The sequence below is a fragment of the Nocardia halotolerans genome (assembly GCF_042650145.1).
Lineage (GTDB): Bacteria > Actinomycetota > Actinomycetes > Mycobacteriales > Mycobacteriaceae > Nocardia > Nocardia halotolerans.
In genome coordinates this window covers 1-55,825 of the sequence record NZ_JBHSDL010000009.1, presented here as the reverse complement: position 1 = coordinate 55,825, position 55,825 = coordinate 1, and the positions used below count along the sequence as shown (strand labels likewise).

The following is a 55,825-nucleotide window of genomic DNA, read 5'->3' as shown; positions in this document are numbered from 1 at the left end:
ACCTCGGCGGCATGAAGGTGTTCGCCACGATGGCCGCTCGCGACCCGCACCTGTTCCTGCACTCCGGTGACTGCGTCTACGCCGACAACGCGCTGAAGGAATCGGTCACCCTGCCCGACGGCCGGGTCTGGCGCAATGTCACCGCCGACGCCAAGAACCAGCCCGCCGAAACCCTCGACCAGTTCCGCGGCAACTACGCCTACAACCTCACCGACGACAACTACCGCCGCTTCAATGCCGCCGTCGCCCAACTGGTCCAGTGGGACGACCACGAGACCACCAACAACTGGTACCCCGGTGGCACGGTCGCCGCCGACAAGGGCTACACCGAGCGCAGCATGGACACTCTCGCCACACGCTCCTGGCAGGCCTTCCACGAGTGGATGCCGCTGGACCCCGCCGAAGCCGTCGACGGCCGCCTGTACCGCAAGATCTCCTACGGCCCGCTGCTCGACGTCTTCGTGCTGGACATGCGCGCCTACAAGGACGCCAACAACACCAACACCGCACCGCGGGGCCAGGTGCTGGGGCCCGCCCAGACCAGGTGGCTCATCGACGGACTCGCGGCTTCGAAAGCCACCTGGAAGATCGTCGCCGCGGATTTGCCGCTGGGTGTGACCGTCCCCGACGGCAAGACCGCCTTCGAGGGCCCGGCCAACGCCGCCCCCGGCGCACCGTCGGGTCGTGAAACCGAGATCGCCCAGGTGCTTTCCGGAATCAAGACCAACAAAGTGCGCGATGTCGTGTGGCTCACCGCCGACGTGCACTACACCGCCGCCCACCACTACTCCCCCGCCCGCGCCGACTTCACCGATTTCGACGAGTTCTGGGAGTTCGTTTCCGGCCCGCTCAACGCGGGTGCCTTCGGCCCCAACGACCTCGACCCCACCTTCGGACCCGAGGCGGTGTTCGTGCACGCGCCACCGACGCCCAACACTTCCCCGCTGGACCCGGACTACCAGCACTTCGGTGAGGTCAAAATCGACGGGGGCACCGGAGAAATGACGGTCGACCTGTGCGATGCGACCGGAAAAGTCCTGTTCACCAAGCAGCTCGCGCCCGCGGAAAAATAGGTGCGAACTACCGTGCGCGGGAATCGCTCCGCTGTGGTTAGCTATGCGGTCATGGGCACGCCGCATACCGTCATCTCCGAAGAATATCTCCCCACCGACACCGCGGATGTTGTTCGCACTGTGCGTGATTCGCGTGACCGTTCCGAACAGCTCACCGTCGTCGGCGGGGAACAGACCGAAGAGTCCTTCGGGCTGACCGATCAGCGCACGGTGCTGTCGTTGCGCAAGATGAACTCGGTGCTCGACATCAACCTGGGCAGGCGCACGGTGCGCGTGCAGGCCGGCGCCAAACTGTCCGAGATCGACCGGCGCCTCGGCGCGCACGCGCTCGGCCTGCCCGTGGTCGGTGACCACCGCGACATCACCGCGGGCGGATTCGCCTCCGTCGGCGGCGTGAGCACCGCCTCACACCGCTACGGCATGTTCATCGACCGGATCGTGGATCTCGAATACGTCGACCCCGATGGCCGGATCGGTACCTGCGGGCGCGGTCACCACACCGAACGCTTCCACCGCATCCTGGGCGCGGGCGGGCGCGCGGGCATCATCACCGCGCTGACCCTCGATGTCGTCGAGGTCGACAAGGACCACACCTGGCTCACCACCGAAGCCGACCGCTTCCTCGACTTCGATTCCTTCGTCGAGCACGCCACCACCGAGATCACCAACCCCGGCAGCGCGGCGCTGCAGGTGGGGCGCTGGGTCGACACCGCCCCGCTGAAGGTCACCAGGCCGGTCGGCGCGGGTCAGGTGACCCTCGGCGCGGTCCGCTTCGGTCAGTGGTCGAGCCTGTACCCCACCGCTCCCACCCGCGGTCTGCGGGCCCGGCGTGAGGTCGGCACCCGCACCCGCAAGTCGCTGGGCGCGATCGCCTCGGCGGCGGGCGGACGCGCGGGCATGCCGGTGCGCAACGCGGCGGCGGGCGCGCTGATGTTCGCGCCGAAGGTACTCACCATGCGCGACGCCGAGTACCTGGCCGACACCGTCATCAACTCCTCCGAACGCGGCCCGGCCTACCGGGTCGGCGTGTTCGCGCCCCTGGCCAACTACGGGTCGGTCTTCTACGGCCTGCACGACCTGTTCTCCGAGCATCGCGAACGCTCCGGCTGCTTCACCGTCATCTCCGCGATGACCTACGGTGTGCGCTCGGAGTATCTGCGCGCCGAAGCCGCCGCCCGCGGCCTGGCTCCGGCCGACTACGGCCTGATCACCTTCACCTGCCGGCTGCGCCCCTCGGCGCTGCCCTCCGAGCAGCTGCGCGAGATCGTCGCGGGCATCGACGACATCTGCCGCTCCGAACAGGCGCTGCGCTACAGCGTCTGAGTCCACGCCACCAGGCGCCCGGCCGAATGTTCGGCCGGGCGTCTGGCGTATGTGCGTGCGCACCGGGAATGTGATACACGCCGAAACCGCTGTTCAGCATGGGTTTCCCGGGACGGCCCCGGTGGTCGCGCAGATTCGGGCTCCCAGTGGATGGGACATCACGCTCTACGGTTGACCGCGAGAACGTGTGATGTCGCTTACGCATTCGGATCGCTATTCGAATGCGAGCCGCATCCCCGAAAGGACCACTGATGGTCGCTTCCACTCCGTCAGCCGCTCAACCGCGCTGGACGCCACGCCTGATCTTCTCCCTTGCCTCGATCGTGCTGCTACTGGAAATGCTCGCGGTGAGCTACATGATGATCTCCACCGCACTACCTTCGATCGCCGCGCACTACCAGACCACCCAGGGCGCCTGGCTGCTGACATCGTTCCTGCTGGTCGGTGCCGTCACCGCACCGCTGATCGGCAAGCTGGCCGACATGTACGGCAAGCGCAAGGCCCTACTCGGCTGCGTGACCGTGGCAGCGGCGGGGTCGTTGTTGTCCGCGGTCGCGGGCAGCTACGCGGTGCTGATCGCCGGTCGCGCGCTCACGGGCCTGCTCATCCCCTGCCTGTTCCTGAGCTACTCGCTGATTCGCGACGTGTTCCCGGCGAAGACGATCGCGCTGGCGGTCAGCATCGCGACCAGCGGCATGGGGTTGATCGCGATTCCGGCACCGTTCCTCACCGGCTGGCTGATCGACAATCACGGGTTCCGCAGCATCTTCTGGTTCTTCGTCATCGGTCTGACGATCCTGGGCGCGCTGATCTTGTTCAGCACCGCCGAATCCGAGGTGCGACTGAGCTCGCGCATCGATCCGATCGGGGCGCTGCTGCTCGGCGGCGGTATCGCCGGGATCCTCATCGCCGTCAGCTTCGGACCGATCTGGGGCTGGCGTGACAGTTCCACCCTGGCCTACCTGGCCGGCGGTGTGGCTCTGCTGGTGGTGTGGCTGGTGACCGCCAGGATGATCCGCGAACCGCTGATCGACCTCGAGGTACTCGGTCGGCGTTCGGTGCTGCTCACGACGATCGCCGCCGGGCTCTGTTACGGCGCCAGCGGACTGTTCACCATCCTGCTGCCGATGATGGCGATGACACCGGAGGTGCTCGGCCTCGGTTACGGATTCGGTGTGACGGCAGAGGGTTTCGCGATCTTCCAGGCACCGGTGGGCCTGATGGTCGTGGTCGGCGGTGTGCTCGTCGGTGTCCTGGTCGGCCGGCGCGCTGCCCGGCCGCGCCCGCTGATGGTCGGGGGCATGCTCCTGATGGCGCTCGGCTTCGCGCTGACCGCCGCCGTACACGACAGCAAGCCCTTGCTGATCATCTTCGCGGGCCTCTTCGGTACCGGTATGGGCATGTCCTACGCCGCGATCCCGAACCTGCTGATCGAAGCCGTACCGCCCCAGCTGCAGGCCACCACCGCGAGCCTCGTCGGGGTCTCGCAGAGCGTGGTCCCCGCCATCCTGCCGGTCATCGCGTTCACCGTCATGAACAACTCCTACATCGCCGCGATCCCGCCGGAAATGACCCAGGGTGCGGTGTTCTATGTGGAACGTGGTTTCACGATCGCCTTCCTGATCGGCGCGGTGGCGGCCCTGATCGGTGCGGTGGTCGCGGTGGCACTGCCCCGCCGGATCGTGCAGCTGTCCGCACCGGCCGAGGCGGCGGGGCCCGACGAGGAAGGGCTGGTGTTCGCGCGCTGAGCCCTACCGACATGATCGCCGCAGCCCTGTCTCCCGACAGGGTTGCGGCGACCGTCGCCCGGGCCCGCCGGGGTTCGGACTCATTTCGCGGCTACGACACCGGTGCGCCGCGCGGCACGGTAGGCCGCCGGTGTCACCCCGTACTCGGCCCGGAATCCGCGTGCGAACTGATCGGTCGAACGGAACCCGCACGTCGCGGCGATATCGCGAATACTGCGCGCGCTTTCGCCCAGCGCGGTCGCCGCGGCGACCAGCCTGCGGGTGCGGATGAGCCCGGCCACGGACAGGCCCTGCAGTTCGAACGCCCGGAACAGCGTGCGCCTGCTGACGTGGAGCCGCAGCGCGATGGCGTCGGGATTCACGGCCGGGTCGGTGAAACTGCGGTCTATGACGTCGATCGCGCGGCGCCGCAACACTTGCTCCGCCGTCAGTTCGACCGCCGCCCCGGCGAGGTCGCGCTCCAGCAACGCCACCACAGCGGCCCGGAACACGATCTCGTCGATCCGCGCGACGACCCCCAGGTGCGCGGGACTCGTTGCCCCACAGGCCAGATCGCAGGCGAACAGCAACGCCGATACCGCGGCTCCCGACAACGGCCAGGAACGCCCGCCCGCCGCGGTGACGTCGAGACCCCATGCCGTCAGCGCGGCCACCGACACGTAGAGGTGCAGCACGTCCGCCGCGGACGCCTGGCCCCGCGAGAGCACCGACCGGAACGGGTTGTCCAAGCAGACCGCGAAGGCCTCGCCCGCCACCGCGGCCGACCGGATGCCCCGCTGTTCGACAGTGACGCGGCCACCGATCACCAAGCTCAGCTGCAGGTACCGGCCATAATGGTCGTGGATGGCGTACGCATCGCGCTCGGCGGCGATGTTCGAGGTTCGCAGCCGAGCGACCAGCACCGACCCGGTGCTCAGAGTCCACAGCGTCGCGGCGAAGTTCTCCTGCGCCCGTAGCCGGCAACCGAAGGCGACACGATTCAGGTCGCGCGGTCCGCACAGCTCCACGCCCCGGCTACCACCTCCGTCGGCGGTGTCGAAAAGGCAGGCGAATTCTCGGTGCGCGGGTTCACTCGCTGATTGCCGCGAACCGGGCAAGCCGGACACATCGGGATGTGCGTCGTCGGTGCCGACGCGGGTACGGGGCCCATATCTCCCGCTGCGAGCACTACGCCCTCCGTGCGGCCGATCGTCGATTCCGCGTGCACCCGCATCGATCTGCATACCGCACCTCCGCGCCCGTCCCCGATTGTTCGCCTGTGCCGACAACTCCAAACGCTGCGAAAAGTCAAGGATAACAGCATAACTCGCACTGGTCGGCCCACTTTCGGAGCATGCGCACATACTCCGGTCAGCCGATGACCGACCCCCACTTTCCGTGCCATGTTCACCATGAAGCCGTGCCATTCCCCGCGCCGGGCACGCGGTGAGCACACGCCGAAAACTCCGCTCGGGCCAGGAGGTTCAGCTCGCCGGACGGGGCGCTGAGCCCGGCCGCGGCGATTGCTCGGCCATTGCGCGACCACCCGGCGTGAGGTTAGCGTCGAGTTCTCCCGCCTCCCTTGTTGTTTCGCAGCTCGCGGCGAAATCCCACGGTTCGATTTCGGCTCCCGAGGTGTCCCGTGCCGCGAGAGGCGGCCCGCACCTCTTGCCCGGACGCATCGCCATCCGGCTCGCTGACTCGATGAAGGAGCTCTGGAACATGCTGTGGGAAGCCCTGCTGTGGGTCACGCTGGTCGCCGGAATCGCCGGTGCGTGCGCCTACGGTCTGCGCAGGCGCGGCAAGAGCCGCGACGGTGAGTCGGTCAACGAGTCGGTGGGCCAGGTGTTCACGCTCGTGGCCGGATTGCAGGTGGTGCTCGCGTCGTTCCTGCTCATCGGCGTGCTCGACACCAATGCCGCCGCCGAGAAGGCGGTCGCCGAGGAAGCCGACCGGCTGCTGGCCTTGCAATGGGCGGGCGATTCGCTGCCCGAACCGGCTCGCAGCACCATCTCCGCCTCGGTGCGGCGCTACACCGGTGAAGTCATCGAGGTCGAATGGCCGGCCATGACGGCGGCCCAACGTGTCGAGGACACTGCGTGGAACGAGCTCAGCACGGTGCGCACCGCCATCGCGGGCACACCGGCGGCCGACGAGTGGCAGCGTTCCCGCCAGATCGCGGCGGCGGACCGGCTGTGGGAGGTGTACGAGGCACGCCAGACCCGGGTGGAAGCGGCGGGCAGCTCGCTGTCCCCGATGATGTGGGTGGCATTGATGCTGGGTGCGATGCTGTCCATCGGCCTGTCGCTGATGTTCGAGGGCACCAGCGCACGCGTACACGTCGTGGTGGTGGCCAGCTTCGCGGCGGTGGTCACCTTCATGATCTGCACGATCTATCAGCTACAAAACCCCTACGGCCGGGCCGCATCGATCGGTCCGGACGCCTTCACCACGATTCTGGGCCAGCTCACGTGAAGACTCCGATACGCACGGGGGTCTGCACGGTGATGGTCGGTGCGACGCTGTGGCTGCCCGGTGCTGTCGACGCCACGCCCCCGCTTCCCTCCATACCCGGTGTGCCACCGGGCGGCGAAATCCGGCCGCGGCCACCGGACGGCCGAAGCGTCCCGCTACCTCGATCTCATCAGCACCGCGAATTCGGTGCCGAGCTGGATGAGCACACAACCGCACCGTCACCTCCCCGAATCTCGACGACGATCATGCCCACCGCACCGCCGCCTCCACCCTTCTCCGCGCCGCACCGCCCACGCGTGGCGCCCACCCCGGATCACCCCACGTCCACCGCTCCCGCACCGCTCGGCCCCAAGAGCACTTCCCCGGCGCCGGCCCCTCCCCACCCCGGACTCTCCCTCTACGTTCCTGCACCGGAACAACCCCGGCCGTCCACGGACTTCCCCGAGCCCGCAACACCTCACCCCGGACAACCTGTCCCGCTCCCGTCTCCGGCGCTCCCGTCTCCGGCGCTGCCAGCTCCCGCGCTCCCGTCTCCGGCGCTACCGTCTCCGGCGCTGCCAGCTCCCGCGCTCCCGTCTCCCGCGCTACCCTCTCCCACGCTGCCAGCTCCCACGCTGCCAGCTCCCACGCTGCCAGCTCCCGCGCTACCGTCTCCCACGCTGCCAGCTCCCGCGCCACCGGTCGTGCCGGAGCCGGGGCTGCCCATACCGACCACACCGCCTCTCGAGCCCCGCATTCCACCCGGTGCCGCCGCCACGCCACCACCACCGACCGAACGACCCCGACCATCGAGCGAGGCCCCCGCGCGGCCGGCCGATCCGCCTTCGGAGTCGCCACCACAAACCAACCCACCTGAGCCGCCACCACCGCCGATGAGCGCCCCACCCACACCCCTGAAAGAAGCCACGACAGTGGCCGCGCGACCTGTGATCGAACAGCGCCGGTGGGCCATGGCCGCTCTGCTACTGATCCTCGGCAGTGCGGGCGCTGCCAGAGCCGCCCGCCGCCGCTCCTGACAACTCGCGGGCGTGGTTCGGCCCGCTTCACCGCACCCCGGAAACGACCGATCGCCGCAACCTGTCGGATTCGACAGTGTTGCGGCGATCGTGTGGAGCGGTGTCTCAGTGCTTCTCGGCACCCAGGTAGTACTCGAAGACCAGTCCGGCCGACGCGGCGAGCACCAGGATCACGCCGAGGCCGATCAACCAGAACTGGAAGAAGGCCAGGCCCAGCGCGGTGACCGAACCAGCGGCCGCCAGGAGGATGGGCCAGAAGCTGCCGGGCGAGAAGAAGCCCAGGTCGCCCGCGCCGTCGACGATCTCGGCGTCCTCGTAGTCCTCGGGCCGCAGGTCGATGCGGCGCGCGACGAACCGGAAGTAGGTGCCGATGATCAGCGACAGGCCCGCGGTCAGCACGATGGCGGTGGTGCCCGCCCATTCGATACCGGTGCGCGACTGAGCGGTGAAGAAGCCGTAGACGATGCCCACCAGGATGAAGAACGCCGTGAGCAGTTCGAAGATCCGCGCTTCGATCCTCATATCAGAATCCTCACTTGCTCTCGTTCACCGAAGCGCTCTTGATGTCGCGCTTGGTGTTGAAGGGGTACGTGGAGGTGGCCACCGGGGACTCGCCGATCGCCTCGAGGGCCTGACCGTTGGTCTTGCCGTCGATCCGCGCCTGCAAGTACTGGGCGAACTTCTCCGGCGACACCGCACGGACCTCGAAGTTCATCATCGAGTGGTAGGTGCCGCACATCTCGGCGCAGCGGCCGACGAACGCGCCTTCGGTGTCGATCCCGGAGATCTGGAAGACGTTGTCGGACTGGTTTTCCTTCGGGTTCGGCATCACGTCGCGCTTGAACATGAACTCCGGCACCCAGAAGGAGTGGATCACGTCGACGGCGGCGAGCTGGAACTCGATGCGCTTACCGGTGGGCAGCACCAGGATCGGGACCTCGGTGCTGGATCCGACGGTCTCGACCTTGTCGTAGTGCAGGTAGGACAGGATGTCGTTGGCCGGCTTGCCGTGCAGCGGGCCCGGCTGCTTGTGGCCGTCCTCGTCGGTGCGCTCGGCGTACTCGCGCAGCTGCTCCTCGTTGACCATCTCACGCTCGGTGTCGATGCCGTTCCAGGTCAGCCCGCCCACGTTGGCCACGTCGCGGTAACCGAACTTCCAGTTCCACTGGAAGGCGGTCACGTCGACGGTGACGTCCGGGTTCTCGTGCTTCTCGTGCACATAGTTCTGCACGACCACGGTGAAGTAGAACAGCACCGCGATGATCACGAACGGGATCGCGGTGTAGGTCAGCTCCAGCGACACGTTGTACCCGGTCTGGCGCGGGAACTCCGGGGAGTCCTTGCGCTTGCGGTGGAAGATGATGGTCCAGAAGGTCAGACCCCAGACCAGCACGCCCATGGCGAGCGCGGCCAGGACCGACCAGGTCCACAACTCCCGCATCCGGGCGGCTTCGGCGGTGATGCCCGAGGGCCAGCCGAATCGCAACCAAACATTGTCGATCGAGCAGCCCGAAACCAGGAGGGCAGTCATCCCCAAGGACACCGCCAGCCCGGCCCGCCGAAGGATCCGGCCCTGCCGACCCCGAACGGGTCGTGCCCCGATCTCTTCGCTCGCCTTGTGCGCCACGCTCACGCCTTCCTGGTCGCTACACATTCCGACACATCGCGTCGTCCGGGCCGCGATCCGCCCGTTCCGACACGCCTTCAAAGCACTTTCAGGCCGTCCCCGAGTATTGCCGCTGTGACGCCTGCACACCTGAGAAGGACCTGAGTACTACGCAGCGTAGACCAAAGCGGGCGCTGTCTTGCCGCGGGGTCGGTTTCGACACTCCGTCGACACCGGAGCGAACGCCGCGACCTGCGGTTTGATCTCGCACGCCGGCCGAATCGAGTCGGCAGGCCAACGATGACAGCGCTTTCGTCCTTCGCGCGACCGCCTGTCCGGGCCCGGTACAGGCATACTCGGTAGAGTTCAGTCGATTCTGCTGAATCGAGTGCATTCACTGCCACGCGCGCAGCGTTCCGGTGGCCCACGGCCGTCTCCGCTCGCACGTCCCCTCAACGAGAGAAGGTTGCCGACACCGTGTGCGGACTGCTCGGATTCCTGACAGCTGATCCGGCGACGACCGAGGTGGTCGATCAGGTGTACGACGCCCTGCACTGCCAGCGGCACCGCGGCCCGGACGAAAGAGGAACCTGGCACGGTGTCGCCTCGGAGCGGGGGCCGCTCGACGACCACATGATCTTCGGCTTCAACCGCCTCTCCATCATCGACATCGAGCACTCGCACCAACCGCTGCGCTGGGGCCCCGCCGACAATCCGCAGCGCTACGCGATGACCTTCAACGGTGAGATCTACAACTACCTGGAACTGCGCGAGCAGCTCGCCGCCGAGCACGCCGACGAATTCCCCGATGCCCAGATCTTCGCCACCGACGGCGACGGCGAGGCGATCGTGGCCGCCTTCCACTTCTGGGGCCCCGAGGCCGTGCGCAAGCTGCGCGGCATGTTCGCCTTCGCGATCTGGGACACCGAATCCCAGGAACTGTTCCTGGCGCGCGACCCGTTCGGCATCAAACCGCTTTTCCTCGCGACCGGCCCCGGCGGCACCGCCTTCGCCAGCGAGAAGAAGAGCGTGCTCGAACTGCTGAGCCCGCTGGGCCTGTCCGACGAGCTGGACCCGCGCGCGCTCGAGCACTACACGGTGCTGCAATACGTGCCCGAGCCCGAGTCGCTGCACCGCAACATCCGCCGCCTCGAATCCGGCACCTACGCCACGGTGCGCGTCGGCGGCGAGCCCGTCACCACCCGCTACTTCCGTCCCGACTTCCGGGTCCGCCCGTTCGCCGCGGGGTCCGAGCAGGCCCGCTACGCCGAGATCGCCGCCGCCCTGGAGGACTCGGTCGCCAAGCACATGCGCGCCGATGTCACCGTCGGTTCGTTCCTGTCCGGCGGTATCGACTCCACCGCCATCGCGGCGCTGGCCATGCGCCACAACCCGAACCTGATCACCTTCACCACCGGTTTCGAGCGCGAGGGCTATTCCGAGGTGGATGTGGCCGCCGAGAGCGCCGAGCTGATCGGCGCGCGCCACATCGTGAAGGTGGTCTCGCCGGTCGAGTTCGCCGCCGCCATCCCCGAGATCGTCTGGTACCTCGACGATCCCGTCGCCGACCCCGCCCTGGTCCCGCTGTACTTCGTGGCCAAGGAGGCCCGCAAGCACGTGAAGGTGGTGCTCTCCGGTGAGGGCGCCGACGAACTGTTCGGCGGCTACACCATCTACCGGGAACCGTTGTCGCTCAAGCCGTTCGAGTACTTGCCGCGGGGCGCGCGCAAACTCCTGGGCCGGTTGGCCGATCGGATCCCCGACGGCAGGCGCGGCAAGTCGCTGCTGCAGCGCGGCTCGCTGTCACTCGAGGACCGCTACTACGGCAACGCCCGCAGCTTCAACGACGCCCAGCTGCGTTCGGTGCTGCGTGAGTTCCGCCCCGAATGGACCCACCAGGACGTCACCGCCCCCATCTACGCCCAGTCCGCGGGCTGGGATCCGGTGGCGCGCATGCAGCACCTGGACCTGTTCACCTGGTTGCGCGGCGACATCCTGGTCAAGGCCGACAAGATGACCATGGCCAACTCCCTCGAGTTGCGCGTGCCGTTCCTGGACAACGAGGTCATGCGGGTCGCCGAAGGCATTCCGTTCGACCAGAAGATCACCAGGGAAACCTCCAAGTACGCCCTGCGCCAGGCCCTGGACGGCATCGTCCCCGATCACGTCCTGCACCGCGCCAAGCTCGGCTTCCCGGTCCCCCTGCGCCACTGGCTGCGCGGCACCGAACTCTACGACTGGGCCGAAACCCAGATCACCGAATCCCAGACCGACCACCTGCTCGACAAGGCGGCCGTCCTCCAGATGCTGCGCGACCACAAGGCCGGCCTGTCCGACCACAGCCGCCGCCTCTGGACCGTCCTGGTCTTCATGGTCTGGCACGGCATCTTCGTGGAAGACCGCATCAAGCCCGAAATCCAGGAACCCACCTACCCCGTCTCGCTGTAACGCCTCAGACCTGCCGGGCCGGCATCACCACCAGTTCCGGCAGGCTGACGTGGGCGGGCCTGCTGATCGCGAAGGCCACCACCTCGGCCAGCTCAGCCGCCGACAGCGGGTCGATGCGGGTGCAGACGTCGGCCAGCCAGGCCTGCCCGGCCTCGGAGCCGGCCAGCAGTTCGGTGGTCACGACACCGGGTTCCACGTTGGTGACCCGGACACGGCTCGTTGCGAGCTCGGCACGCAGGTTGCGCGACAGGTGGCTCACCGCCGCCTTGCTCGCCGCGTACACCCCGACGCCCGGTTCGACCCGTCCGGCCGAGATCGAGGAGATGTTCACGAGGTCGGCGCAACCTCTGCGCTGCGCCGACTCGATCAGATCGGGCACGAAGGCCTGGGTGATCCGTACCAGCGCACCGAGATTCAGATCGAGTTGCTGACTCATGGCTTGTACGCCCACGAGATCCGGGATCAGCACACCCGCGGCGTTCACCAGTAGGTCGGTGGTCCCGAGTTCGTCGGTCACGCGCCGGCGCACCTGTTCGGCGGCACCGTCGGCGATGAGGTCGTGGGCCAGCACGAGCACCCGCCCGGCGCCCGGTCGATCGGTGAGCTCGGCTCGCAGTGCTTCGAGGCGGTCGGCGCGGCGCGCGACGAGGGCGAGGTCGGCGCCCTGGGCGGCGAGGGTACGGGCGATGCCGGCTCCGATTCCGGAGGAGGCGCCGGTGACGACTGCGATTCGGTTCGTGTTGTTCATGATTCCGATCTTCGAACCGCCGTTCCCGCGCAACCAGTACCCGGCCGAAGGTGGTACCGGCAGGATCAGGCTCGCCCGGTGAGCGTCGTTCATGATGGAGCCATGGCCGATACCGAACTTGGTGCTTTTCTCCGTTCCCGGCGCGCGCGGCTCCAGCCGGAGGCAGTCGGCTTGCGCAGCTATGGCGGTCGACGCCGGGTCGCCGGGCTGCGGCGCGAGGAACTGGCCGTGCTGGCGGGGGTCAGCGTGCCCTATTACGTGCGGCTGGAACAGGGACGAGCGGGCAATGTGTCGTCCGAGGTGCTGACGGCGCTGGCCAGGGCACTGCTACTCGACGCGGCCGAGACTGCCCATCTGCACGATCTCGCCCGCCCGGACGGCCGGCGGATCGGTGTCGCGGCCGAGTCGGCCCTCGACGTTCAGGTGGTGCGGCCGACACTGCGGCGGCTGCTGGACGCGATGCCCGAGGTCCCCGCGTTCGTGCTCGGGCGCCGGACCGAAATGCTCGCGGGCAATCGCATGGCCGCGTTGCTGTTCTGGAATCAGCCGAATTCGCCGCCGTCCCAGACCAATTGCGCCCGCTCGGTGTTTCTCGACCCGGCCGTGCGCACGTTGTACCGGGACTGGCCCCACAAGGCCCGCGAGACCGTCGGCTTCCTGCGCCGCGACGCCGCCCGCTACCCGGGCGACGTCGCGCTCACCGCACTCATCGGCGAATTGACTTTGCGCAGTACCGAATTCAGCGTCCTGTGGGCCGAACACGAGGTCCGTCAGCGCGCCACCGGCCGCAATGTGCTCGATCATCCGCTCGTCGGCGAACTCGTCCTCGACTACGACAGCGTGGTGCCCGCCGACGACGCCGACCAGGTGCTGATCACCTATCTACCCGCCGAGGGCACCCGCACCGCTCAGGCGCTGCGCCTGCTCGGCGATTGGCATGCCGACACCGGCCGGCTCGAGCAGGTGCGGGTCACCGGCGAATAGGTTTCGGGCCGTCTACAGCAGGACCGACAGTTCGTCGGCGGCGTCGCTGCCGTACGCCTTGGTGAGGCGTTCGAGGGCGTCGCCGGTGTTGAGGGTCCATTCCTGGGTGCCGGTGGTTTCCAGGATGAGCACGGCGATGAGGGAGCCGAGCTGGGCGGCGCGTTCCAGGCTCAGCCCGGCGCGGTGGGCGGTGAGGAAACCGGCGCGGAAGCCGTCGCCGACACCGGTGGGGTCGATCTTGGCCACCTCGGGCACCACGCCGACGCGCACTTCGGTGCCGTCGGCGTCGACCACGAGAACGCCTTCGGCGCCGAGCGTGGTGACCCGGATGCCGACCTTCGCGGTGATCTCGGCTTCGCTGAGCCCGGTCTTCTGCTGCAGCAGCGCCCACTCGTACTTGTTGGTGAACAGGTAGGCGGCGCCGTCGACCAGTTCGGTGGCCTGCTCGCCGTCGAGGCGGGCCAGCTGCTGGGACGGGTCGGCGGCGTAGGCGATGCCCTGGGCTTTGGCCTGACGGGTGTGGGCCACCATCGCCTCGGGGTCGTTGGCGCCGACCAGCACCAGGTCGACGTCATGGGCGGCGGCGATCGCGGCGATGTCGATATCGCGTGCCTCGCTCATCGCGCCCGGGTAGAACGACGCGATCTGGGCCATCGCCTCGTCGGTGGTGCAGACGAACCGGGCGGTGTGCGCCTTCTCCGAGGTGTGCACGGCCGAACAGTCGACACCGCTGTCCTCGAGCCACTGCCGGTACTCGGCGAAGTCGGCGCCCACCGCACCGACGAGCACCGGTCGCTGCTTCAGCAGCCCCATCGCGTAGGCGATGTTGCCCGCCACTCCGCCACGGCGGATCTGCAGATCGTCGACGAGGAAACTCAGGGACACATGATCGAGTTGATCGGCGAGCAGCACATCGGCGAACCGGCCGGGGAAACGCATGAGGTGGTCGGTGGCGATGGACGCGGACACGGCTACAGACACGAGGCGAGGCCCCTTCGACGCTAGACGGGAAACAAGAAAGCCCGGGATCAACCGATCCCGGACTTCAACCGTAGCAAGGGTCACACCCCCGTGGTTCACCTCAGCGCAACCAGGTCACTACCGAACACAGGTACAACACCAACCACCCGCAGATCACCGCAACCCGCCCCGGCGGCCACCCTCAAGGCCGACCAAACCAGTTGGGCCGGAGTCCAGTTCGGCCACAATCCCAGTTTGGGCTACCAGCACAGTGGGACCGGAAGTCGAGCAGGCCGGAAGCCGAGTGGACCGGAAGCCGAGGGGACGGAACTAACCACCCTCACGAGTGGCACGACCACACCCCACGCCCCCACCTACGGACTCCCAACCCAACCCCCACGTTTTCGGCCGCCCCGAATCCGAGGGGCGAGACGTAACGCCGAAGGCGCAGTATCGCCCCTCGGATTCGGGGTGACGAGGCCGAAAACCCGCGGCGCCAGCCGCTAATTAAACGAGTCGCCGCAGGCGCAGCTGCCCGTCGCGTTGGGGTTGTCGATGGTGAAGCCCTGCTTCTCGATGGTGTCGACGAAGTCGATCGAGGCGCCCTGGATGTAGGGCGCGCTCATGCGGTCGACGGCCAGCTTCACGCCGGAGAACTCGACGACGAGGTCGCCGTCGAGGACGCGGTCGTCGAAGAAGAGCTGGTAGCGCAGGCCGGCGCAGCCGCCTGGCTGGACGGCGATCCGCAGGGCGAGGTCGTCGCGACCTTCCTGGTCGAGCAGCGCCTTCGCCTTGAGGGCGGCAGCGTCGGTCAGCGTCGCACCGTGGGTTTCGGTGGCGGTCTCGTTCTGCACAGTCATGGACACTCCTAGTTCGACTCAGCCCGTCAACGGACCTCAGGTGCACGGCGCACGACCGATATCAACACCATGGCACCGTTCGCTATTCCTATTTTGCCACCCCTGCCTCCGCGCGGGAACTCGCCCTGGGTGCTTGATCCCACCCTACGCGCCGCAGGAGGGTGATCCAGCTCACGCCGGGTCGGCATTGAGAGGGGGCCCACCGTGGGGCGGGACCGCGTTTCCCGATGGTAGGCCCATCGAATAGCCTGGTGAACGTGAAATTGTTTCGTCGCGACGAGTCCAGCACCATCGACGAGTCCGTCGACGCCTCGGTGCCCGACGTCGAGCAGTCCGCCGCCGCGCCCACTTCCACCACGCCGGGTAAGGGTCGTCCCACCCCGAAAAGGCGTGAGGCAGAAGGTAGACGGCGTGGTCCGGTGGCGCCTGCCCCGATGACCTCGAAGGAGGCCAGGGCTCGTCGCAAGGCGGCCAAGGGTTCCAGGTCCGACCGTAAGGCGGCCGCTGCCGATCGGCGCGCCGCGGTGCAGGATCGGCGTGCCCGGATGCTGGCCGGGGAGGACAAGTTCCTGTTGGCTCGCGACCGGGGTCCGGTGCGCGCCTATGTGCGCGATCTGGTGGATGCCCGCCGCAATCTCGTCGGCTTGTTCATGCCGATGACACTGGTGCTGATTCTGTTGATGTTCATGGTTCCGCAGCTGCAGACGATCGTGTCGTTGGCGATGCTGGTGATGCTGGTGTTCATGCTCATCGAGGGCTTCGTGCTCGGCCGGATCGTGAACAATCGGGTGGTGGCGCGTTTCCCGGACACCACCGACACCGGTTTCAAGCTCGGTTGGTACGCGTTCGTGCGCGCCTCCCAGATTCGTAAGATGCGCGCGCCCAAGCCCCGGGTCGGCCCCGGCGACGCCGTCTAGAAGCTTTCCTCGATTGCCGTTCCATCCGCGGGTGGGGCGGCATTCGTGTGTTCAGGGCCGGTCGGTACGGATGCTGTGCGTGTAGTCGGCGATGGCGGACAGTTCGGCGCCTACGCGCTGGGCGTCGCGGTCGATCACTCCGGTCGACCCGGTGGTGGTGCGGCCGATGAGCATCGCGAGCCCGAGGACGAGGGTGAGTGTGATCAGAAGAGCGAGCATGGCAGGAATTTTGCGCCCGTTTGTTTTCAGCCGACAGTGGCTGATGTGTCATTGTGCGTAAATATTCGGACAGATAGCCTGGGCTGATGCTGTCCCGGGTCGCCGTCGTCCTCAACGACACCCTCGCCATGTTCGAATTCGGTGTCGTGTGTGAGGTTTTCGGCCTCGATCGCACCGCTGACGGCCTGCCCGGCTTCGACTTCCGGGTCTGTGGCGTGGAACCGGGCACACCGCTGCGTTCGACCACCCCGGGCATCACGGTGACCCCGGAGTTCGGGCTCGGCGAACTCGCGCACGCCGATCTGGTCGCGCTGCCCGCCGCCCCGATCGATCGCTACGACGACCGGATCATCGACGCCGTGCGCACCGCCGCCGACGCGGGCGCGATCGTGCTCACCGTCTGTTCGGGCGCCTTCCTGGCCGGTGCCGCGGGCCTGCTCGACGGACGCAAATGCACCACGCACTGGCGCTACGTGGACCAGCTCGCCGCCCGCTTCCCCGCCGCCACCGTCGACCCCGATGTGTTGTTCGTCGACGAGGGCGATCTGATCACCAGCGCGGGCACCGCCGCCGGCATCGACGCGTGCCTGCACCTGGTGCGCCGCGAGATCGGTACCGCCGCGGCCAACGGCATCGCGCGCCGCATGGTGGTCTCGCCGCAACGCGACGGCGGGCAGCGTCAGTTCATCGAGCAACCCGTGCCCGAATGCCACTCCGAGGGCCTGTCGAGCACCCTGGCCTGGCTCAGCGAGAACCTCACCCATCCGCACACCGTCGACGAGCTCGCCGCCCGCTCGAGCATGTCGACGCGCACCTTCGCCCGCCGTTTCGTCGCCGAAACCGGCACCACCCCGGGCAAATGGCTCACCAGCCAGCGGGTGCTGTTCGCCAAGCACCTGCTCGAAGCCACCGACCTGCCTCTCGAGCGCGTCGCCGACCGGGCCGGTTTCGGCTCCGGCGCCCTGCTGCGCCACCACTTCCAGCGCCACGTCGGCCTCGCACCCACCGAATACCGCCGCCGCTTCGGCGCGAGCGGTTGAGCCGCACATCGGCGAGTTCGTGCCCGCGGCGACCACACCGGCCCACGCTGGGAATCGGCGCCCGGTAACACACCACGGCACTGTGAGGTGTCATGGCCGGCTTGACCTGGGTGGCCGAAACTGTTGAGCTGGCATGGTGTTTCGCAGTGGGTGGGGAAGTTTTCGTCGGTTGAGCAAGGCCGTCACGCTCGTCACGGCAGTTGTGCTCGCCTCGTCGGTCGGCATGTCCGCCGCTGTGGCCGCACCGCTCGCCGCGCCGGTGTTGCGCGCGCCAGCGGGCGGTTTCGAGGAACTGTCCGTGCCGTCGAGCATGGGGCCGATCAAGGTCCAGGTGCAGTGGGCGGCGCGCGGTGGCAGCGCCGCCCTCTATCTCCTCGACGGGCTGCGGGCCCCGGCAGATCACAGCCAGTGGACCACCGACACCGACGCCCTGCGTCGATTCGCAGGTGACAACGTCACGCTGGTGCTGCCGGTGGGTGGCCACTCCAGTTTCTACACCGACTGGTACCGGCCGAGCAGCACCAATCAGCAAGCCACCACCTACAAGTGGGAAACCTTCCTCACCCGCGAACTGCCGGACTACCTGGCCGGGTACGGCGTGTCCCGCACCAACAACGCGATCGTCGGCGTCTCCATGGGTGGTAATGCGGCGCTCACGCTGGCCGCCCACCACCGCGACCAGTTCCGCTTCGCCGGCTCGTTCTCCGGCTTCCTCAACCCCACCTACCCGATGTGGAACCAGGCCATGCGCGCCGCCATGCTCGACGAGGGCGGTTTCAACGTCGACGACATGTGGGGCGCGCCCGGCAACCCGGCGTGGAGCCGCAACGACGCCACCGTCCAAGCCGAACGGCTGCGCGGGCTGCCGATGTACGTGACGAGCGGCAACGGCGTCCCCGGTCCTCTCGACCTGCCCAGCGGCGTCGGCAACACGATCAACGCGGCCGGGATCGAGGCACTGGCCGCGATCGCGGCGAGCATCTTCCGCGACCGCACCGCCGCCCTCGGCATCCCCGCCCGCGTGGACTTCACCAACGGCACCCACACCTGGCCGTACTGGCAACAGTCGCTCACCACAGCCCGCCCGATGATCCTGGACGCCCTCCGAGCCCACTGACCCCTCACCACCAAGAAGTCGCGAAGAGGCAGGTGAGCACATGGGTAACTCCTGGGGAACGGGCCAACCCACCACGCCCCCAAAGCTTGCCGCCTCCCCACTCCCCCCGCACCTGAATCCGGCCTGAATTCCCGGAGAGGCGGTCGAGCATTACGGTGCTGGGGTGGCCACTCGTGTTCTCGTCCTCGGCGGTGCCCGTTCCGGTAAGTCGGCTTTCGCGGAGGGCCTGGTGGCCGACGCGCCCACGGTCCGCTACCTGGCGACCGCGGTCCTCGATCCCGCCGATCACGACTTCGCCGACCGGATCGCCGTGCATCGCGGCCGGCGACCCGCGCACTGGTCCACCGTCGAGAACACCGAGCCCGCGACGGTTCTCGCCACCGAGACCCCGGCGACCCTGCTCGACGACATCGGCACCTGGCTCACCGCCCGCCTCGACGCCCGCCGAGCCTGGGACGCACCGCGCGGCACCGTCGCGCCCGACTGCGATGCGCTCGTCGACGCCGTGGCCGGGTACCAGCAGCAGCTGGTGGTCGTCTCGCCCGAGGTGGGGATGGGTGTCATCCCGGCGACCCGGTCGGGGCGGTTGTTCCGCGACGAGATCGGCACCCTGAACCAGCGTCTCGCGCGGGTGTGCGACGAGGCGTATCTCATCGTGGCCGGTCTGCCGGTTCGGCTGAAATGAGCCGGGCCGGTCTGCGCGGCGCACCGTGATCCGGGCAAGATGAGCCTCGAACACCCGGCACCACTTTCGAAAGGCTTGCCAGTGACTCACGGATTCGACCCGGTCGCGGCCCCGGACGCGCAGGTCCGCGCGGCGGCCGAGCGGCGCCAGACGCAGCTCACGAAACCGGCCGGGTCGCTGGGACGGCTCGAGGCGCTCGGGAACTGGGTCGCCGCCTGTCAGGGCGTGTGCCCGCCCACCCAGTTCGAACGCGCCCGGGTGGTGCTGTTCGCCGGTGACCACGGTGTGGCGCAGCACGGGGTTTCGGCGTATCCGAGCGAAGTCACCGCACAGATGGTGGCCAATTTCCTGGCCGGCGGTGCGGCCGTGAACGCGCTGGCCGCCGTGGCGGGCGCGACCGTGCGGGTGGTCGACATCGCCGTCGACGGTGATACCGACCCGACCGTCTCCCGGCACAAGGTGCGCCGCTCGAGCGGTGCCATCGACCGGGAAGATGCCCTCACCATCGATGAGGTCACCGCCGCGCTGGCGGCGGGTCGCGCCATCGCCGACGAGGAGATCGACGCCGGCGCCGACCTGCTCATCGCCGGGGACATGGGCATCGGCAACACCACTCCGGCCACCGTGCTCATCGCGATCCTCACCGGCACCGAACCGGTCGCCGCGGTCGGTCGCGGCACCGGGGTCGACGATGCGGGCTGGATCCGCAAGGTCGCCGCGATCCGCGACGGCATGCGCCGCGCCCGCCCGGTCGCCACCGATCCCGTCGACCTGCTGCGGGTGGCCGCGGGCGCCGATTTCGCCGCGATGACCGGTTTCCTCGCCCAGGCCGCCGCCCGGCGCACCCCGGTGCTGCTCGACGGCGTCGTCGTCACCGCGGCCGCCCTGGTCGCCGAAGACCTGGCCGCGGGTGCGAAAGCGTGGTGGCTGCCGGCCCACCGTTCCACCGAACCGGCCCACGAACTGGCGCTGAAGCACCTGCGACTGGAACCGCTGGTCGATCTGAACATGCGCCTCGGCGAAGGTTCCGGCGCGCTGACCGCCCTGCCGATCCTGCGCGCCGCCGTGGCCGTGCTCGCCGAGATGTCGACCTTCGCCGATGCGGGCGTGAGCACCTCGGCCGCCGAGCCGAACCCGGTCGACCTCGTCAAGTGATCATGATCCGCGAGCGCCCGGAGGGACCCGGCGGATCTGTATGCGACGACGGGCGCAGGACAGTACGTCGCGACTGCGGTGTGTCGTGAACGCCCTGCGGTTGGCGATCTCCTGGCTCACGGTTGCCCCGATCGCCGGGCCCGCCGATGTCGATCGGCACAGCGCCGGGCGCGCCATCACCCTCGCTCCCCTGGTCGGTCTGGCCCTCGGTCTGCTCGCGGCGGTCACGCTGTGGGTGTTCGAGCACGCGGGCCTGTCCTTCGCCCTGGCCGGGCTGCTCACCGTCGGTGCCGGGGCGCTGCTCACTCGTGGCATGCACCTCGACGGTCTGGCCGACACCGTCGACGGGCTCGGGAGTTACGGCCCGCCGGAACGCGCGCGCGAGATCATGAAGTCCGGCGGTGCGGGTCCTTTCGGGGTCGCCGCGCTGATCTTCGTGATCGCCGGCCAGTCGCTGGCGTTCGCGGCGCTGGCCGAGCAGCAACGCTGGTTCGCGGTCGTGCTGGCCGTGGCAGCGGGTCGGGTCGCGGTGGTGCCGGCGTGCCGCCGCGGCGTCGCGGCCGCGCCCGGCGCCGGGTTCGGTGCGCTGGTGGCGGGCACCCAGTCGCGGGCTGCCGCACGGGGCTGGCCCGTCCTGGCCGTGCTCGCCGCGACGGTGGCGATCCCGGGCAACCTCTGGCTGGGCCCGGTCGTGCTGACGGCCGCCTTCGTTTTGTCGGTTCTCCTCACCCGGCACTGTGTCCGCCGTTTCGGTGGGCTCTCCGGTGACGTCCTCGGCGCGGTCGTCGAGATCACCGTTTCGATTGCGGCAGTGGGATTCTCGCTCGCCGCGTGACCCACAGCCGGACCTGCCGAAACTCGGACTGGTCACAAGTTCAAGACGTCTCGGTTTGTGTGTGCGCACAGACAGCCCACTCATCGGTACTCGGGTGCGTCCCCAGCACACCGGTAGCAATACAGTGGATGTCATGTCTTCCGAGCGCCTCTACTTCCGTCAGCTGCTCTCCGGCCGGGACTACGCCGTGGGCGATCCGATCGCCACACAGATGCGTAATTTCGCCTATCTGATCGGTGATCGGGAGACCGGCGAGACCCTGCTGGTCGACCCCGCCTACCAGGCCGGTGACGTGGTCGATCTGGCCGAGGCCGACGGCATGCGGGTGAGCGGAGTGCTCGCCACCCACCACCACCCCGACCATGTCGGCGGCACCATGCTCGGTTTCACCCTCGGCGGTGTGCGCGAGCTGCTCGAGAAGACCAGCGTTCCCGTACACGTGAACAACCAGGAACTGGACTGGGTCGCCCAGACCACCGGCATCGCGCCGAGCGAACTCACCGGCCACGACCACGGCGACAAGGTGCGCGTCGGCGCGTTCGAGATCGAACTGCTCCACACACCCGGCCACACCCCGGGCAGCCAGTGCTTCCTGTTCGACGGCCGCCTCATCTCCGGCGACACCCTGTTCGTCGACGGGTGCGGGCGCACCGACTTCCCCGGCGGCGACTCCGATGAAATGTTCCGCAGCCTGCGCCGGCTCTCCGAACTCGACGGCAACCCGGTGGTCTACCCGGGTCACTGGTACTCCGAGGCACCCAGCGCCGCACTGGCGACACTGCGCGACAGCAACTACGTGTTACGCCCGCAGTCGCTGCAGCAGTGGCAGGCGCTGATGCCGGGCTGACACCGAAAAGAGCGGGCCCCACTCGGGGCCCGCTCTTTCTCAGCTGTTGCTGTCTACAGGCTGCGCATCCACCCGTGGGTGTCGGCGAAGGTGCCGCGCTGGATGCCGGTCAGCGTGTCGCGCAGCGCCATCGTCACCTCACCGGGCTCGCCACCGCCGATCGCGAACTCCCCATCGGTGGAGCGCACCCAGCCGACCGGAGTGATCACCGCGGCGGTGCCGCACGCGAAAACCTCACTGATCTCGCCGGATTCGGCACCCGCGCGCCACTCCTCGACCGAGACCTTGCGCTCCTCGACGGAGTACCCGGAGTCGGCGGCGAGGGTGAGCAGTGAGTCGCGGGTGATGCCCGGCAGCAGCGAACCCGACAGCGAGGGAGTCACCAGCCGGGCCTGGGAACCGGTGCCGTAGACGAAGAACAGGTTGTTGGTACCCATCTCCTCCACATAGCGGCGCTCGCAAGCGTCCAGCCACACCACCTGGTCACAGCCCTTGTCCGTGGCCTGCGCCTGGGCCAGCAGCGAAGCGGCGTAGTTGCCCGCCACCTTCGCCTCGCCCGTACCGCCCGGGGCCGCCCGCACGTATTCGGTGGACAACCACACCCGCACCGGCTTCACCCCGCGCGGGAAGTACGCACCCGCGGGCGAGGCCAGCAGCAGGTATTTGTAGGCCGAGGCCGGCTTCACGCCCAACCCGGCCTCGGTGGAGAACATGAACGGCCGCAGGTACAGCGAATCCTCGCCACCGGCTGCGGGCACCCAGTCGGCGTCGACGTCGAGCAGCTGACGCACCGACTCGATGAACAGTTCCTCGGGTAGCTCGGCCATCGCCATCCGCGCGGCCGAGCGCCGGAAGCGCGCCGCGTTGGCGTCGATGCGGAAGGTCGCGATGGAGCCGTCGGGCTGGCGGTAGGCCTTGAGCCCTTCGAAGATCGCCTGCCCGTAGTGGAACACCATGGTCGCCGGGTCCATCGACAGCGGGCCGTACGGTTCGACCCGCGCGTTGGCCCACTGTCCGTCGGCGTAATCGATCGACACCATGTGATCGGTGAAGAATCGCCCGAAACCGGGCGCCGCCAGAGCCTCTGCCCGCTGCTGCGCCGCCAGGGGCGCGGGGTGCGGAATACGAGTGAACTGTGCAGCAACTGTCATGACGCGATCCTAACTCCGGGCAATCCGGTCACTTCGTCTTGGTGTCGACGAACGGCGGCTTGACCACCTCGCAGCGCAACCGGCGCCCGCGCACGTCGACCTCCACCTCGTCGCCGGGGGCGAGCTTCGCCTCGGTGTCGAGCAAGGCGAGTGCGATGCCCACCTTCAGCGAGGGTGAGAAGGTGCCCGAGGTGGTTTCGCCCACCGGTTCGCCGTCGCGCAGCACGCTCTGCCCCTGACGCAGCACACCGCGGTCGAGCGCGCGCAGACCCATGAGGGTGCGGCGTGGACCGTCGGCCTTCTCCTGCGCCAGCGCGACCTTGCCCCAGAACTGCGGTTTCTGCCAGCCGACCGCCCAGCCGGCGCGGGCCTGAACCGGGCTGATGTCGAGCGAGAGTTCGTGTCCGTGCAGCGGGTAACCCATCTCGGTGCGCAGGGTGTCGCGGGCGCCGAGGCCGGCGGGCTGACCACCGGCGGCGCGCACCTGCTCGAGCAGGGCCCGGAACACCGCTTCGGCATCGTCCCACTCGGGCAGCAGTTCGTAGCCCTGCTCACCGGTGTAGCCGGTCCGGCACACGCGCACCGGCCGACCGTTCCATTCGGCGTCGACGTAGGCCATGTATTCCATGTCGGTCGGCAGTCCGAGCGCGGTGAGCACCTCGGTGGACTTCGGGCCCTGAACAGCGAACACCGCGTAGTCGCGATGCTCGTCGGTCACCGTGATCGCCGGGGGCGCCGCCTTGCGCAGCTCGGCCACGACCGCGGCCGTGTTCGCCGCGTTGGGCACGAGGAACACTTCGTCGTCGCTGACGTAGTAGGCGATCAGGTCGTCGATCACCCCGCCGTCGGCCGCACAGCACAGCGTGTACTGCGCCTTGCCGGGCCGGATCCGGCCCAGGTCGTTGGTCAGCGCCGAGTTCACGAACGCCGCCGCACCCGGCCCGGCCACCGTCGCCTTGCCGAGGTGGCTCACATCGAACAGGCCGACCGCGTCGCGAACCGCGTTGTGCTCGCCGACCGTGCCGCCGTACTGCACCGGCATCTCCCAGCCGCCGAACGGAGCGAAAGTGGCTCCGAGTTCGACATGGACGGCGTGAATGGGGCCTTCGAGCAGTACGTTGTCGGTCATGGCCCGAGCTTATCGCCGCAGGGCAGATGCGGCGGTGTGCCCCTGCTTTTGGGGGCGCGTACGCGGGTATCGCGCATCGTGCAACCATGCGAGAATCACGAACGTCAATGTCCGCAGACCGGTGGAGTCGAAGACCGTCGCGACCCGGCTTCGAGGGGTGCGCGGGTGGCGATGGTCGCTTCGAAAGTTGCAGCCGGGCAACGACTGTAGTCTTCGAACTGTGAGTGAGTTGCCCCGCGCCAGGTTCGGTCATGTCGCGCGAATGGACGAAGCCGTGAGCCTGGCCGTGTCCCGCATACCGGAATCGTCGGTCGATCGCGGCATGCTGCGACTGACCAGGTCGGCCAACACCGGCGGTCTGTGGTTGGCGGCCGCGGCGGTGCTGGCGGCCACACCCGGCCCGCCCCGCCGCGCCGCCCTGCGGGGAGTGATCGCCCTGGCCGGCACGAGCCTGACGGTGAATTTCGTGCTCAAGACCCTGATTCCGCGCCGTCGCCCGCCCGCGGAACTGATGCCGCGCGGGCGCAGGCTCATCGACGCGCCCGCCTCCTCGTCGTTCCCGTCGGGCCACAGCGCCAACGCGGCTGCCTTCGCCACGGCCGTCGCCCTGGAGAGCCCGCGCACCGCCCTCGCGATCGCGCCGGTCGCCGCGGCGGTGGCGTATTCGCGGGTCCACACCGGCGCGCACTGGCCTTCGGATGTGCTCGTCGGCGCCGGTGTCGGCACCGCGGTGGCGTTGACCACGCGACGCTGGTGGCCGATCCGCGAATCCGACGAGGCCGAGGCACACGCTGTGCAGAACGCCCCGATCCTGGCCGAGGGCAAGGGCCTGCTGCTGCTGATCAATCCGCGCTCCGGCGATGCCAACTACGATCCCACCGCCGATATCGCCGAGGCGCTGCCCGCGGCGACCCTGCTGCACACCGCCCTCGGCCGCGACGCGGCGAACCAATTGCAGGAAGCCATCGATCCGTCGGTGGTGGCGGTCGGCGCGGCCGGTGGTGACGGCACCATCGCCGCGGGCGCGGCCGTCGCGATCCGCAACGACCTCCCGCTGGTCGTCGTGCCCGCGGGCACCTTGAACCACTTCGCCCGCGACCTCGGCGTCTACGACCTGCGCGAGGTGGCCGACGCCACCGGTGCGGGCGAAGCGGTCGAAGTCGACATCGCCGCAGTCGAACTCGACACCCCCACCGGGGTGCGCACCCACCATCTGATCAACACCGCCAGCATCGGCGCCTATCCCGAGCTGGTCCGGCTGCGGGAGAAGTGGGAGGACCGCTGGGGCAAGTGGCCCGCCTTCGCCGCCGCGCTCGTGGTCACGCTGCGCCGGGCCGAACCGATCCGCATCCGGGTCGACGACCGCTGGCACGACATGTGGTTCCTGTTCATCGGCAACGGCCCCTACCACCCGCACGGCGCCGTTCCCGCCTTCCGTTCCCGGCTGGACGAGGGGCTGCTCGATGTGCGCTGGCTGCGCGCCGACGTGCGGTTCTCCCGGACCCGCGCGGTACTCGCACTGATGCTCGCCGCGATCGGGCACAGCCGGGTCTACGGCGAACGCCAGACCCACGAGCTCACCATCGCCTCGGAATCCCCGGTGTCGGTGGCCGCCGACGGCGAGGTGATCGGTTCGGCGAAGAACCTCCGTTTCGCCATCGCCGGTCGCGTGACGGTGTACCGCCGCGACGAGGACAACCCGCGCTGGGAGAATCGCGCCCGTCCGCACCATCGCCGGCCGCTGCAGTGGCTCGCCGATCGCCGGCGCTGAGACCCACTGCCCTGGTCGCTCACAAACCCGTCTCACCTCGATCACCATCGCCCACAACAACCTTGCGCACGCACCCCCGGCTGTGGTCATGATGGATCATGAACTCCCCGGACGGTGCCCACGCGTTCAGCGCGAACGAAGCCGACCACCGCTGGGATCCCTGGACACCGAGCGTGGTCGCCGCGCGGCTCGCGTCCAGCCCGGTCCCGTGGGCGGTGGCCGGCGGCTGGGCACTGGATCTGTTCGCCGGTGAGGTCTCGCGCGCTCACGACGACATCGAGATCTCCATTCCCCGAACAGCTTTCCGGCAGATCGCGGCCGTGTTCCCCGAATACGAGTGGGATGTCCCCGGCGACGGCACACTCTGGCCCTACGCCCAGGCCGCCGAGCGCGCCGACCTGCACCAGACCTGGTTGCGCGATCCGTCGACCGGCACCTTCCACCTCGACGTGTTCCGCGAACCCCACGACGGCAACACCTGGATCTGCCGACGTGACAACACCATCCGGCTGCCGTACACAGATCTCCTCCGCCGCTCGCGCACCACCGAAATCCCCTACCTCGTCCCCGAAGTCGTGTTGCTGTTCAAGGCTCGCGCCAACCGACCCAAGGACGACAACGACTTCCACCGCATCCTGCCCCTGCTGCTCGGCTATCAGCTCGCCCGGCTGAACAGCTGGTTGGGCCGGGTGCATCCGGGCCACTCGTGGCTGACCGAGATCGCCCGCGCGACCGGTTCCGCGCCGTCCGGGCAGTGACGCCGAAGCTACCGACTGGTACCGAACCGTAGATTTCCGGCAAATCGCCCAAACGTGAAACACTGTGCGCCGCTGTTCAATTGATCGGAGCACAATGAAATTCGCCGTTACTCTCGGGACCGCCGCCGTCGCCGCCTTCGCCTTCGCGATCGCGACTCCGTCGGTGGCCACCGCGCAGTCTTCGAACTGCCACGACTCCTACTCCCCCTGCCTACCCATCGTGAGCGATGTCGACTGCGAGGGCGGCAGCGGAAACGGCCCCGTGTACACCGGTCCCGTCCGGGTGATCGGCCCCGACGACTACGGCCTCGACCGCGACGGTGACGGGTACGGCTGCGAGTAGACAGCAGCAGGGGCGTGCGATGGCCTCATCGCACGCCCCTGCTCGCTCAACGGTCAGCGATTGCCGTCGGGCCTGCCCCAACCCTGGTCGTCCGGCTTGCCCAGATCCGGTCCTGAATCCGGCCCACCGGGTCCACCTCGGCCGGGCTCGCCGTACCCGGGCTCGCCGTACCCGGAACCGCCCTGGCCCGGACCGCCATAACCCGGCTCGCCGTAACCCGGACCGCCATAACCCGGCCCACCGGCACCCGGGCCACCGGCACCGGGGCCGCCCGAACCCGGACCGCCGTAACCGGGACCACCCGAGCCCGGGCCACCGTAACCGGGACCGGTGCCCGGACCGCCGTAACCTGGGCCACCGGCGGGGCCGCCGCCGTAACCCGGCTCGCCATAGCCGGGGCCACCCGGATGTCCACCGAATCCGCCCGCGGGACCACCCTGCGGCGGGTAACCCGGCTCGGCTGTCCCCGCGTCGTCGACCACCGTTCCGCCCACGACCAACCGGTAGGCGTAGGTGGAGGCGATGATGGTCAACGGAATGGTCACCAGCAGGCCGATGCCGCACAGCAGGGCGCCCACGACGTTGATGCCGAACAGCGCCAGCGCCAGCAACAGCAGCGGACCGGCATTGCTCGAGATCGCCGAGAAGCTGGACTTGATCGCGCTCACCGGGTCCTGATCGCGGTCGATCACGAATTGCATCGTCCACCAGGTGAAGAACGCGATCACGATGCCCGGCAGAATGCACAGCAGCAGACCGATACCGGTCGCCAAGCCGACCAGCAGACCGGCCAGGATCACCGCACCCACTTTGGTGAACTGGAAGAAGTCACCGAATGTCGGCTTGCGCCCGTCGATTTCGTGCAGAGCGCCGCGCACGAAGGCCGCCGAGATCAGGTATCCGACGATGGTGCTCACCACGGTGCCGATGAACTGCCAGATGCCGAATCCGAAACTGACACCGTCGTCGTAATCGGTGTCGGTCGTATTGCCCTGGCCGAAAATGAGGTTGAGCGCCACCTGGATCAGGAAGGCGATCAGCACGATCGCCACCCACACCACGGCATTGTTCTTGAATTTGTCCCACGCGTATCCGAGGGCGTTCCCGACGCTCAGATTCGGGCCCGCCGGTTGATATCCGGGTTGTTGCTGTCCATACGCCATCCGAACCGATCTCCTCATCGCCTGCGGCGACCTCGGCCGCCGTTATGAGTGTTCCGATCCGGCGCCACGTGCACACGCCGACATGGCGATCATGGCACAAAGACAACGGGCGCCCACCCGTCCTGGGTGAGCGCCCGTGTCCCGATGTGTCTAGGAGCCCGCGTTCTCCCGCTTGGGCAGCTTCCAGCCGGGACGCGGGTAGTGGCAGGTGTAGCCGGCGGGGTATCGCTGCAGGTAGTCCTGGTGCTCGGGTTCGGCCTCCCAGAACTCGCCCGCCGGGGTCACCTCGGTGACGACCTTGCCCGGCCAGAGCCCGGAGGCGTCCACGTCGGCGATGGTGTCCAGGGCGACGCGGCGCTGCTCGTCGTCGAGGTAGAAGATCGCCGAGCGGTAGCTCGCGCCCACGTCGTTGCCCTGCCGGTCCCTGGTGGTGGGGTCGTGGATCTGGAACAGGAATTCGAGCAGCGCGCGGTAATCGGTCTGTTCGGGGTCGTAGACGATTTCGACGGCCTCGGCGTGGCCGGGGTGGTTGCGGTAGGTGGGGTGGTCGTTGGTGCCGCCGGTGTAGCCGACGCGGGTGTCGAGCACCCCCGGCTGTCGGCGGATCAGGTCCTGCATCCCCCAGAAGCATCCACCGGCCAGAATCGCCTTGCGGGTCTCGGTCACGCGTCCTCCTTCATGAGAGCTACACGGTCACACAGATCGGACATAACCGCCATTGTGGAACGCCGGTTCCGGCCCGGAAATTCCCACCAGTACAGTTTCGGCCCGAACGTTGTCCAAACAAGTTCGCATACCCCAGTATCACCCGAGGAAACAGGAGGAATTCGGCGCAATGCCACGGTTCGGGGTTTCACAGTGTTCGGCACTCGGATTGTTCACGGCGGCACTGGTCGCCGGTGCGGTGGGCGCGGCGGGCGCGCATCCCGCCGGACCCGACGATTCGGTCGCGCAGTCCTCCACGTGCGGGCAGGACAGGCAGCTGCTACATCGCGATTCGCCCGCACGGTACGCGGTGGGCCAGATCGACGCGGTGCTGATCGAGTCGGCGTCGCGGGCACCGGTCCCCGGCGGAAAGGTCGTGCTCACGGGACACGACATGTGCGGTGACTCGATCCACCGCCACCTGGCCACCGGCGCCACCGGGCAGGTCAGCTTCCGTGGGCTGCAGCCCGGGCACTACCAGGTCACCGCCTATCGCTCAGCGACGACAGCGCAACCGGTCACCACGACCGACGTCGAACTGTCGACGCCCACTCTCAAGACCGTGCGGTTCACTGTCGGCGACGAGGCGACGTAAGGGCGGAGCGTCGCTTGGTGCGGCCTTGTCTGTGTTCCGGTATCCGGCGGACCAACAGCAGGCCGCACCGGGCAGGCCACCGAGTGAGCGGCGGCGCACACCTGGCCCCGCTCGGGCTGTAGCCGTTCGCGCAGACGCCCTGCCAATGGACACCGCCGGTGACGACGGCAGCGCTGATCAGTGCACCGCCGCCGCGACCCGGTGGTTCGACAAGTGGCTCAGCACAGCCTGATTCGCCTCCCACCCGTCGGGAAACTTCACCGGCACCCCGAGGTGCACCGGTTCGGCCGAGGGGTGCGCGTCGAGCAGCTCGGGAATACCCGCACGGCCGACGAGGATGCAGGCATGCCGATGCCGGGAGGCCAGCACACACAACCGGCCCGCTTCCAGATGGAAAGCGCTGGCGTCGCGACGCCCCGAGAGCGGGTGCAACACCAGGGTGACGTCGTATTCGCGCCCCTGCAGCCGGTTGGCGGTGTCGACGGTGACCGGTTCGGCCGCGCTACCGCGCAGGGCGGTGCGCACGGCGTCGGCCTGGTCGCGGTGGGCGGTGCCGATGGCCACCCGATCCACGGTCACCGGCCGGCTGCCGGATTCCGAATGCGCGGTGGCGCCGCGCTCGATCAGCCGCGCGGCGATCGCGGCGATCGCGGCGACAGCTTCGCGATCGGTGCGCAAAGCGTGCCTGGCGGGCAATTCGTACCAGCCCCAACCTGATTCGGCCGCCTCTTCCAGCACCGCGTCGACCGGCCCGCCCATGCCACGGGTGCCGAATTCCAGCCGGCGGTCACCGAACCCGGTGCCGGACTCGAATTCGGTGAACGGGTAGAACGCCTTGGACACCACCGGTGCGGCCGTGGCCGGCAGCCGCCACGAGACCGGCAACCGGTGGGTGGGGATGTCGGCGTTGTTGGCCTGCATCACGCTCACCGCGCTCATCGTCGGGTCCCAGGTGAGCCCGGCCCAGCGCGCGGTCTCCACGGTGGCGAACGGGTCGAGCTGGCCCGGGTCGCCGACGAACAGTCCGCGGTCGAAGCGATTCGCGATGCGCAACAGCATGTCCGAGCGCATCTGATAAGCCTCGTCGATGATGGCGTGCGACCAGCTGCCCTCGGTGATGGTGGCCCATTTGGCGGCGGTGCCGATCACGATCGTGCGGTCGGCGAGGTCACCGGGTTGTTTGGCGACCCGCACCTGTTCGTGACGGCCCACGCGCTCGCTGGCCACATAGGCGGTGCTGGACAGCCGCCCGATCCGCAGGGCGGGGTCGGCACCGGCGAGCCGGTCGATGAGGTCGTCGACCTGCTCGTTGGTCTGGGCCACGATCATCCGCTGCTCGCCGTCCTCGGCGAGCTGTCGCGCCGCGCGCACCACCAGCGTGGATTTGCCCGCACCGGGCGGCGAGTCGACGACGATGGCCCGCAGGCTGTCGTCACGCAGGTCGGTGAGAATGCCGGTGACTGCCTCGTCCGGAGTGGTCACGAGAGCTCCTCGTCCGCGTCGTCGGTGGGCGGTGTCCACTCCGGGGGCGGGCCGCCATGGGTCCACGGCGTCTCTTCGAGTTCGGGCAGATTCAGCTGACCGTTGAACGGTGACGGCTTGAACCGCGCGAAACCGAGTTCGTCACCGGACTCGGGGACGGTCCCGGCGTCGGGCACCAATTTGCGCCCCATCCCACCCGAGAGTTCGAGCACCATGGTGTCCCCTTCGACCTCGACGACTTCCCCGGTCTGCTTCGGGCGCTCCACACAGGTGAGCTCTTCGCCGACCACCGCGGTGAACGGGTCGCTGGTGCGCACTGTGATGTGCGGGCGCAGTTTCGGGCGTGCCCCCGAACGATCCAGGCGTTCGGGTTCGCTGTGCACCACGGCGCCGCGAAAAGCCGCACCGGTGACCCGGTGGCCGAGCATGAGCAGCGGATCGTCGAACGCGCACTGCGCCTGCAACGCCTCGAGCGCGCGCTCACGGGCGAGCAGCCGGCGCACGGCCGGGACGGCGGAGTCGCGGCGGGCCTGCGGAACTCCCTGCGCCACCTCGGCGGCGAAGCGCGAGAAAGCACCACGATCCTGGGTCCACCGGCTCTCGACGCTCGCCCCGGCCGGCAGCGCGCCCAGCAACTCGATCGAACGCCACATCAGCTGCCAGGTCGGTGCCAACTGCCCGCGCAACGACTGTTCGAGCCGTTCGGCGGCGACCGATCGCGCGGTCTCGTCGGCAGCCGCGTTGTAGGCGGCGATGAGCGGGGCCAGTTCCTCGTTGTCGAAACCGGGGTCGGTGGCCGGGCCCGCCGGCGGTGACAGCAACGGGTCCTCGGCCAAGGCGGCGGCCTGCGCACCGGTCAGCCCGGCGGGCGGGTCGATCCAGCCGAGCAACGCGGCGAGATTACCGTCCTCGAGGGCGGATTGTCCCGAGGCCCAGTGCGCCGAGAGCGCCGCGGTCATCGCGGGCAGCACCGCGGAACCGGGGTGCTCGGCACGGTCGCCGAACCAGGTGAGCCAGCGCCCGAGCAGTGGAATCGATGCGGGCACCGGGTTGTCACCGTCGACGCGATGAAACCGCACCGACCGGCCGAGCAGCTGCAGGAAGCTCACCCCACCGGGATTGGGTGTCCACAGCTGCGGCGCGTCCAGGCAGCGGGTGTAGGTCTCGCCCGCCTTGCTGGTGAGCTCCTCGGTGTCGAGCAGGAACGAGGACAGATACGGCAGCACCACCTCGGCCAGCTGCTCGATGAACCGCAACCGCAACACCCGGTCGCGTGGCTGCGCCACGATCAGCACGTTCTGATCATCGGGCGCCGCGCCGATCATGATCGCCAACGGCGCCGCGGCCTCACCGGCCAACCGCAGCGGCACGGTGACCAGCGGCCGGTCGGCCAGATGCAGGTGACGCACCGCCGCCGTCGGCTGCGCGCGTCCCGCCCGCACGGCCTCGGCCTTGGCCAGGGCCGACAGCACGCTCATCCGGCGATTTCCCGGCGCAGCCGGTGCGCGGTGCGCAGCATGGCGGTGATGTCGGCGTGCTCGGGCCCGGGTTCCAGCGTCCCGTCGGCCAGGCCCAGCACCGTGTCGATGCTGTCGATCCCGCCGACCTCGTCGCAGATTCCACGGCCCAGCACGTCGAGTGAACCGCAGCCGCGCGCCTCGTCGCGGCAGGCGAAGGCCAGCTCACAACTCGACATGCATTCGGGCGCGTACCGCGACGGGATCGCGGTGATCGTCTGTTCCAAACCCGCACCCGGCGCGAAACTCGCCGCCGGCGGCAGCAGCTCGAGCAGGTCCGGGACCGCGGTGAGCCGGGTGAGCTGCCGCGACACCACCGCCAGCTGCTTGCGCAGGTCGACCAGGGCGGCGGTGGGCCGGTTGGTGAAGTCCTTGGCGCACACCAGGATCGTGTTGTGCGACACCAGCTCCGGCGACTGCCCGAGCTCGCTCATCAGCTCACGCAGAGCGATCACGTACACCGCCGACTGGCGCGCGGCCGCGGCCACCTGCGCCGGGTCGGCCTGCCCGTCGATCACCGGGAACGCCTTGATCTCCACCACATGGAACTTGCCGTCGAGCTGCACGGCCACCACATCGGGTTCGAGATAGGCGGTGGCGCCGGCGATGTCCAGGCGCAGCATGGGGTGATCGAACAGGGTCCCGTCACCGGCGGCGATCGCGCTCTGCAACAGCTGTTTGGTGCGCTGGTAACGCACCGCGTTGCCGGTGTTCTCACCCACCGAGTTCAGGTCGTGGTAGGCCACTTCGGGGATCGTGAGGCCCAGCGTGTCGCGCAGCAGGGCGAGCAGCTCGGCACACCCGTTCGCCTTCACCATCGCCTCGAAGGCGTTGCCGCGGGTGATGGCGAACTGCGACTGCCCGAACTGTGGTGGGAACCCCAGGGATTGGGCGATCACGGTCTTGTCCACCGCGGCCGCGTCGAGCAGGGCCCGCCGGGCGCATCCGGGATTGGCCGTGAGCGCGGCGATGGTGCGCGCGTTGTGCCTGGTCGCGGGCGCCGCGCCGCGCAGATTGTCCAACTGTGCTGCGAGAGTGCTCATTTCACCTCGATTCGTCGCCGATCGGCCATCCCGAGCCGAACACCGAATAGTTGTGCGGCCGGATCGGTGAGCTGATCCGCCGCTCGTCGCGCCGCCGAAAGCCGTTGCCGCGCGTCCTCGTCCTCGTGCACCGCCAGCTCGCGCCGCGCGGCCTCGATCACCAGCACCGGATCGAGTGCGTCCGGTGTGCAGGACACCCCGGGTATCGACACGGCGAGCCGCCACAGTACGCGCAGCCCCGCCGGTTGCGCGCCAGGCTGCGCCGCGAGGTGTTCGGCCAACCGGATCGCCGAGGTCAGCAGGTCCACCCGCGGACTCAGCGGCCCCACCATGCGCCGGGACAACGGCCACGAACTCACCGCCATCAACCCGCGAGCGGGCGCGAGCAGATCCGCGGTGAGCGCCGCGCACAGGTAGTAGGGCCGGGCGAACGGCGACGACCGGAACGAGCGTTCCTCGTCGCGGCGCAGGCTCGTGAGCCGCGCGGCCAGCAACTCACCGGAGAAGAACGCATCGTGGGTGGCCAGCACCAATTTCGGCGACGACGGCACCGACAGCAACGTCAGTGCCCGGTGCACGTGTTCACGCACCGGCACCGCGGGCGCCTCGGGCGGCTCCTCGTCGGCCGGGATCGACCCGAGTACCACCGCATCCCACGCGGCCTCGGCCTGGCGCAGTTCGGCACGCGCCTGCCGTGCCAGTGCCCGGTCTCCACCGGCGGCGGCGCGACGCACCTCGGCCCGGAGACCGGCGATGCGCGCCTCCAGCGCCTCGGCCGAGTCCGTCACGGCTCGGAGCGTATCCACAGCTACCAGCATTGTCCAGTGAATGCCAGTATTCGCGGTCCTCGACGGCACTCGATCCGCGCTCGACGACGTCGCGGTGCGACCCGAACCGGGCACCGAATAATCTGGGCAGATGACCGCTGTCGCAGATCGTTCACTCGGACCGGAACTGGCACGCATCGAAACCCTCACCGCCGACACCGATGTGCTGGTGATCGGGTTGACCTCCTCGGAGAACGGGCCGCAGCTCGCGCCCGCGGACCTGTTCGGTGACGTACTCACCGAACAGGTCCGCGCGGAGCTGCTCGACGCACTCGGCGCGGTGGGTGCCAAGGGCAAACCGGAAGAGCTCCACCGCGTGCCCGCGCCCGCGGCCCTGGCGAACGTGACCAGCGTGCTCGCCGTCGGACTCGGCGCGACCGACAAGCTCGACGCCGAACAGGTGCGCCGTAGTGCCGGAACCGCCGCTCGCGCGCTCACCGGCACCGAACTCGTGGCCACCACCCTGTCCGGCATCGACCTGGGTGCCGCGGCCGAAGGCTTCTACCTCGGCGCGTACACCTTCCCCACCTTCAAGGCCAAGAGCGCGCCCAAGCCCGAAGAGCAGCCGGTGCTGCGCGTCGAACTGCTCGTTCCCGAGCCTGAATACGGGGTGCTGGAACTGTTGCGCGCCCAGCTCGTCGCCGAAGCCGTGGCCACCGCACGCGATTTCGTCAACACCCCGCCGAGCGCGCTCTACCCCGCCGAGTTCGCCGAGCGGGCCCGCGTGCTCGCCGAAGCCGCCGGACTCGAGGTCGAGGTGCTCGACGAGACAGCGCTGGCCGCCGGCGGTTACGGCGGCATCGTGGGTGTCGGCCAGGGCTCTTCGCGGCCGCCGCGCCTGGTGCGCATCACCTACGCGGGCGGGCCGAAGAAGGTGGCGCTGATCGGTAAGGGCATCACCTTCGACACCGGCGGCATCTCGATCAAGCCGGCCGCCAACATGGAGAACATGACCTCCGACATGGCCGGTGCCGCGGCGGTCATCGCCACCGTGCTGCTCGCCGCGCGCCTGGGCCTGCCGGTCACCGTCACCGCGACCGTGCCGATGGCCGAGAACATGCCATCGGCCACCGCCCAGCGTCCCGGCGATGTACTCACCCAGTACGGCGGCACCACCGTGGAGGTCATCAACACCGACGCCGAGGGCCGGCTCATCCTGGCCGACGCCATCGTCCGCGCCGCCGAGGACGAGCCCGACTACCTCATCGACGTGGCCACGCTGACCGGCGCCCAGATGGTCGCGCTCGGCACCCGCACGCCCGGCGTGATGGGCACCGACGAGTTCCGCGACCGCGTGGCCACCGTCTCGCGCGCGGTCGGCGAGAACGGCTGGGCGATGCCGCTGCCCGCCGAGCTGCGCACCGATCTCAACTCCAAGGTCGCCGACCTGGCGAACGTGGCCCCGCACCGCTGGGGCGGCATGCTCTCGGCGGCACTGTTCCTGAAGGAGTTCGTGCCCGAGGGCCTGCCGTGGGCCCATCTCGACGTCGCCGGTCCGGCCTACAACACCGGCGGCCCGTTCGGCTACATCGGCAAGGGCGGCACCGGCGTGCCGGTGCGCACCCTGATCACGGTGATCGAGGAGATCGGCGCCGAGTAGTCAGTCCTCGAGGTCGGCTTCGCGGGCCCGGCGCCGCTCGATGCGGCGGCGGGCGTCGAAGTCGCGCATCCGCTGCGGGTACCCGGTCTTGGTCACGTCGTAGACCGGTATCCGCAGCGCGTCGGCGAGCCGGCGCGCACCCCGTTCACCGACGAGACGACGCGTCCATTCGCCGTCCGCCGCGACCAGCACCGCTGTGACATCGGTCACAGTTGTCTTCGGTTCGATGAACGCTTCGACGCCACGCCGAGCCCGCGCCCACTCCGCGAGCGCACGTACCTCCGACGCGTTGTCACGAGCGACTGACCTGCTCCTGCCACGCCCACCGCGGAATCGATCCAGCAAACCCACCGGCTCAGCCCTTCTGCTTTCCGGCGGAATTCTGCTCACCGCCGTACATTCCATGGTGCCAGCTCTGCCCGGATCGCCGCCCTGCGCTACACACGCGGCGAGCGAGTGCAAGGATGGTTGCCGGAACAAGAACCAACGATTCCCGGGCGCCCCGCCGATGGTCGGGGTGGATATACGCCGCGACCCGCGACGGGCGTCCGCCGGGAATGACGCACTGTTGTATTACCCGTCGAACAGTCAGAGGAGTCAGAGGACATGGCCTTCTCCGTCCAGATGCCGGCTCTTGGTGAGAGCGTCACCGAGGGAACGGTGACCAGGTGGCTGAAGCAGGAAGGAGACACGGTCGAGGTCGACGAACCGCTGCTCGAAGTCTCCACCGACAAAGTCGATACCGAGATCCCGTCGCCCACCGCCGGTGTGCTGTCGAAGATCGTCGCTCAGGAAGACGACGTCGTCGAGGTCGGCGGTGAGCTCGGCGTGATCAGCGACGCCGGCGAAGCCCCCGCTGCCGATTCCGCACCTGCCGAAGCGCCCGCCGCCGAAGAACCGGCACCCGAACCCGAGCCCGCCGAACAGGCACCGGCCCCCGAACCCGCCGCCGCGCCCGCATCGGGCGAAGCCGCCTCGGGCACCCCCGTGAAGATGCCCGAGCTGGGCGAGTCCGTCACCGAAGGCACCGTCACCCGCTGGCTCAAGGCCGTCGGTGACGAGATCACGGTCGACGAGCCGCTGCTCGAGGTCTCCACCGACAAGGTCGACACCGAGATCCCCTCGCCGGTCGCGGGCACTTTGCTCGAGATCTCCGCGCAGGAGGACGACGTCGTCTCCGTCGGCGGTCAGCTCGGTGTGATCGGTAGCGGCAAGCCCGCCGCCGCGCCCGCACCGGAGCCGAAGCCCGAGCCTGAGCCCAAGCCGGAACCGAAGCCCGAGCCCGAGCCTGCGCCCAAGCAGGAGACGAAGCCCGAACCCGCTCCGGAGCCGAAGCCCCAGCCGAAGCCGGCGCCCCAGAAGGCCCCTGCCGCCACCGGCGGCAACGGCAGCACCCCGTACGTCACTCCGCTGGTCCGCAAGCTGGCCGAGGAGAACGGCGTCGACCTGTCGGCCCTCACCGGTTCCGGCGTCGGCGGCCGTATCCGCAAGCAGGACGTACTCGCCGCCGCCGAAGCCAAGAAGGCGCCCGAACCGGCACCGGCCGCCGCCGCGCCCGCCCCGGCGCAGCAGGCTCCGGCCAAGGAGTCCGTCTCGCCGAAGCTGGCCGCCCTGGTCGGTTCCACGCAGAAGGCCAGCCGGATCCGGCAGATCACCGCCACCAAGACGCGCGAATCGCTGCAGACCACCGCGCAGCTGACCCAGGTCCACGAGGCCGATGTCAGCAAGATCGCGCATCTGCGGCAGCTCGCGAAGGCTTCGTTCAAGAACCGGGAGGGCGTGAACCTGACGTACCTGCCGTTCTTCGCCAAGGCCGTCGTCGAGGCCCTCGGTGTACACCCGAACGTGAACGCCTCCTACAACGAGGACACCAAGGAGATCACCTACCACGCGTCGGTGCACCTGGGTATCGCGGTCGACACCGAGCAGGGGCTGCTCTCGCCGGTCATCCACAACGCCAGCGACCTGTCGCTGGCCGGGCTGGCCCGCGCGATCGCCGACATCGCCAACCGCGCGCGCACCGGTGGCCTGAAGCCGGACGAGCTGTCCGGTGGCACCTTCACCATCACCAACATCGGCTCCGAGGGCGCGCTGTTCGACACCCCGATCCTGGTTCCGCCGCAGGCAGCCATGCTCGGAACGGGTGCGATCAACAAGCGCCCGGTGGTGGTGACCGACGAGACCGGTGGCGAGTCCATCGGTGTGCGGTCGATGGTGTTCCTGCCGCTCACCTACGATCACCGTCTCATCGACGGTGCCGACGCGGGCCGGTTCCTCACCACCATCAAGAACCGACTGGAAGAGGCCGCGTTCGAGGCCGATCTCGGTCTGTAGCAAGGCAAATCGATGAAGGTGGTCATCGCCGGTTCGTCCGGTCTGATCGGGACGGCGCTGGTCGCGGCCGCGCGTCGCACCGGGCACGAAGTATCGCGCCTGGTGCGTCGTGCACCGGCGGCGCCGGACGAATTCGCGTGGGATCCCGCGCGCGCCCAGCTCGACGAGCGGGCGTTGCGCGGGGCCGACGCGGTGGTGAACCTGTGCGGCGCCGGCATCGCCGCGCGTCGCTGGACCGGTGACTACAAACAGTTGCTGCGCGACAGCCGCATCACCCCCACCGACGTGCTGTCCACCGCGGTCGCCGCCGCGGGGGTGCCCACCCTGATCAATGCCAGCGGCGCCCACTACTACGGCCTCGACACCGGCGACGCCGTCGTCGACGAAACCACCCCCGCCGGCACCGGTTTCCTCGCGACCCTGTGCCGGGACTGGGAAGCCGCCACCGCACCGGCCACCGCCGCGGGCACCCGCACCGTGCTGGTGCGCAGTGCGGTGGTGCTGGCCCGTAACGGTGGGATGCTCAGCATGTTGCGCCCCCTGTACTGGCTCGGCCTGGGCGGTCGACTGGGCAGTGGCCGCCAGTACACCCCCTGGATCTCCCTCGACGACGAAGTCGCCGCGATCATGTTCGCCCTGACCCACCCCGAGGTGTCGGGCCCGGTCAACGCCGTGGGCCCCGCCCCGGTCACCAATGCGGAGTTCAATCGCGCGCTCGGCCGGGCCGTGCACCGCCCGGCCCCGCTGGTCGTCCCCGGTTTCGCCCTGCGCGCTCTGGTCGGTGAACTGGCCGACGAGGGCATCCTGCACGGCCCACGTGCCATTCCCGCCGCGCTGGAAAAGGCCGGCTTCACCTTCGCCCACCCCACGATCGGCGCCGCCCTGGCCGCCGCCGTCGGCTCCCGGGCCTCGTGATGCTGATCCGCGACGCCGCCGAACCCGATCTGGGTGCGCTGCTGGCGATCCACAACACCAATATCGCCGAGTCCACCGCGATCTGGGACACCGGCGAAGTCGACCTCGACGACCGGCGTGCCTGGTTCAGCACCCGCACCACCGCGGGCATGCCGATCCTGGTCGCCGAGATCGACGGCGAGCTCGCCGGTTACGCCTCCTACGGCCCCTGGCGTCCCAAATCCGGCTACCGATTCACCGTCGAGAACTCCGTCTACGTCGACAAACGTTTTCAGCGTCGTGGCGTCGCCACCGCCCTGCTCACCGAATTGGTCTCGCGCGCAGCCGGTTCGCACCGCGTGCACGCGATGATCGCCGCGATCGAATCGGGCAACTCGGCCTCGATCACACTGCACGAGCGCTTCGGTTTCCGCACCGTCGGCGAACTCCCGGAGGTGGGCCACAAATTCGGCCACTGGATGGACCTCACCCTGATGCAGCGAAATTTTCCGTTCGAGCCCTGACACGGCCGCCGACCGTCCTTTGTCGCCGTGGGTTCCCCGGCGTAACGTCGGGGCGGTGAACGACACGCGCCCCACCGCGTCCGCACGATTCGATGCGACCCCGATCGTGGTCGAGGATCTCGGACTCATCGACTACCACGCCGCCTGGGAGCTGCAACGGCAGATCGCCGACGAGCGCGCCGCAGGCCGCGGCAGCGACCACCTGCTGCTACTCGAGCATCCCTCGGTCTACACCGCCGGCCGGCGCACCGAGGCCGACGATCTGCCGATCGACGGCAGCCCGGTGGTGCAGGTCGACCGCGGCGGCAAGATCACCTGGCACGGGCCGGGCCAGCTGGTCGGTTACCCGATCGTGCGCCTGGCCGAGCCGGTCGACGTCGTGCACTACGTGCGCCGCCTGGAGGAGGCCCTGATCGAGGTGATCACCAGCCTCGGCATCGCCTGCGGGCGGGTGGACGGCCGGTCCGGGGTGTGGCTGCCCGCCACCGACTACGCCGCCGAACGCAAGATCGCCGCGATCGGGGTGCGGGTGCAGCGCGGCGTCGCCCTGCACGGCATCTCGCTGAACTGCAATTCCGCCCTCGACGGCTTCCAGGCGATAGTGCCGTGCGGCATCAAGGACGCCGGCGTCACCACCCTGACCCGGGAGCTCGGCCGCGAGGTCACCGTCGCCGAACTCAAGCCGCTGATCGCGGCCGCGATTGTTGCCGCCCTCGACGGGGAAATTCCCGTCAGCGCCCATGACATTGATCGCACCACCGGCCCGGCCCCCGCCGCGGCCCCGAGCGTAGAGTCGGTCCAGTGAGCTCCGTAGACGCCTCTGCCCCCGCCGGACGCAAGCTGCTGCGCATCGAAGCGCGCAATGCGGAGACCCCGATCGAGCGCAAACCCAAGTGGATTCGCACCCGCGCCACCATGGGCCCGGAGTACAAGGAACTCAAGAGCCTGGTGAAGCGCGAAGGGCTGCACACCGTCTGCGAGGAAGCCGGCTGCCCCAACATCTTCGAATGCTGGGAAGACCGCGAGGCCACCTTCCTCATCGGTGGTGAACAGTGCACGCGGCGCTGCGATTTCTGCCAGATCGACACCGGCAAGCCCGCCCCCCTCGACCGCGACGAACCGCGCCGCGTCGCCGAGAGCGTGCAGGCGATGGGCCTGCGCTACTCCACCATCACCGGCGTGGCCCGCGACGACCTCGATGACGGCGGCGCCTGGCTCTACGCCGAGACCGTGCGTGCCATCAAGGCGCTCAATCCCGCCACCGGCGTCGAACTGCTGATCCCCGACTTCAACGCCGACCCCGACCAGCTCGCCGAGGTCTTCTCCACCCGCCCCGAGGTGCTGGCCCACAACCTGGAAACGGTGCCGCGCATCTTCAAGCGCATCCGCCCCGCCTTCCGCTACGAGCGTTCCCTCGCGGTGCTCACCGCCGCCCGCGCGGCCGGCCTGGTCACCAAGTCCAACCTCATCCTCGGCATGGGCGAAACCCCCGAAGAGGTCACCGAGGCCATGCGCGACCTGCACGAAGCCGGTTGCGACATCCTCACCATCACCCAGTACCTGCGCCCGTCCCCGCGCCACCACCCCGTGGACCGCTGGGTGAAGCCGGAAGAATTCGTCGAGCACTCCAAGACCGCCGAACAGCTCGGCTTCGCCGGCGTCATGGCCGGCCCCCTGGTCCGCTCCTCCTACCGCGCCGGCCGCCTCTACGCCCAGGCGATGGCCCACCACGGCCGCGAGATCCCCGAAGCCATGTCGCACCTCACCCAGGAAGGCACCGCCTCCCAGGAAGCCAGCTCGGTCCTGGCCCGCTACGGCAGCTGACACTGTCGGTGGGTCCCGTTAAGCTGAAGTCAGCAGCTTGACCAGGCTCCACGAGGAGGCGAGATGGCGATCGATTTCGATGCGCTGATGCCGCAATTGCGCGCGCTTTGCGAGAAGTACGACGTTATCGAGCTGTCGGTCTTCGGTTCTGTGGCTCGTGGATCGGATGGTCCGGACAGCGATGTCGACCTGCTCTACCTGTTGAAGCCGGATACCCTCATCGGGCTGGAGTTTTTCGGCTTCCAAGAAGAGCTGGAAGAACTCTTCGGCCGAAAGGTCGATGTCGTTCCGAAGAAGTACCTGCACTGGTTCATTCGCGATGAAGTCTTGGCGGAGGCGAAGGACCTGCATGTCGCGGCGTGAAGACCTGTACCTCGCCGATATCGTCACCGCCTACTACAGAATCGCCTCCTACCTCGAGAATATCGACTTCGTGGACTTCCAGAAGGACGATCTCCGGCAGGATGGGGTAATCCGCCAGCTTTCGATCATCGGCGAAGCGGCATCTTCGCTGACAGCAGCAACCCGGGACTCAACTCCGGAGATCCCGTGGAAGCTGGTCCGAGGCATGCGGAACATGTTGATCCATCAGTACTTCGATGCCGACCTGATGATCGTCTTCAATGCCGCCACGAAGAGTGTGCCGAAGCTGGCCGACCACATTCTGGCGATGCTGACAGCACGTGAGCCCGCCGAGGCCGAGCGCGTCCTCGCCCACAAGCCGCCTTGGCTAGACTGAGCCTCCCTGATTTTGTGGAAGGACCCATGTCGAAGTTCGAGAACGTCTCCGTCAGCACGCAGGCCAATGTCTACTTCGACGGCAAATGTGTCAGCTACGACCTCGAGTTGCCCGGTGGCGTCTCGAAGTCGGTGGGCGTGATCCAGCCGTCGCAGCTGACCTTCACCACCAGCGCCCCGGAGGTCATGGAGCTGGTGGCGGGCGAGGCGAAGGTGACCCTCGCCGGTGGCACCGAGGCCCGCACCTACCGTGGTGGTGAGTCCTTCGAGGTGCCCGGCGACAGCTCCTTCGACATCGAGATCGTCGAAACCATGCACTACATCTGCCATTACGGCTGAGAGCGAACCGCGGGGCGGCCGGATCGGCCGCCCCGGTTCGGCTCACTTCACCTGGAACTCGTCCTTGTACAACCGGTTCGGTCGTGGTGCGGTCGCTTCGCTGAGCTGGGCTTCGAAATCGCCCGGGCGCACGGTCTTGGGCCGGTAGCTGCCACCGAAGGTCACCATCACCGAGCCGCCGACGCCGTTCACGCCACGCTCGGAGTTCGCTTCCCGACCGGCGTTGAACACCGTCGCCAGGTCGCGTCCGTCGTTGCCGACCGCGATGGTGCCGTCGTGGAAGAACTGCACGAAGGTGCCGTTGTCGGCCGATACGGTGCCCGCGATCGTGTGTCCCTGTTCCGCGTCGAGCGCGAATTCGGCATCGCTGTTGTGACGACGATCCACCGGTCCCGGAACATCCAGGGTGCGCCCGATGCCGAGCAGCACCGTCTCACCCAGAGCGTTGTGCCGTTCCCGGCTCAGTTCGGTCCACAGATGGGTGGTCGACCAGACCTTCACGCGCCCGTCGTCGAAAAGCGACACCCTGTCGTCGGTGCCGTTGCTGATCAAATATTTCGCACTGTTGGGGGCCATCCCTCGATCATCCTTGATAAGGCCGCCGAAGTCGCCCGTTCTGTGCAGTCGAGGGCGGTGATCAGAAACTCTTGTGTGGCACATCCGCCGTCAGACCGCCGACTACTACGCACTCCGCCCCGGGGCGACCAGCGCATACACCGCATCCGGCTCGGCGGCCCGGGTCGGCGGAATCCGCAGGAAGTCCGCGAGGATGCCTTCGGTCATCGGGGTGCTGGTCAGTCCTCGTCGAGCCGATGCTCGGCACCGTAGGAGGATCGCGCGCGCTGCGATACGACCACCGCGGATCAGCAGGCGATGTTCGCCGCACCCGAGGACTGGAAGGAGATGTGCACGTGGTCGTAGTGATTCTGGGTCGGGCTGCCGCGGTCCTCCATGTAGGACCAGCCGCTGCCGTCGTTGTACCGCTGCTGCCAGATCACGTAGGTGACTCCGAAGCGCGCCTTGTTGGCCAGCACGAACTCCGCGATGGTGTTGCCGAGCACGGTGTTCGAGGTCATCACATCGAGTGCTCGCCCGGCCCCGTGGTCTCCGTCGTAACGACCGTGCGCACCACCGATGTCGCCGACGCCGAACATCGTCTGCAGCAGGTGGCCCACCTGCGCCACATGCGGCAGCGTGCCCTTGAATTCCGTCCCGCACAGCACCTTGGCCTTCATGGCCGACAAGGCCGCCAACTCGTCATCGGCCGGCAGACCGGGCTCCGGCTGCGGCTCGTCGTGCCTGGGCTCGTGCAACGCCGCCCCGGCGATCGGGTCGGCCTCGACAGCCGAGGTCGAGTGCGTGTCCACCGATGCCACCGCCTCGACGTCGGCACTGGGCCGCAGGGTCATCCACAGCATCCCGGGAACGGTCGCCGCGAGGCTGCACACGGCCAGCGGCATGCGGCTCCGGGGAGTCGACGGTTTGCGATGTGAAGCAGGCACGATGTAGTTCACCAGTCGTCGTCGAGATCAGGTCACTGTAAGATTACGAAACAGTCGCGGAAAAGTCACGCCCGCCCGCACACCAGCAGTCGGACCAGCATCTATCACCCGAGGCGATCCCGCAATCCCCGGCTCCGAAGAATCTGTGATCACCGACAGAATTCTCGGCGCAGCGGTCTCGTTCCCGCTTCGAACGCGCCGATGTCGGTGCCCCTTGCTACTTTTCGCGAGTTCGATCTCCACGAGCTCAGCGAGGAACAGATGACCGCCGAAACCACCTATCTCGAACTGTCCGACGACGCGGGCTCCTCGCACAAGTTCTATGAGGTGATCGTAACCGGAATCCACGTGAACATCCGGTACGGCCGCATCGGCGAGCAGGGCCAATCCAAGGCCAGCTCGTTCACCACCGAAGAAAAGGCGCGCTCGGCGGCGCGGAAGAAGATCGGCGAGAAGATGCGCAAAGGCTACGCACCGGCCGTGATGGGTGCGCGCGAACGGCGCAGCGTCACCCGCCGCAGCATCACCAGCCAGCGTTCCACCGCCAAGTCCGCGCCCGTGCTGTGGCGTTTCGACTCCGGCGCCGCCGCCTTCGGAGTCTTCGTCGACGACCAGCGCTGCTGGGTCGGAAACGAACACGGCGAGGTCTGCACCCTCACCCACGCGGGTGTCGTCACCAACCGCTTCCGGTTGCCAGACGCCGTCAAATGCATCGTCGCCGACGATTTCTGGATCTACGCGGGCTGCGACGACGGCCGCGTCTACGACCTGTCCGGAAAGGTCCCCCGCGCCGCTTACGACGTCTCGGCCTCCGACGTCTACTGGCTCGACATCCACGACGGCATCCTGGCCGCCTCCGACGCCGAAGGCGGCCTGACCGTCATCGACCACGAAGAGGAGTCCCTCTGGTCCGCGCGCAGCAAGGGCAACTCGGGCTGGATGGTCCGCGTCGACCCGACCGGCGTCTACCACGGCCACAGCGCAGGCGTCACCAAGTATCACCTGGAAACCGGCCGCGCCCAATGGCATTCGGCGACTCGCGGCGCCGTCCTGTTCGGCTGGCAGGAGTCCGGCACCGTCTACGCAGGCACCTCGGCCAACCAGGTCGAGGAGATCACCAAACAAGGCACCACCACCCGCGCCTACCAGTGCGACGCCGCCGTCTTCTCCTGCGCGGCCTCCCCCGACGGCCGCTACATCTTCGCCGGCGACTCCCACTCCTCTGTTTACTGTTTCGACGCCACCGGCGCCCGGCTGTGGAAACTCGCCACCGGCTGCGGTTCCGCCTATTCCATGCAGTACCACGACGAGAAGCTCTACCTGGTCACCACCTCCGGAGCCCTCGCCTGCCTCGACGTCAGCGAGTCCGCCATCCGCAGCGCCGATCAGGGCGTCGTGCCCACCACTCGCTCGGTGAAAGCGCCCGAATTCTCCGCCGTATCCCCCAGCAGCACCGTGGAAGTCACCACCGAGGTGGGCTCCGGCGTGATCGTCGAATGCCTCCGGCACGGCGATACCCTGCGCGTCCACGTCGCCTCCCCCGGCTACGACCCCCACTGGAACGTCCAGTTCCCCCGCGACCTGCGCCACGCGGGCGCGCGCTACGTCGTCGACGCCGTGTCCGAATCCGCCCGAGGCGGCTTCTACCGCGTCCGCGGCGATATCCGCCGGCTCGGATGAGCCGGCCTTCGTCCTGACATCGCAACACTCTCGCCACCCTCGGCCTTCGGGACGGCACCGTCCTTCGCACCTCGCACCTCGCACCTCGCACGTCGCACCTCGCGCCTCCCGCCGGCGACCGGGGCGCCGGCGTCCGGGGCACCGGCGCGCAGCCGGTTACCCGGACGCCGCTATCGTGTAATCGTCACTGCCACAACAGTATCGAAGGAGCACGTCGGTGCCGGATCGCCTGGACCAGCTGACCGTGACACTCGGAAGCCCACCTCCGCCCGAGTTCGCGACCCTCGAAACCGACGATCTGGCCCACCTCAACGGCCTGACCGAAACGGCCCTCGCGGCCCGCAAAGCCGCCATGGACGACGCGCTGGGAGCGGGCATGCACCTGATCCCCCGCATGGCCCGCCCCGCCGTGCGAAAGGTCCTGGGACTATGAGCAACCTGCGGCACACCGTGGCCGAAATCGCGAAACTGGCACGGGTCATCGACGCGGATCCCGCCGATATGGATTACCTGATGTCCCAACCACCTTCGGCGATCAAAGCGTTCCGCGACCAGCTGAGCGATGAGATGTCGGGCCGCGATGTCGCGCGCATGCAACGAGTCGCCGCCGCGGTCAAACTCGTCCCGAAGCCGATCGCCGCACTGGTCGCCGAAAAGGCCCTCGGCCCCGCCCTGGCCGCCGCGGTCGCCGGCGCGGTCGAGCCCCAACGCGCGGTAGCCATCGCCGAATCCCTGTCCCCGAAGTTCCTGGCCGACGCGACAGTCCTGCTCGACCCGGTCCGCGCCGCCGAAGTGATCGCCCGAGTACCCGCCGACATGGCCGGCGCAGTCGCCCGCGAACTGATCGAACGCGGTGACTACCTCACCATGGGCCGCCTCGCCGGCGCGATGCCCGACTCGGTCCTGTGGGCGGCCCTACCCCAAGCCACCGACAGCGACATCCTCCAGGTCGGCCTGCACCTCGAGGACAGCTCCCAAGCCGAACGCCTGCTCAACATGGTCACCGACCGCGTCCCCGGCATGGTCGCCGCCATGTACGCCGAAGAAAAATGGGCCGACGCGATCTCCCTGCTCGACCTCATCGGCCCCGAACAACGCGCCCGCATGGCCGACATCGTCGCCCAACAGGAAGACGAAGTCCTCGACGGCCTCCTCACCGCCGTCACCCACCTCGACGCCTGGGACGCCCTACTCCCCGTAGCCGCCGGCATGACCATCACCGGCCTCCAACGCCTGGCCCAACGCCCGATCATGCACGACCCCACCACCCTCACCCGAGTCTCCGACATCTCCCTCACCCAGGGCCTCTGGCTCGACCTACTCCCCCTCGTCCCCCACCTCGACCGACCCCAACAACAATGCCTCGCCGAACGTGTACTCGCCGAAAACGACAACGCCCTACGCGAATTGATCATCCTGGCCAGCCCCGAAGCCCCCACCATGCTCCCGCTCGCCCTCACCATCCCCGGCGAACCGCGAACCCGAGTCCTGACCCTCCTCGACGGAATGCCCGAACTCGACTCTCTGGTCGACCTGCTCGACGCTACCGATCACACCGCCTGGGAAACCCTCGTGGCCCTCAACAACGAACTCCCGGGCCGCGTCCGCAAACTCCTCGTCGTTCGGGCTCGCACCTGTGGGCTCGACGAGGTCGCCGTTGCGTTGTCGAACGAGTCCTGACGACGCTACCGAGATAGGAAGCGGCTCACTCCTGCGCGATCGCGCGCCGCGCGTAGGCCGAACTGCGCGCACAGAAGTGGGTCGGCTGCGATCCTGGCACGGGTACGCGTATCAGGCGGATACGGACGCGCACTGACCAACCACTCGCTCCGTATCTCCGCGATTACAACCTGGATCTCGTCGTGCTCATCAATGAGCCGACCAGACCAATCCATCTCCTCGGGCCCATCCTGAAAGCCGGACGAATACCCGAGATACTCGTTCCACACCGCATACGAGGTTGCCAACGCCAGCTCATCAGGCACGCGGAGCTTCAGCAACCACCGCCCGTGCGCCCACTCGTGGTCACCGAGCAGCATGTTCGCCGACATCCGCACCGCGCCTGGTCGCCACGCACGCCCCGGCCAGCACCACACCGGCGGCGCGCCACGACAATCGATCCCACGCCGCCCCATTTCCTCCGCCATATCGGCGTAAGCCCCACGCCAAGACCCACACACCAGGCCCCACTCCGCCCGATAGATCCCGTCCGTCCGAAGGGTCGACAACACCTCCGGCGCCTGCAACGTCCACAACCTCATCGGGCGGTCACGGTGCCTTCAGCGAGCCCCGTATCCGCGGGATTTTCGGTGGTGGCTGTGGTGTTGTCCTCGTGGGTCGGCCGATCGATGTTCGCTGACTCGACCCACCGATCAGCTGACACGCCGTAAGCGCCCACCACCAGGCAGTGATGCCTCAGTTCTTCAACACACAAAGCTTCCCCCACAATCCGTACTGGCACATCGCCTGCCCGGACAATAAGGCCATCGTCGGCCTCGACCCGGACTCGAGGACAATCTTGACCAACAACGTCCTCGACCACTCCTTTCGCTAGCCTGGCACGAGCGCCGTGGAACGCCAAGAAATAGGGCACTGAACGGGCGCGATACCTCACTTCGGTCCGCCGCCGCGATCAATGCTGTGGCCGAACGGCCAAACCAGTCTGTCGCGGCGATGCCGTCAATCCGGAAGATAGCGGATGGGGATCGGGATGGGTATACCGGCGGCCTTCAGTTCTTCGAGAGCGAAGGTCCGGTCGAGGTTGTCGCGGTAGAGGCCGCGCAGGAGGACAGCGATGAGGTTGTGGTGTTCGCGTTCGGAGGCCTGACTGAGCCGACTGATCTCGCGGCTGCTCTGCATGGCGGCTTCGGTGATACCCGCGCTGTCGAACTGCCGGATTATGAGGCCGCCCTCGAGAATCCCACTCCATGGTGTCGTGATCGCGTGGTACGACCTGACCGTATTGAAGAGCATGGAGCGCAACATATTTCGGCTACCCATACCGGGCCGCTCGAGGGGAAGGGCGACCTCGAACAGACGCTGCAGCCCCTCGAAGTGGGCTCGGCGGTCCGCCTTGCCAGGAAGACCCTCGTGGCGGAGATCGAGGATGACGTCCAAGTAGGACTCGATGAGCTGGCGCTGCCCGAAGATGGCGGGCGGAGGCGGGGCGAAATCGTAGTCGTCGAACGACATTCGGCAGTTCCCTTCGGGGCGGTCGCGGTGGCCGTCGCTGCGGGACAGGCCGCGCATACTCGTTGCACCCAGAAGGTGCCCACGGCAACAGTGTTGCTGACCGCTGTCCTGGACCGTCTCGAACGGGGCGAGACGACGCGCGGCATCTGTCGCGCTCGTTCGCCGCTCGGCGCAACCGTCGCCGAGACAGTACACGAACTGGGCAAAGGATCCCGGGTGCAGGCACGGGACACGGTTCCGTTCGCTTCGTGGGCCGCCGCAACGCATTTGGCCGACTATCCGGCTGTCACCGCGTGTATCGAAGCGGACGGCGATATCGACACCACCTGCGCCATCGCCGGCGGAATCGTCGCCGCCCACACCGGCACCGCCACGTTGACCGGGGTGACCCGAGCATGGCTCGACGCCCGCGAACCGCTACCGTCCTGGCTCACCTCAATCAGCCCATCGCGCCGCCGACTCCGCGGCATGTGAGCTGTTCGATTCTCACGACGACAGCCGCTGTCACGCCATCGACCACCGCAGCCCCGAATCGACGGAGGCTTTTGCTGATGCGATGGCCCGTACATCTGTGACGCACGCTGGGTCCGCTCGACGGCGCGCTACACGATCAGCACAAGACGCCGCACACCCGAATCAGCCGTGCTGAGCGCCTGCCAACTCACGTTCGGCCGCGGAGCGGGCACTGAACGGGCACTGCCAGTCCGCAGGCTTGGGCCGACCGGAGTACCGGCGCGTTTCGGGCAGCGTCTCGTACTCCAGCAGGTTCGGGTTGATATCCCCCTGCAGCATGATGTCCTGCTTGCGGATCTTGTCTGCCAGCCGGTCCCACATTCCGTCGGCTTTGATCCGCGCGAACTGCTCGTGGGAGTTGAACGCCAGCATCGGGAACGGTGGGCGACGGCCGAATCGCCGATGCGTCTCGTGCAGGCCGATCACGAAGAACGGGTGTCCCGCCACGCTGTACCGGAACTCGCCGGATTGGGGATCGGACGAGCATCCGTCCGCCCAGGCGAACCGGTCCGCGTCCGCCTCGTGCAGTAGCTGCAGGTGCTCCCACAGCAACTCTTCGAAGCGAAGCTCGTCCACGCCGCGCGGCTGCTCGAAGGTCGCGATGAAGCTCGTGAACTTCCGCGAGCTCCAGTCCGCGCCGTCAACGAACTCTGCCAGGTCAGCAGCCATTGTTCGAGCCGACTCTTCGCCACCCATCACGTCGTAATGACAGTGGGTGATCCCGCCCTGACGCCAGGCGGAGCGACCCGCCAGACAGGCGAACCGATCTCCGAGAAGGAAGTTTCCCAGCTCAGCTCGCGCATCCGTCGTCAATCCCGGAGTTCCTTTCCAAACACATCTGTACCCGAGCGGGTGCGCTCCGAGCCACTCGGCGAATGCAGCCACCTCGCCCACACTGCGAGCTGATCCTGTCAGCGACCAGCCCGATACGCGAATCGATCGAATCGGCACCGAGTATTATTTAGGCCGCTCGAGGGCAGAAACGGACACACGAACGTGTTGCGGATCACGTTCGGACGATCCGGCTCGCCGAGCCGAGCACTCGCCGAGAACGTCCGGTGGACCTGACGGTGTACCGACCTTCCCCTCCGTTGTCGGACCACGCGACGCAACACCCGCGGCATCCTGAGTGACCGCGACCACGGGCGACGATCACCGGGGAACGGTTGTGGCGACCCACGCAAGCGAAACACCGGCTTCCATTGAGGTGCAACGTAATGTATGGCTACCGGCCGCCCGACCGATAGCAGCACCAGGAACTCACTCGCGTGGGTGGTTGCCACGCTGAACGAAGGGTTCGAGGGCCGCCAACTCGACCGAGATCCATCGACGTAGATGTCCAGCGCCCGATACTGCATATAGGCACCCGCGATCCCATCGACTTGTCGGTGGTGCGGCGTAATGTCACGCCTGTCGGCGTTGCGGTGACCAATCGGAGGTTCGCGATGGACGTGCTGCTCGGGATCGGAACACGTAAAGGTTTGTTTCTTGCTCGTAGCCGGGATGGGCGGGCGAGTTGGGAGGTGTCGCCGCCGCAGTTTCCGGTGGCGGATGTGAAGGCGTTGGCGATCGATACTCGGCGGGATTCGCCGCGGGTGCTAGCCGGAGTGTTGAACAGTCACTTCGGGCCCACATTGGTGGTCAGTGATGATCTCGGGGATACATGGAGCGAGCCGGATGATGCACCGCTGGCGTTTCCCGAGGACACAGGGGCGGCGCTGGGAGGGGTTTGGCAGATCGCGCCGGCTACCGAGGCCGAACCGGACGTGGTGTACGCGGGGGTCGAACCGTCCGCGTTGTTCCGGTCAACTGACCGTGGCCGGTCGTTCGAGCTGGTCCGGGGATTGTGGGAGCATCCGCACCGGCCACAGTGGGAACCCGGCGGGGGTGGGTTGTCCTTACATACTGTGCTGCCGCATCCGGTCGACACGCAACGGATAGCGGTGGCAATGTCCACCGGTGGCGTCTATCAGACTGCTGATGGCGGTGCATCGTGGACGCCGACGAACAAGGGAGTCACCGCGGATTTCCTGCCCGGTGAATTACCGGAATGGGGACAGTGCGTGCACAAAGTTGCCCTCGATGCCGGATCGCCGAGCACGATGTATTTGCAGAACCACGGTGGCGTATTTCGAAGTACCGACGCGGGTGTGAGCTGGCAGTCGATAGACGGTGGATTACCGCCGTCGAATTTCGGCTTTCCGATCGTCGCGCATCCGCGCCGGCCGGGCGTGATCTATACCTTCCCACTGGTGGCCGACATGGATCGCTTCCGATTTCCGCCCGACGCCACCTGCGCGGTGTATCGCAGCGAGGACGGTGGTGAGACCTGGTCGAAACAAAACGACGGGCTACCGGAAGTGCCGTTCTGGGCTGCGGTGATGCGGGACGCCATGTGCGCCGACGATGCCGACCCGACCGGCATCTATTTCGGCACCCGCAACGGCGAAGTGTATTGCAGCGCAGACGAAGGCGATCATTGGCAGCTCGTGGCCGACAGGTTGCCGGACGTACTGTGCGTACGCGCCGCGGTCATCGGATAGTGCGATGGCACGCGTCCGCTTGCCCTCCATGCTGCGCACCTACGTCGACGGCGCCAAGGAACTCGATGTCGACGGGACGACCCTGAGGGAGGTTCTGGATGCGCTGCGCGAACGATCGCCCGGTTTGGAACGTCGGCTCCGCGACGAACGTGGGTCACTACGTCGATACGTGAACTTTTATATCGACGGTGATGAATGCCGTCTGGTCGACGGACAGGACACCGCTGTCGGCGCGCGTACGGAAGTGATGATCATTCCCTCGGTCGCCGGTGGCTGATCGCATTCCGCTCCGAACGACTCAGTGGTCAGGTTCGTCCGGCGACGACTCGGACTCGCCACCGTCGCCACGTGCGCTTTCAACATGGCCGACCCTGCGCGGCCGGACCATTCGTCGAGTTCGTCCGGGCCGCGCATCCTCGCCGACCCGTTTGCGGCGCGATGCGTCCAGGTCGATGAGATCCGCGTCTTGCTCGTTGTCACCCGATCCGGGCGGTGCGACCTGCTCGAACGGCAACGTCGCCGATTCACGCTGCAGTTCCGCCCGCGTCACCGGGCGGGTAGGCGCTGGGTCATAGGCCCCATCCCGCGGCCAGCGCCGAGCCGGCCCGACCTCTGATTGGCTTCGCCGCGGCCGCTTCGGCAGCCGCACGACATTCGTCGCGCCGTCGGCCGCCCGGGTCTCCGCCTCGGCAGCTCTCTGCTCGGCCGATTTCCGCCGCATCCGCTCCACCGCATCGAATCGTTTCTCACCTGGCCCGGGCGTGAACCCCGACCCTGTTTCGTGGTCCGTCATCGAACTAGCCGCAGGCAGGCGCCGCGTCACTCGTCGGCAGCACCGCGCCCAGTGCTCCGAATACTGTCCTGCGTCCATCGCTCACATACTCATTCTGCCTCACGCCTCAACACGCGCCCTCAACCCTGCCCCGAGTTGGCGAGGAGCCAGCGGCGAGGGTAGCCATCTCCGTCGTTATCAGGGCGTCTGCGGTCGACGGCACGATCGGCATCGCCGCGCGGGCAAGGAACCCGGAGACCGGTCCAGATCTGCTCGTTGAGGCGGAAACTGTGTTCGCGAGGGCTCACGCTCAGCATGGACCAACAACAACGAACTCCCGAACAATTCCACGGCGACATCGTCGGCGCTGATTACGAAAGCTGGAAACAACAGGAGCGCGGTGAACGGCAAAGCACCACAAGTACTCCATGCGGTCCCTCACTGACCGATGCCGCCTACCATCGCGAGATCATGGTCGGGGCCTCCGCTCATTGGTAACGAATGAATTGCCGACATCGACACAACGTTGGTCGTGGTCAACAGTCCAGGCGCCGTTTGCGCTTGTCGGCGGGTAGAGGAGACGAGCTGTGCGAGTGAGCGGGTGGGCGGTGGCGACCTCCGCTACCGGCTCTCTGAGCGGCATGATCTTGGGCTACAGCGTTCATCGCAGCGTGGGTGCCGGCTGGAATGCACCGTCGGCTGGGCAGCTCTTCGGGACTTCAGCGCTCACGGCCGCGGTGATCGCCGGTGTTGTCGGCGTCGGCGCAACATCGTTGCTGGCATGGGGCCAGGTCCGCTACGCCGCGGTGTTCGGGACAGCGCTCGCCGGACTAGCTGTCCTTGGTGCTGTCAACGCACTACCGGCTCCTGACGAGTGGGACGAGCTCCCGATCGCGCTCGGGATCGCACTGGGTCTGCTGATCGTGCCCGCCCTACTGATCCGAGCTGCGCAGCGGTGGTTCTTCGGCGGCCTGATCGCTGCCGTTGTACTGGGGTATCAGGTCGACAACCTGTTCGGGTCCGATCCCTCCGACTACCGCGCCTTCCCTTCGTCGACGGTTCCGGCGCAGCAACCGTGGCAGTTGGCGGTCGCGCTTCTGTTGATCACCGCGCTACTGGCCGCCATGTGGTGTCGGCGTGGCGAACGAGTCGAGAGCGAACTGTCCAGTACGTCGGTGATGTTCGGGGCCGCCATCGCGATCAGCGCGGGACTTGTCGCGCGGGTGTGGTCGGAATCAGGCTGGCTGGCCGCCGCTGCATTAGTCCTGGTGGCGGCGACGTTCGCGGCAGGTCGGCGGTGGCTGCTGCCGGAGCAGGCGATGGCATTGGCCGCGGCTATGGCTGGCGCCGCCATCCTGGTGGTTGAGCCCGGGCTCGACGTCGAGCCGTCGATGGTCACGCTGGTGGTGGGCAGTGCCGCAGCAGTCGGTGGCGCAGTGTACGGACTGCGATTCCGGCGGCCGGCGTTGGCAGTGGCCGTCTGCGCGGTGGCGGCGCTGCTTGCCACGTTGTCGCACGTTTCGGAGACCGGGTGGGTTCGCGTGGTCGCCGGCGCGGTGCTGTTGTTCGCGATCGCGATGACGGGGTTCTCATGCTTGCCGATCGAGCCGGCGCTCCTGGCCGGGTGGTCGGTGCTTCCGGCGCTGGCCTCGCTCACCAGCCGGGAACTGACGGTGCGCACAGACACGGAATCGGCCGCCGCCGTCAATCGTTGGACCAGCGACTACTACCCGACATGGGCGGCATACGTGCCCGGACGTCTCACCGGAGAGCTAGTGGTGATCGATGCCCCGCAACAAACCTTCGTCTCCCGCCCGGCCATGATCATACCGGGCTTGATCTTGACGGGACTGTGCGCTGCTTGTGCAGTCGGGCTCGCTCGGCACGGTGCGGATGCCAGCCGCGACCGAAACGCTTCGCAACCTGCCGAAGAATCCGGCAGCGACTAGCGGCGGCAGAACTACTGGCAAGTCACACCGACGGACCCGGGCTGCCTCCGGCAGTTCCCGGCCTCCCCAGCGGGCTACCAGCTACCCCCACTGGACTACAGGGGCGGCAGGGGCTACACAGCATCAACACAGCGCCGAGGACTGGTTTACCACCGGCAGCTCGCGGACTTCCCGCAGTCGGCGAGCTCATCGTCGCGCACGGGCGGGCCAGCGGATCTCAGTATCTGAAGGTCCACCCGGGACTGGCTACGCGCCTCCCAGGCAGTTCTCGGGAGCAACCGCGCGCAGTTCACCATGGGCAGCGCGTGAAGTATTCCTTGAGGTCCGGAATGCTCTACCAGCAGATCGTCGGTAGGACAGGATTGCGCTACCGCCACTGTCGGCGTATGCGGCAAGATCAGCGTCATCGTTGTTGGGCACGACCATGGACATGCGCCCAGCGCAGTACCGCCTCTCCGGGACTTGGCCGAAGGGCTTGGGCGGTGACGTTTCTGATCGGGCATACCGGTCGAGTCGCGTTGTGGGCGTTCCCGATGAGTTACCCATGTGCCCACGAAATCAGTTGCCCTGAAACGTAACCCGCAACGCAAAGAGGCCCTCCAGCATCAGCTGGAGGGCCTCTTCACAATAATTGTCCGGCGGTGACCTACTCTCCCACACCCTGTCGAGTGCAGTACCATCGGCGCAGGTGGCCTTAGCTTCCGGGTTCGGAATGGGACCGGGCGTTTCCCCACCGCTATAACCGCCGTAACACTACGAAACCAGACAGCGCTCCCCAACCAACCAAACCCCCAAAACAAACGGGGACCCGATCAATCAGGTTTGCTGCAGTGTCTGTTGTTTCAGATACCGCACAGTGGACGCGTAACACCTTCGATAGTAAGCCCTCGGCCTATTAGTAC

The 55,825-nt window shown here is 68.0% G+C and carries 54 protein-coding genes and 1 rRNA gene (1 of these 55 cut by a window edge); 33 read left to right on the top strand and 22 right to left on the bottom strand.

From position 1 onward, the window contains the following. The 3 genes from ACFO5K_RS09510 to ACFO5K_RS09500 all read left to right on the top strand — a co-directional run. Positions 1 to 1,073 carry the 3' portion of an alkaline phosphatase D family protein gene (locus ACFO5K_RS09510; protein WP_378559174.1) on the top strand. The gene continues 478 nt to the left of window position 1, outside the view, so the window shows 1,073 of its 1,551 coding nt (coding positions 479-1,551); its start codon lies off the left edge, out of view; it ends in the stop codon at positions 1,071 to 1,073. Between the two features lie 51 nt (positions 1,074 to 1,124). Further along, complete coding sequence (locus ACFO5K_RS09505) at positions 1,125 to 2,396, top strand: FAD-dependent oxidoreductase (protein ID WP_378559171.1); 1,272 nt, start codon at positions 1,125 to 1,127, stop codon at positions 2,394 to 2,396. A gap of 251 nt (positions 2,397 to 2,647) precedes the next feature. After that, positions 2,648 to 4,144 (top strand): MFS transporter, encoded by a 1,497-nt coding sequence (locus tag ACFO5K_RS09500; RefSeq protein ID WP_378559168.1) that lies wholly within the window; start codon positions 2,648 to 2,650, stop codon positions 4,142 to 4,144. Positions 4,145 to 4,224: 80 nt separating this feature from the next. Here ACFO5K_RS09500 and ACFO5K_RS09495 read toward each other — a convergent pair whose 3' ends face one another. Next, positions 4,225 to 5,151 (bottom strand): helix-turn-helix transcriptional regulator, encoded by a 927-nt coding sequence (locus tag ACFO5K_RS09495; protein WP_378559165.1) that lies wholly within the window; start codon positions 5,149 to 5,151, stop codon positions 4,225 to 4,227. A 676-nt stretch (positions 5,152 to 5,827) separates the two neighbouring features. Here ACFO5K_RS09495 and ACFO5K_RS09490 point away from each other — a divergent pair. Beyond that, positions 5,828 to 6,598 carry a bestrophin-like domain gene (locus tag ACFO5K_RS09490; RefSeq protein WP_378559162.1) on the top strand — a complete coding sequence of 257 codons (771 nt, stop codon included), beginning with the start codon at positions 5,828 to 5,830 and terminating at the stop codon, positions 6,596 to 6,598. Positions 6,599 to 7,719: 1,121 nt separating this feature from the next. Here ACFO5K_RS09490 and ACFO5K_RS09485 read toward each other — a convergent pair. Then, positions 7,720 to 8,136, bottom strand: a complete 417-nt coding sequence (locus ACFO5K_RS09485) for a cytochrome c oxidase subunit 4 (protein ID WP_378559159.1) — start codon at positions 8,134 to 8,136, stop codon at positions 7,720 to 7,722. Between the two features lie 10 nt (positions 8,137 to 8,146). Continuing rightward, positions 8,147 to 9,145, bottom strand: a complete 999-nt coding sequence (ctaC, locus tag ACFO5K_RS09480; RefSeq protein WP_378559156.1) for an aa3-type cytochrome oxidase subunit II — start codon at positions 9,143 to 9,145, stop codon at positions 8,147 to 8,149. A gap of 552 nt (positions 9,146 to 9,697) precedes the next feature. Between ctaC and asnB the strand changes: the two genes are divergently transcribed. Then, positions 9,698 to 11,668: an asparagine synthase (glutamine-hydrolyzing) gene (gene asnB / locus ACFO5K_RS09475; RefSeq protein ID WP_378559153.1), complete on the top strand. Its 1,971-nt coding sequence runs from the start codon at positions 9,698 to 9,700 to the stop codon at positions 11,666 to 11,668. A 4-nt stretch (positions 11,669 to 11,672) separates the two neighbouring features. On the opposite strand, the gene ACFO5K_RS09470 is transcribed toward asnB, so the two are convergent. Further along, positions 11,673 to 12,416, bottom strand: a complete 744-nt coding sequence (locus ACFO5K_RS09470; protein WP_378559150.1) for an SDR family oxidoreductase — start codon at positions 12,414 to 12,416, stop codon at positions 11,673 to 11,675. Positions 12,417 to 12,518: 102 nt separating this feature from the next. Here ACFO5K_RS09470 and ACFO5K_RS09465 point away from each other — a divergent pair, with 102 nt between their 5' ends. Further along, complete coding sequence (locus ACFO5K_RS09465) at positions 12,519 to 13,400, top strand: helix-turn-helix domain-containing protein (RefSeq protein ID WP_378559147.1); 882 nt, start codon at positions 12,519 to 12,521, stop codon at positions 13,398 to 13,400. A 12-nt stretch (positions 13,401 to 13,412) separates the two neighbouring features. On the opposite strand, the gene ACFO5K_RS09460 is transcribed toward ACFO5K_RS09465, so the two are convergent. Together ACFO5K_RS09460 and ACFO5K_RS09455 are read right to left on the bottom strand one after the other, a co-directional pair. Continuing rightward, entirely contained in the window at positions 13,413 to 14,339 is a 927-nt protein-coding gene (locus ACFO5K_RS09460) for a carbohydrate kinase family protein (RefSeq protein WP_378559340.1), read from the bottom strand. A gap of 524 nt (positions 14,340 to 14,863) precedes the next feature. Continuing rightward, complete coding sequence (locus ACFO5K_RS09455; protein ID WP_378559144.1) at positions 14,864 to 15,220, bottom strand: HesB/IscA family protein; 357 nt, start codon at positions 15,218 to 15,220, stop codon at positions 14,864 to 14,866. A gap of 257 nt (positions 15,221 to 15,477) precedes the next feature. On the opposite strand from ACFO5K_RS09455, the gene ACFO5K_RS09450 reads away from it, so the two are divergent. Further along, the gene (locus ACFO5K_RS09450) at positions 15,478 to 16,137 is read left to right on the top strand and encodes a DUF3043 domain-containing protein (protein ID WP_378559141.1); all 660 of its coding nucleotides are present in this window, start codon (positions 15,478 to 15,480) and stop codon (positions 16,135 to 16,137) included. A gap of 51 nt (positions 16,138 to 16,188) precedes the next feature. On the opposite strand, the gene ACFO5K_RS09445 is transcribed toward ACFO5K_RS09450, so the two are convergent. Beyond that, positions 16,189 to 16,356: a hypothetical protein gene (locus ACFO5K_RS09445; RefSeq protein ID WP_378559138.1), complete on the bottom strand. Its 168-nt coding sequence runs from the start codon at positions 16,354 to 16,356 to the stop codon at positions 16,189 to 16,191. A gap of 86 nt (positions 16,357 to 16,442) precedes the next feature. On the opposite strand from ACFO5K_RS09445, the gene ACFO5K_RS09440 reads away from it, so the two are divergent. From ACFO5K_RS09440 to ACFO5K_RS09415, 6 genes are all read left to right on the top strand, one after another. Next, complete coding sequence (locus ACFO5K_RS09440; RefSeq protein WP_378559135.1) at positions 16,443 to 17,396, top strand: helix-turn-helix domain-containing protein; 954 nt, start codon at positions 16,443 to 16,445, stop codon at positions 17,394 to 17,396. A 133-nt stretch (positions 17,397 to 17,529) separates the two neighbouring features. After that, positions 17,530 to 18,513: an alpha/beta hydrolase gene (locus tag ACFO5K_RS09435; RefSeq protein WP_378559132.1), complete on the top strand. Its 984-nt coding sequence runs from the start codon at positions 17,530 to 17,532 to the stop codon at positions 18,511 to 18,513. 163 nt (positions 18,514 to 18,676) lie between these two features. Beyond that, on the top strand, positions 18,677 to 19,198 hold the full coding sequence (locus tag ACFO5K_RS09430) for a bifunctional adenosylcobinamide kinase/adenosylcobinamide-phosphate guanylyltransferase (protein WP_378559129.1): 522 nt from the start codon (positions 18,677 to 18,679) through the stop codon (positions 19,196 to 19,198). 39 nt (positions 19,199 to 19,237) lie between these two features. After that, positions 19,238 to 20,353 carry a nicotinate-nucleotide--dimethylbenzimidazole phosphoribosyltransferase gene (cobT, locus tag ACFO5K_RS09425; RefSeq protein ID WP_378559126.1) on the top strand — a complete coding sequence of 372 codons (1,116 nt, stop codon included), beginning with the start codon at positions 19,238 to 19,240 and terminating at the stop codon, positions 20,351 to 20,353. An 85-nt stretch (positions 20,354 to 20,438) separates the two neighbouring features. Next, positions 20,439 to 21,188: an adenosylcobinamide-GDP ribazoletransferase gene (locus ACFO5K_RS09420; protein WP_378559123.1), complete on the top strand. Its 750-nt coding sequence runs from the start codon at positions 20,439 to 20,441 to the stop codon at positions 21,186 to 21,188. Positions 21,189 to 21,321: 133 nt separating this feature from the next. Beyond that, complete coding sequence (locus ACFO5K_RS09415; protein ID WP_378559120.1) at positions 21,322 to 22,035, top strand: MBL fold metallo-hydrolase; 714 nt, start codon at positions 21,322 to 21,324, stop codon at positions 22,033 to 22,035. Positions 22,036 to 22,088: 53 nt separating this feature from the next. Here ACFO5K_RS09415 and ACFO5K_RS09410 read toward each other — a convergent pair whose 3' ends face one another. Both ACFO5K_RS09410 and gcvT read right to left on the bottom strand, forming a co-directional pair. After that, positions 22,089 to 23,186: a branched-chain amino acid aminotransferase gene (locus ACFO5K_RS09410; protein ID WP_378559117.1), complete on the bottom strand. Its 1,098-nt coding sequence runs from the start codon at positions 23,184 to 23,186 to the stop codon at positions 22,089 to 22,091. Positions 23,187 to 23,214: 28 nt separating this feature from the next. After that, entirely contained in the window at positions 23,215 to 24,315 is a 1,101-nt protein-coding gene (gcvT, locus tag ACFO5K_RS09405) for a glycine cleavage system aminomethyltransferase GcvT (RefSeq protein WP_378559114.1), read from the bottom strand. Between the two features lie 220 nt (positions 24,316 to 24,535). Here gcvT and ACFO5K_RS09400 point away from each other — a divergent pair, with 220 nt between their 5' ends. The 3 genes from ACFO5K_RS09400 (at position 24,536) to ACFO5K_RS09390 (ending at position 27,187) form a co-directional block, all read left to right on the top strand. Beyond that, the gene (locus ACFO5K_RS09400) at positions 24,536 to 26,086 is read left to right on the top strand and encodes a bifunctional phosphatase PAP2/diacylglycerol kinase family protein (RefSeq protein ID WP_378559111.1); all 1,551 of its coding nucleotides are present in this window, start codon (positions 24,536 to 24,538) and stop codon (positions 26,084 to 26,086) included. Positions 26,087 to 26,184: 98 nt separating this feature from the next. Next, positions 26,185 to 26,844, top strand: coding sequence for a nucleotidyltransferase domain-containing protein (locus ACFO5K_RS09395; RefSeq protein ID WP_378559108.1), 660 nt, complete (start codon positions 26,185 to 26,187; stop codon positions 26,842 to 26,844). Positions 26,845 to 26,938: 94 nt separating this feature from the next. Further along, positions 26,939 to 27,187 (top strand): hypothetical protein, encoded by a 249-nt coding sequence (locus tag ACFO5K_RS09390; RefSeq protein WP_378559105.1) that lies wholly within the window; start codon positions 26,939 to 26,941, stop codon positions 27,185 to 27,187. A 53-nt stretch (positions 27,188 to 27,240) separates the two neighbouring features. Here the strand turns inward: ACFO5K_RS09390 and ACFO5K_RS09385 are convergent, their stop codons facing one another. Further along, positions 27,241 to 28,350, bottom strand: a complete 1,110-nt coding sequence (locus ACFO5K_RS09385) for a hypothetical protein (protein ID WP_378559102.1) — start codon at positions 28,348 to 28,350, stop codon at positions 27,241 to 27,243. A 150-nt stretch (positions 28,351 to 28,500) separates the two neighbouring features. Beyond that, positions 28,501 to 28,968, bottom strand: coding sequence for a peptide-methionine (S)-S-oxide reductase MsrA (gene msrA, locus ACFO5K_RS09380; protein WP_378559337.1), 468 nt, complete (start codon positions 28,966 to 28,968; stop codon positions 28,501 to 28,503). Between the two features lie 217 nt (positions 28,969 to 29,185). On the opposite strand from msrA, the gene ACFO5K_RS09375 reads away from it, so the two are divergent. Continuing rightward, positions 29,186 to 29,650, top strand: coding sequence for a carboxypeptidase-like regulatory domain-containing protein (locus ACFO5K_RS09375; RefSeq protein ID WP_378559099.1), 465 nt, complete (start codon positions 29,186 to 29,188; stop codon positions 29,648 to 29,650). A gap of 177 nt (positions 29,651 to 29,827) precedes the next feature. Here ACFO5K_RS09375 and ACFO5K_RS09370 read toward each other — a convergent pair whose 3' ends face one another. Genes ACFO5K_RS09370 through ACFO5K_RS09355 form a run of 4 tightly spaced genes read right to left on the bottom strand, consistent with a single transcriptional unit; the run spans position 29,828 to position 34,480 of the window. Then, positions 29,828 to 31,132: an AAA domain-containing protein gene (locus ACFO5K_RS09370; protein WP_378559096.1), complete on the bottom strand. Its 1,305-nt coding sequence runs from the start codon at positions 31,130 to 31,132 to the stop codon at positions 29,828 to 29,830. Then, positions 31,129 to 32,610, bottom strand: coding sequence for a hypothetical protein (locus ACFO5K_RS09365; protein WP_378559093.1), 1,482 nt, complete (start codon positions 32,608 to 32,610; stop codon positions 31,129 to 31,131). The genes ACFO5K_RS09370 and ACFO5K_RS09365 overlap by 4 nt, the downstream gene beginning before the upstream one ends. Continuing rightward, the gene (locus ACFO5K_RS09360) at positions 32,607 to 33,692 is read right to left on the bottom strand and encodes a hypothetical protein (protein WP_378559091.1); all 1,086 of its coding nucleotides are present in this window, start codon (positions 33,690 to 33,692) and stop codon (positions 32,607 to 32,609) included. The genes ACFO5K_RS09365 and ACFO5K_RS09360 overlap by 4 nt, the downstream gene beginning before the upstream one ends. Then, entirely contained in the window at positions 33,689 to 34,480 is a 792-nt protein-coding gene (locus tag ACFO5K_RS09355; RefSeq protein WP_378559088.1) for a hypothetical protein, read from the bottom strand. The genes ACFO5K_RS09360 and ACFO5K_RS09355 overlap by 4 nt, the downstream gene beginning before the upstream one ends. A gap of 130 nt (positions 34,481 to 34,610) precedes the next feature. Between ACFO5K_RS09355 and ACFO5K_RS09350 the strand changes: the two genes are divergently transcribed. Further along, entirely contained in the window at positions 34,611 to 36,119 is a 1,509-nt protein-coding gene (locus ACFO5K_RS09350; protein WP_378559085.1) for a leucyl aminopeptidase, read from the top strand. Here ACFO5K_RS09350 and ACFO5K_RS09345 read toward each other — a convergent pair whose 3' ends face one another. After that, positions 36,120 to 36,470: an oxidoreductase gene (locus tag ACFO5K_RS09345; RefSeq protein WP_378559082.1), complete on the bottom strand. Its 351-nt coding sequence runs from the start codon at positions 36,468 to 36,470 to the stop codon at positions 36,120 to 36,122. Positions 36,471 to 36,725: 255 nt separating this feature from the next. Here ACFO5K_RS09345 and sucB point away from each other — a divergent pair, with 255 nt between their 5' ends. The 8 genes from sucB to ppnP all read left to right on the top strand — a co-directional run bounded on the left by sucB (position 36,726) and on the right by ppnP (position 42,772). Then, positions 36,726 to 38,453, top strand: coding sequence for a 2-oxoglutarate dehydrogenase, E2 component, dihydrolipoamide succinyltransferase (gene sucB / locus ACFO5K_RS09340; RefSeq protein ID WP_378559079.1), 1,728 nt, complete (start codon positions 36,726 to 36,728; stop codon positions 38,451 to 38,453). A gap of 12 nt (positions 38,454 to 38,465) precedes the next feature. Continuing rightward, positions 38,466 to 39,368 (top strand): TIGR01777 family oxidoreductase, encoded by a 903-nt coding sequence (locus tag ACFO5K_RS09335; protein ID WP_378559076.1) that lies wholly within the window; start codon positions 38,466 to 38,468, stop codon positions 39,366 to 39,368. After that, positions 39,368 to 39,871 (top strand): GNAT family N-acetyltransferase, encoded by a 504-nt coding sequence (locus ACFO5K_RS09330; protein WP_378559073.1) that lies wholly within the window; start codon positions 39,368 to 39,370, stop codon positions 39,869 to 39,871. The genes ACFO5K_RS09335 and ACFO5K_RS09330 overlap by 1 nt, the downstream gene beginning before the upstream one ends. Positions 39,872 to 39,926: 55 nt before the next feature. Continuing rightward, complete coding sequence (gene lipB / locus ACFO5K_RS09325) at positions 39,927 to 40,676, top strand: lipoyl(octanoyl) transferase LipB (protein WP_378559070.1); 750 nt, start codon at positions 39,927 to 39,929, stop codon at positions 40,674 to 40,676. Further along, positions 40,673 to 41,695: a lipoyl synthase gene (gene lipA, locus ACFO5K_RS09320; RefSeq protein ID WP_378559067.1), complete on the top strand. Its 1,023-nt coding sequence runs from the start codon at positions 40,673 to 40,675 to the stop codon at positions 41,693 to 41,695. Before lipB ends, lipA begins: the two co-directional genes overlap by 4 nt. Positions 41,696 to 41,758: 63 nt before the next feature. Continuing rightward, a complete protein-coding gene (locus ACFO5K_RS09315) occupies positions 41,759 to 42,058 on the top strand; it encodes a nucleotidyltransferase family protein (protein WP_378559064.1) in 300 nt (99 codons plus the stop codon). Then, entirely contained in the window at positions 42,045 to 42,434 is a 390-nt protein-coding gene (locus tag ACFO5K_RS09310) for a HepT-like ribonuclease domain-containing protein (RefSeq protein ID WP_378559061.1), read from the top strand. Before ACFO5K_RS09315 ends, ACFO5K_RS09310 begins: the two co-directional genes overlap by 14 nt. A gap of 26 nt (positions 42,435 to 42,460) precedes the next feature. Beyond that, positions 42,461 to 42,772, top strand: coding sequence for a pyrimidine/purine nucleoside phosphorylase (gene ppnP / locus ACFO5K_RS09305; protein WP_378559058.1), 312 nt, complete (start codon positions 42,461 to 42,463; stop codon positions 42,770 to 42,772). A gap of 42 nt (positions 42,773 to 42,814) precedes the next feature. On the opposite strand, the gene ACFO5K_RS09300 is transcribed toward ppnP, so the two are convergent. Beyond that, positions 42,815 to 43,348, bottom strand: a complete 534-nt coding sequence (locus ACFO5K_RS09300) for a hypothetical protein (protein WP_378559055.1) — start codon at positions 43,346 to 43,348, stop codon at positions 42,815 to 42,817. 287 nt (positions 43,349 to 43,635) lie between these two features. Beyond that, positions 43,636 to 44,190: a hypothetical protein gene (locus ACFO5K_RS09295; RefSeq protein ID WP_378559052.1), complete on the bottom strand. Its 555-nt coding sequence runs from the start codon at positions 44,188 to 44,190 to the stop codon at positions 43,636 to 43,638. Positions 44,191 to 44,535: 345 nt separating this feature from the next. Here ACFO5K_RS09295 and ACFO5K_RS09290 point away from each other — a divergent pair, with 345 nt between their 5' ends. The 3 genes from ACFO5K_RS09290 to ACFO5K_RS09280 all read left to right on the top strand — a co-directional run bounded on the left by ACFO5K_RS09290 (position 44,536) and on the right by ACFO5K_RS09280 (position 47,634). After that, entirely contained in the window at positions 44,536 to 45,954 is a 1,419-nt protein-coding gene (locus ACFO5K_RS09290; RefSeq protein ID WP_378559049.1) for a WGR domain-containing protein, read from the top strand. Positions 45,955 to 46,171: 217 nt separating this feature from the next. Next, on the top strand, positions 46,172 to 46,387 hold the full coding sequence (locus ACFO5K_RS09285; RefSeq protein ID WP_378559046.1) for a hypothetical protein: 216 nt from the start codon (positions 46,172 to 46,174) through the stop codon (positions 46,385 to 46,387). Then, a complete protein-coding gene (locus tag ACFO5K_RS09280) occupies positions 46,384 to 47,634 on the top strand; it encodes a hypothetical protein (RefSeq protein WP_378559044.1) in 1,251 nt (416 codons plus the stop codon). Before ACFO5K_RS09285 ends, ACFO5K_RS09280 begins: the two co-directional genes overlap by 4 nt. A 999-nt stretch (positions 47,635 to 48,633) precedes the next feature. Here ACFO5K_RS09280 and ACFO5K_RS09275 read toward each other — a convergent pair. Continuing rightward, positions 48,634 to 49,146: a hypothetical protein gene (locus ACFO5K_RS09275; RefSeq protein WP_378559366.1), complete on the bottom strand. Its 513-nt coding sequence runs from the start codon at positions 49,144 to 49,146 to the stop codon at positions 48,634 to 48,636. Between ACFO5K_RS09275 and ACFO5K_RS09270 the strand changes: the two genes are divergently transcribed. Continuing rightward, the gene (locus tag ACFO5K_RS09270) at positions 49,045 to 49,620 is read left to right on the top strand and encodes an ADP-ribosylglycohydrolase family protein (RefSeq protein ID WP_378559334.1); all 576 of its coding nucleotides are present in this window, start codon (positions 49,045 to 49,047) and stop codon (positions 49,618 to 49,620) included. The genes ACFO5K_RS09275 and ACFO5K_RS09270 overlap by 102 nt on opposite strands. A 162-nt stretch (positions 49,621 to 49,782) precedes the next feature. Here the strand turns inward: ACFO5K_RS09270 and gntA are convergent, their stop codons facing one another. After that, positions 49,783 to 50,472, bottom strand: a complete 690-nt coding sequence (gene gntA, locus ACFO5K_RS09265; RefSeq protein WP_378559041.1) for a guanitoxin biosynthesis heme-dependent pre-guanitoxin N-hydroxylase GntA — start codon at positions 50,470 to 50,472, stop codon at positions 49,783 to 49,785. 632 nt (positions 50,473 to 51,104) lie between these two features. Here gntA and ACFO5K_RS09260 point away from each other — a divergent pair. Together ACFO5K_RS09260 and ACFO5K_RS09255 are read left to right on the top strand one after the other, a co-directional pair. Beyond that, positions 51,105 to 52,202 (top strand): WD40/YVTN/BNR-like repeat-containing protein, encoded by a 1,098-nt coding sequence (locus ACFO5K_RS09260; protein ID WP_378559038.1) that lies wholly within the window; start codon positions 51,105 to 51,107, stop codon positions 52,200 to 52,202. A gap of 4 nt (positions 52,203 to 52,206) precedes the next feature. After that, positions 52,207 to 52,479 (top strand): MoaD/ThiS family protein, encoded by a 273-nt coding sequence (locus ACFO5K_RS09255; RefSeq protein WP_378559035.1) that lies wholly within the window; start codon positions 52,207 to 52,209, stop codon positions 52,477 to 52,479. A gap of 21 nt (positions 52,480 to 52,500) precedes the next feature. Here the strand turns inward: ACFO5K_RS09255 and ACFO5K_RS09250 are convergent, their stop codons facing one another. Continuing rightward, positions 52,501 to 52,995 carry a hypothetical protein gene (locus ACFO5K_RS09250; protein WP_378559032.1) on the bottom strand — a complete coding sequence of 165 codons (495 nt, stop codon included), beginning with the start codon at positions 52,993 to 52,995 and terminating at the stop codon, positions 52,501 to 52,503. A 587-nt stretch (positions 52,996 to 53,582) separates the two neighbouring features. Between ACFO5K_RS09250 and ACFO5K_RS09245 the strand changes: the two genes are divergently transcribed. Continuing rightward, entirely contained in the window at positions 53,583 to 54,923 is a 1,341-nt protein-coding gene (locus ACFO5K_RS09245) for a hypothetical protein (protein ID WP_378559029.1), read from the top strand. 633 nt (positions 54,924 to 55,556) lie between these two features. On the opposite strand, the gene rrf is transcribed toward ACFO5K_RS09245, so the two are convergent. Then, positions 55,557 to 55,673 (bottom strand): 5S ribosomal RNA (gene rrf, locus ACFO5K_RS09240). Positions 55,674 to 55,825: the final 152 nt, after the last annotated feature.

What these genes read in the sequence shown, in the direction of transcription:
- ACFO5K_RS09505 (WP_378559171.1), top strand. Translation starts at nt 1,125, where the DNA reads ATGGGCACGCCGCATACCGTCATCTCCGAAGAATATCTCCCCACCGAC.
- ACFO5K_RS09500 (WP_378559168.1), top strand. Translation starts at nt 2,648, where the DNA reads ATGGTCGCTTCCACTCCGTCAGCCGCTCAACCGCGCTGGACGCCACGC.
- ACFO5K_RS09490 (WP_378559162.1), top strand. Translation starts at nt 5,828, where the DNA reads ATGAAGGAGCTCTGGAACATGCTGTGGGAAGCCCTGCTGTGGGTCACG.
- ACFO5K_RS09485 (WP_378559159.1), bottom strand. Translation starts at nt 8,136, where the DNA reads ATGAGGATCGAAGCGCGGATCTTCGAACTGCTCACGGCGTTCTTCATC.
- ctaC (WP_378559156.1), bottom strand. Translation starts at nt 9,145, where the DNA reads ATGACTGCCCTCCTGGTTTCGGGCTGCTCGATCGACAATGTTTGGTTG.
- ACFO5K_RS09470 (WP_378559150.1), bottom strand. Translation starts at nt 12,416, where the DNA reads ATGAACAACACGAACCGAATCGCAGTCGTCACCGGCGCCTCCTCCGGA.
- ACFO5K_RS09465 (WP_378559147.1), top strand. Translation starts at nt 12,519, where the DNA reads ATGGCCGATACCGAACTTGGTGCTTTTCTCCGTTCCCGGCGCGCGCGG.
- ACFO5K_RS09460 (WP_378559340.1), bottom strand. Translation starts at nt 14,339, where the DNA reads ATGCGTTTCCCCGGCCGGTTCGCCGATGTGCTGCTCGCCGATCAACTC.
- ACFO5K_RS09455 (WP_378559144.1), bottom strand. Translation starts at nt 15,220, where the DNA reads ATGACTGTGCAGAACGAGACCGCCACCGAAACCCACGGTGCGACGCTG.
- ACFO5K_RS09445 (WP_378559138.1), bottom strand. Translation starts at nt 16,356, where the DNA reads ATGCTCGCTCTTCTGATCACACTCACCCTCGTCCTCGGGCTCGCGATG.
- ACFO5K_RS09440 (WP_378559135.1), top strand. Translation starts at nt 16,443, where the DNA reads ATGCTGTCCCGGGTCGCCGTCGTCCTCAACGACACCCTCGCCATGTTC.
- ACFO5K_RS09435 (WP_378559132.1), top strand. Translation starts at nt 17,530, where the DNA reads ATGGTGTTTCGCAGTGGGTGGGGAAGTTTTCGTCGGTTGAGCAAGGCC.
- cobT (WP_378559126.1), top strand. Translation starts at nt 19,238, where the DNA reads ATGAGCCTCGAACACCCGGCACCACTTTCGAAAGGCTTGCCAGTGACT.
- ACFO5K_RS09415 (WP_378559120.1), top strand. Translation starts at nt 21,322, where the DNA reads ATGTCTTCCGAGCGCCTCTACTTCCGTCAGCTGCTCTCCGGCCGGGAC.
- ACFO5K_RS09410 (WP_378559117.1), bottom strand. Translation starts at nt 23,186, where the DNA reads ATGACAGTTGCTGCACAGTTCACTCGTATTCCGCACCCCGCGCCCCTG.
- gcvT (WP_378559114.1), bottom strand. Translation starts at nt 24,315, where the DNA reads ATGACCGACAACGTACTGCTCGAAGGCCCCATTCACGCCGTCCATGTC.
- ACFO5K_RS09395 (WP_378559108.1), top strand. Translation starts at nt 26,185, where the DNA reads ATGAACTCCCCGGACGGTGCCCACGCGTTCAGCGCGAACGAAGCCGAC.
- ACFO5K_RS09390 (WP_378559105.1), top strand. Translation starts at nt 26,939, where the DNA reads ATGAAATTCGCCGTTACTCTCGGGACCGCCGCCGTCGCCGCCTTCGCC.
- ACFO5K_RS09385 (WP_378559102.1), bottom strand. Translation starts at nt 28,350, where the DNA reads ATGGCGTATGGACAGCAACAACCCGGATATCAACCGGCGGGCCCGAAT.
- msrA (WP_378559337.1), bottom strand. Translation starts at nt 28,968, where the DNA reads ATGCAGGACCTGATCCGCCGACAGCCGGGGGTGCTCGACACCCGCGTC.
- ACFO5K_RS09375 (WP_378559099.1), top strand. Translation starts at nt 29,186, where the DNA reads ATGCCACGGTTCGGGGTTTCACAGTGTTCGGCACTCGGATTGTTCACG.
- ACFO5K_RS09365 (WP_378559093.1), bottom strand. Translation starts at nt 32,610, where the DNA reads ATGAGCGTGCTGTCGGCCCTGGCCAAGGCCGAGGCCGTGCGGGCGGGA.
- ACFO5K_RS09360 (WP_378559091.1), bottom strand. Translation starts at nt 33,692, where the DNA reads ATGAGCACTCTCGCAGCACAGTTGGACAATCTGCGCGGCGCGGCGCCC.
- ACFO5K_RS09350 (WP_378559085.1), top strand. Translation starts at nt 34,611, where the DNA reads ATGACCGCTGTCGCAGATCGTTCACTCGGACCGGAACTGGCACGCATC.
- sucB (WP_378559079.1), top strand. Translation starts at nt 36,726, where the DNA reads ATGGCCTTCTCCGTCCAGATGCCGGCTCTTGGTGAGAGCGTCACCGAG.
- ACFO5K_RS09335 (WP_378559076.1), top strand. Translation starts at nt 38,466, where the DNA reads ATGAAGGTGGTCATCGCCGGTTCGTCCGGTCTGATCGGGACGGCGCTG.
- ACFO5K_RS09330 (WP_378559073.1), top strand. Translation starts at nt 39,368, where the DNA reads ATGCTGATCCGCGACGCCGCCGAACCCGATCTGGGTGCGCTGCTGGCG.
- ACFO5K_RS09315 (WP_378559064.1), top strand. Translation starts at nt 41,759, where the DNA reads ATGGCGATCGATTTCGATGCGCTGATGCCGCAATTGCGCGCGCTTTGC.
- ACFO5K_RS09310 (WP_378559061.1), top strand. Translation starts at nt 42,045, where the DNA reads ATGTCGCGGCGTGAAGACCTGTACCTCGCCGATATCGTCACCGCCTAC.
- ppnP (WP_378559058.1), top strand. Translation starts at nt 42,461, where the DNA reads ATGTCGAAGTTCGAGAACGTCTCCGTCAGCACGCAGGCCAATGTCTAC.
- ACFO5K_RS09300 (WP_378559055.1), bottom strand. Translation starts at nt 43,348, where the DNA reads ATGGCCCCCAACAGTGCGAAATATTTGATCAGCAACGGCACCGACGAC.
- ACFO5K_RS09295 (WP_378559052.1), bottom strand. Translation starts at nt 44,190, where the DNA reads ATGCTGTGGATGACCCTGCGGCCCAGTGCCGACGTCGAGGCGGTGGCA.
- ACFO5K_RS09290 (WP_378559049.1), top strand. Translation starts at nt 44,536, where the DNA reads ATGACCGCCGAAACCACCTATCTCGAACTGTCCGACGACGCGGGCTCC.
- ACFO5K_RS09280 (WP_378559044.1), top strand. Translation starts at nt 46,384, where the DNA reads ATGAGCAACCTGCGGCACACCGTGGCCGAAATCGCGAAACTGGCACGG.
- ACFO5K_RS09275 (WP_378559366.1), bottom strand. Translation starts at nt 49,146, where the DNA reads ATGTCGTTCGACGACTACGATTTCGCCCCGCCTCCGCCCGCCATCTTC.
- ACFO5K_RS09260 (WP_378559038.1), top strand. Translation starts at nt 51,105, where the DNA reads ATGGACGTGCTGCTCGGGATCGGAACACGTAAAGGTTTGTTTCTTGCT.
- ACFO5K_RS09255 (WP_378559035.1), top strand. Translation starts at nt 52,207, where the DNA reads ATGGCACGCGTCCGCTTGCCCTCCATGCTGCGCACCTACGTCGACGGC.
- ACFO5K_RS09250 (WP_378559032.1), bottom strand. Translation starts at nt 52,995, where the DNA reads ATGACGGACCACGAAACAGGGTCGGGGTTCACGCCCGGGCCAGGTGAG.